49 protein-coding genes and 2 pseudogenes (1 of these 51 cut by a window edge) are annotated in these 56,233 nt (G+C 72.1%); 34 read left to right on the top strand and 17 right to left on the bottom strand.

The genetic code is table 11. The features are described 5' to 3' along the window. The 3 genes in view from ACCP09_RS27330 to ACCP09_RS27320 are tightly spaced (at most 12 nt apart) and all read right to left on the bottom strand, a layout consistent with a single transcriptional unit that may run on beyond the window. Nucleotides 1-392, bottom strand: the start of a protein-coding gene (locus ACCP09_RS27330) for a type III PLP-dependent enzyme (RefSeq protein ID WP_433751442.1). Its footprint begins 757 nt before the window's first position; the window shows 392 of its 1,149 coding nt (coding positions 1-392); its start codon is at nt 390-392; its stop codon lies off the left edge, out of view. Nucleotides 393-404: 12 nt separating this feature from the next. Further along, entirely contained in the window at nt 405-2,003 is a 1,599-nt protein-coding gene (locus ACCP09_RS27325) for a solute symporter family protein (RefSeq protein WP_027935004.1), read from the bottom strand. A 5-nt stretch (nt 2,004-2,008) separates the two neighbouring features. After that, nucleotides 2,009-2,428, bottom strand: a complete 420-nt coding sequence (locus tag ACCP09_RS27320) for a DUF485 domain-containing protein (RefSeq protein WP_027935005.1) — start codon at nt 2,426-2,428, stop codon at nt 2,009-2,011. An 877-nt stretch (nt 2,429-3,305) separates the two neighbouring features. Between ACCP09_RS27320 and ACCP09_RS27315 the strand changes: the two genes are divergently transcribed. The 14 genes and pseudogenes from ACCP09_RS27315 to ACCP09_RS27250 all read left to right on the top strand — a co-directional run bounded on the left by ACCP09_RS27315 (nt 3,306) and on the right by ACCP09_RS27250 (nt 20,336). Then, nucleotides 3,306-7,625, top strand: a complete 4,320-nt coding sequence (locus ACCP09_RS27315) for a nitrate- and nitrite sensing domain-containing protein (RefSeq protein ID WP_433751455.1) — start codon at nt 3,306-3,308, stop codon at nt 7,623-7,625. Beyond that, nucleotides 7,622-8,062, top strand: a complete 441-nt coding sequence (locus tag ACCP09_RS27310) for a roadblock/LC7 domain-containing protein (protein ID WP_017983799.1) — start codon at nt 7,622-7,624, stop codon at nt 8,060-8,062. The genes ACCP09_RS27315 and ACCP09_RS27310 overlap by 4 nt, the downstream gene beginning before the upstream one ends. Nucleotides 8,063-8,069: 7 nt before the next feature. Next, the gene (locus tag ACCP09_RS27305; RefSeq protein WP_433751439.1) at nt 8,070-8,801 is read left to right on the top strand and encodes a DUF742 domain-containing protein; all 732 of its coding nucleotides are present in this window, start codon (nt 8,070-8,072) and stop codon (nt 8,799-8,801) included. Between the two features lie 28 nt (nt 8,802-8,829). Then, a pseudogene (locus tag ACCP09_RS27300) lies at nt 8,830-9,393 on the top strand (GTP-binding protein). Between the two features lie 165 nt (nt 9,394-9,558). Beyond that, nucleotides 9,559-12,795, top strand: a complete 3,237-nt coding sequence (gene icmF / locus ACCP09_RS27295; protein ID WP_433751437.1) for a fused isobutyryl-CoA mutase/GTPase IcmF — start codon at nt 9,559-9,561, stop codon at nt 12,793-12,795. A gap of 121 nt (nt 12,796-12,916) precedes the next feature. Continuing rightward, a complete protein-coding gene (locus tag ACCP09_RS27290; protein WP_378364120.1) occupies nt 12,917-13,678 on the top strand; it encodes a DeoR/GlpR family DNA-binding transcription regulator in 762 nt (253 codons plus the stop codon). Next, nucleotides 13,675-13,809, top strand: a complete 135-nt coding sequence (locus ACCP09_RS27285; protein WP_433751435.1) for a hypothetical protein — start codon at nt 13,675-13,677, stop codon at nt 13,807-13,809. Before ACCP09_RS27290 ends, ACCP09_RS27285 begins: the two co-directional genes overlap by 4 nt. Then, nucleotides 13,806-14,747, top strand: coding sequence for a 1-phosphofructokinase (pfkB, locus tag ACCP09_RS27280; protein ID WP_433751433.1), 942 nt, complete (start codon nt 13,806-13,808; stop codon nt 14,745-14,747). The genes ACCP09_RS27285 and pfkB overlap by 4 nt, the downstream gene beginning before the upstream one ends. Nucleotides 14,748-14,752: 5 nt before the next feature. Continuing rightward, a complete protein-coding gene (locus ACCP09_RS27275; protein WP_027935010.1) occupies nt 14,753-15,205 on the top strand; it encodes a PTS sugar transporter subunit IIA in 453 nt (150 codons plus the stop codon). After that, the gene (locus ACCP09_RS27270) at nt 15,202-16,686 is read left to right on the top strand and encodes a PTS fructose transporter subunit IIC (protein ID WP_433751430.1); all 1,485 of its coding nucleotides are present in this window, start codon (nt 15,202-15,204) and stop codon (nt 16,684-16,686) included. Before ACCP09_RS27275 ends, ACCP09_RS27270 begins: the two co-directional genes overlap by 4 nt. A gap of 18 nt (nt 16,687-16,704) precedes the next feature. Further along, nucleotides 16,705-16,971, top strand: a complete 267-nt coding sequence (locus ACCP09_RS27265) for an HPr family phosphocarrier protein (protein WP_017983790.1) — start codon at nt 16,705-16,707, stop codon at nt 16,969-16,971. Continuing rightward, entirely contained in the window at nt 16,964-18,637 is a 1,674-nt protein-coding gene (gene ptsP / locus ACCP09_RS27260) for a phosphoenolpyruvate--protein phosphotransferase (RefSeq protein WP_433751428.1), read from the top strand. Before ACCP09_RS27265 ends, ptsP begins: the two co-directional genes overlap by 8 nt. A gap of 62 nt (nt 18,638-18,699) precedes the next feature. After that, nucleotides 18,700-19,530, top strand: coding sequence for an LLM class F420-dependent oxidoreductase (locus tag ACCP09_RS27255; RefSeq protein WP_433751426.1), 831 nt, complete (start codon nt 18,700-18,702; stop codon nt 19,528-19,530). Continuing rightward, nucleotides 19,527-20,336 carry an LLM class F420-dependent oxidoreductase gene (locus ACCP09_RS27250; RefSeq protein ID WP_433751424.1) on the top strand — a complete coding sequence of 270 codons (810 nt, stop codon included), beginning with the start codon at nt 19,527-19,529 and terminating at the stop codon, nt 20,334-20,336. Before ACCP09_RS27255 ends, ACCP09_RS27250 begins: the two co-directional genes overlap by 4 nt. Here ACCP09_RS27250 and ACCP09_RS27245 read toward each other — a convergent pair. After that, on the bottom strand, nt 20,329-21,270 hold the full coding sequence (locus ACCP09_RS27245) for a hypothetical protein (protein WP_433751423.1): 942 nt from the start codon (nt 21,268-21,270) through the stop codon (nt 20,329-20,331). The genes ACCP09_RS27250 and ACCP09_RS27245 overlap by 8 nt on opposite strands. 128 nt (nt 21,271-21,398) lie before the next feature. After that, entirely contained in the window at nt 21,399-22,034 is a 636-nt protein-coding gene (gene kstR, locus ACCP09_RS27240; RefSeq protein WP_433751421.1) for a cholesterol catabolism transcriptional regulator KstR, read from the bottom strand. Nucleotides 22,035-22,151: 117 nt separating this feature from the next. On the opposite strand from kstR, the gene ACCP09_RS27235 reads away from it, so the two are divergent. Next, nucleotides 22,152-24,146: an acyl-CoA dehydrogenase family protein gene (locus ACCP09_RS27235; protein ID WP_433751419.1), complete on the top strand. Its 1,995-nt coding sequence runs from the start codon at nt 22,152-22,154 to the stop codon at nt 24,144-24,146. A gap of 23 nt (nt 24,147-24,169) precedes the next feature. Next, nucleotides 24,170-26,821 carry a DEAD/DEAH box helicase gene (locus tag ACCP09_RS27230; RefSeq protein WP_433751417.1) on the top strand — a complete coding sequence of 884 codons (2,652 nt, stop codon included), beginning with the start codon at nt 24,170-24,172 and terminating at the stop codon, nt 26,819-26,821. A gap of 143 nt (nt 26,822-26,964) precedes the next feature. On the opposite strand, the gene ACCP09_RS27225 is transcribed toward ACCP09_RS27230, so the two are convergent. Next, the gene (locus tag ACCP09_RS27225) at nt 26,965-28,209 is read right to left on the bottom strand and encodes an alpha/beta hydrolase (protein ID WP_433751415.1); all 1,245 of its coding nucleotides are present in this window, start codon (nt 28,207-28,209) and stop codon (nt 26,965-26,967) included. Between the two features lie 38 nt (nt 28,210-28,247). Here ACCP09_RS27225 and ACCP09_RS27220 point away from each other — a divergent pair, with 38 nt between their 5' ends. From ACCP09_RS27220 to ACCP09_RS27195, 6 genes are read left to right on the top strand one after another with little or no spacing between them, the layout of a single operon-like run. After that, complete coding sequence (locus tag ACCP09_RS27220; protein ID WP_123685520.1) at nt 28,248-29,645, top strand: WS/DGAT/MGAT family O-acyltransferase; 1,398 nt, start codon at nt 28,248-28,250, stop codon at nt 29,643-29,645. Nucleotides 29,646-29,702: 57 nt separating this feature from the next. Beyond that, the gene (locus ACCP09_RS27215) at nt 29,703-30,725 is read left to right on the top strand and encodes an acyl-CoA dehydrogenase family protein (RefSeq protein WP_378336506.1); all 1,023 of its coding nucleotides are present in this window, start codon (nt 29,703-29,705) and stop codon (nt 30,723-30,725) included. After that, on the top strand, nt 30,725-31,867 hold the full coding sequence (locus ACCP09_RS27210; protein ID WP_378336507.1) for an acyl-CoA dehydrogenase family protein: 1,143 nt from the start codon (nt 30,725-30,727) through the stop codon (nt 31,865-31,867). The genes ACCP09_RS27215 and ACCP09_RS27210 overlap by 1 nt, the downstream gene beginning before the upstream one ends. Continuing rightward, nucleotides 31,864-32,730, top strand: a complete 867-nt coding sequence (locus tag ACCP09_RS27205) for a bifunctional MaoC family dehydratase N-terminal/OB-fold nucleic acid binding domain-containing protein (RefSeq protein WP_378336508.1) — start codon at nt 31,864-31,866, stop codon at nt 32,728-32,730. Before ACCP09_RS27210 ends, ACCP09_RS27205 begins: the two co-directional genes overlap by 4 nt. Next, nucleotides 32,727-33,113, top strand: a complete 387-nt coding sequence (locus ACCP09_RS27200) for a MaoC family dehydratase (RefSeq protein ID WP_433751411.1) — start codon at nt 32,727-32,729, stop codon at nt 33,111-33,113. Before ACCP09_RS27205 ends, ACCP09_RS27200 begins: the two co-directional genes overlap by 4 nt. Beyond that, nucleotides 33,110-34,279 carry a lipid-transfer protein gene (locus ACCP09_RS27195; RefSeq protein ID WP_433751409.1) on the top strand — a complete coding sequence of 390 codons (1,170 nt, stop codon included), beginning with the start codon at nt 33,110-33,112 and terminating at the stop codon, nt 34,277-34,279. Before ACCP09_RS27200 ends, ACCP09_RS27195 begins: the two co-directional genes overlap by 4 nt. Nucleotides 34,280-34,714: 435 nt before the next feature. Here ACCP09_RS27195 and ACCP09_RS27190 read toward each other — a convergent pair whose 3' ends face one another. Next, nucleotides 34,715-35,125 (bottom strand): hypothetical protein, encoded by a 411-nt coding sequence (locus ACCP09_RS27190; RefSeq protein ID WP_231960772.1) that lies wholly within the window; start codon nt 35,123-35,125, stop codon nt 34,715-34,717. Nucleotides 35,126-35,210: 85 nt separating this feature from the next. Here ACCP09_RS27190 and ACCP09_RS27185 point away from each other — a divergent pair, with 85 nt between their 5' ends. Next, nucleotides 35,211-35,780 (top strand): DUF5134 domain-containing protein, encoded by a 570-nt coding sequence (locus ACCP09_RS27185; RefSeq protein ID WP_017983772.1) that lies wholly within the window; start codon nt 35,211-35,213, stop codon nt 35,778-35,780. On the opposite strand, the gene ACCP09_RS27180 is transcribed toward ACCP09_RS27185, so the two are convergent. The 5 genes from ACCP09_RS27180 to kstD are packed head-to-tail and all read right to left on the bottom strand — an operon-like array spanning nt 35,767 to nt 40,702. Then, the gene (locus tag ACCP09_RS27180; RefSeq protein WP_027935027.1) at nt 35,767-36,624 is read right to left on the bottom strand and encodes a MaoC/PaaZ C-terminal domain-containing protein; all 858 of its coding nucleotides are present in this window, start codon (nt 36,622-36,624) and stop codon (nt 35,767-35,769) included. The two genes, ACCP09_RS27185 and ACCP09_RS27180, sit on opposite strands and share 14 nt — an antisense overlap. An 11-nt stretch (nt 36,625-36,635) precedes the next feature. Beyond that, the gene (locus ACCP09_RS27175) at nt 36,636-37,649 is read right to left on the bottom strand and encodes a 2Fe-2S iron-sulfur cluster-binding protein (RefSeq protein WP_378364135.1); all 1,014 of its coding nucleotides are present in this window, start codon (nt 37,647-37,649) and stop codon (nt 36,636-36,638) included. Then, nucleotides 37,639-37,905 (bottom strand): hypothetical protein, encoded by a 267-nt coding sequence (locus tag ACCP09_RS27170; protein WP_020418782.1) that lies wholly within the window; start codon nt 37,903-37,905, stop codon nt 37,639-37,641. Before ACCP09_RS27170 ends, ACCP09_RS27175 begins: the two co-directional genes overlap by 11 nt. Further along, a complete protein-coding gene (locus ACCP09_RS27165; RefSeq protein ID WP_369794319.1) occupies nt 37,902-39,038 on the bottom strand; it encodes a Rieske 2Fe-2S domain-containing protein in 1,137 nt (378 codons plus the stop codon). Before ACCP09_RS27165 ends, ACCP09_RS27170 begins: the two co-directional genes overlap by 4 nt. Continuing rightward, nucleotides 39,035-40,702, bottom strand: a complete 1,668-nt coding sequence (gene kstD, locus ACCP09_RS27160; protein ID WP_433751405.1) for a 3-oxosteroid 1-dehydrogenase — start codon at nt 40,700-40,702, stop codon at nt 39,035-39,037. The genes ACCP09_RS27165 and kstD overlap by 4 nt, the downstream gene beginning before the upstream one ends. 99 nt (nt 40,703-40,801) lie before the next feature. Between kstD and ACCP09_RS27155 the strand changes: the two are divergent. From ACCP09_RS27155 to hsaB, 5 genes and pseudogenes are all read left to right on the top strand, one after another. After that, nucleotides 40,802-42,410, top strand: a pseudogene (locus ACCP09_RS27155) (FAD-binding protein). Nucleotides 42,411-42,454: 44 nt separating this feature from the next. Then, nucleotides 42,455-43,633 carry a 3-hydroxy-9,10-secoandrosta-1,3,5(10)-triene-9,17-dione monooxygenase oxygenase subunit gene (gene hsaA, locus ACCP09_RS27150; RefSeq protein WP_027935032.1) on the top strand — a complete coding sequence of 393 codons (1,179 nt, stop codon included), beginning with the start codon at nt 42,455-42,457 and terminating at the stop codon, nt 43,631-43,633. 1 nt (nt 43,634) lies between these two features. After that, nucleotides 43,635-44,480 carry a 4,5:9,10-diseco-3-hydroxy-5,9,17-trioxoandrosta-1(10),2-diene-4-oate hydrolase gene (gene hsaD, locus ACCP09_RS27145; RefSeq protein ID WP_027935033.1) on the top strand — a complete coding sequence of 282 codons (846 nt, stop codon included), beginning with the start codon at nt 43,635-43,637 and terminating at the stop codon, nt 44,478-44,480. 1 nt (nt 44,481) lies between these two features. Further along, nucleotides 44,482-45,384: an iron-dependent extradiol dioxygenase HsaC gene (hsaC, locus tag ACCP09_RS27140; RefSeq protein ID WP_027935034.1), complete on the top strand. Its 903-nt coding sequence runs from the start codon at nt 44,482-44,484 to the stop codon at nt 45,382-45,384. Next, entirely contained in the window at nt 45,381-45,911 is a 531-nt protein-coding gene (hsaB, locus tag ACCP09_RS27135; protein ID WP_378336516.1) for a 3-hydroxy-9,10-secoandrosta-1,3,5(10)-triene-9,17-dione monooxygenase reductase subunit, read from the top strand. The genes hsaC and hsaB overlap by 4 nt, the downstream gene beginning before the upstream one ends. Here the strand turns inward: hsaB and ACCP09_RS27130 are convergent. After that, nucleotides 45,880-47,253, bottom strand: a complete 1,374-nt coding sequence (locus ACCP09_RS27130) for an MFS transporter (protein ID WP_433751401.1) — start codon at nt 47,251-47,253, stop codon at nt 45,880-45,882. The two genes, hsaB and ACCP09_RS27130, sit on opposite strands and share 32 nt — an antisense overlap. Nucleotides 47,254-47,375: 122 nt before the next feature. Here ACCP09_RS27130 and ACCP09_RS27125 point away from each other — a divergent pair, with 122 nt between their 5' ends. Both ACCP09_RS27125 and ACCP09_RS27120 read left to right on the top strand, forming a co-directional pair. Continuing rightward, the gene (locus tag ACCP09_RS27125; protein ID WP_027935037.1) at nt 47,376-48,575 is read left to right on the top strand and encodes a M20 metallopeptidase family protein; all 1,200 of its coding nucleotides are present in this window, start codon (nt 47,376-47,378) and stop codon (nt 48,573-48,575) included. Continuing rightward, nucleotides 48,572-49,792 carry a metal-dependent hydrolase family protein gene (locus ACCP09_RS27120; RefSeq protein ID WP_123685531.1) on the top strand — a complete coding sequence of 407 codons (1,221 nt, stop codon included), beginning with the start codon at nt 48,572-48,574 and terminating at the stop codon, nt 49,790-49,792. Before ACCP09_RS27125 ends, ACCP09_RS27120 begins: the two co-directional genes overlap by 4 nt. Nucleotides 49,793-49,994: 202 nt before the next feature. Here ACCP09_RS27120 and ACCP09_RS27115 read toward each other — a convergent pair whose 3' ends face one another. After that, nucleotides 49,995-50,798, bottom strand: a complete 804-nt coding sequence (locus ACCP09_RS27115) for an alpha/beta fold hydrolase (protein WP_433751398.1) — start codon at nt 50,796-50,798, stop codon at nt 49,995-49,997. A gap of 69 nt (nt 50,799-50,867) precedes the next feature. Here ACCP09_RS27115 and ACCP09_RS27110 point away from each other — a divergent pair, with 69 nt between their 5' ends. Then, nucleotides 50,868-51,518 carry a hypothetical protein gene (locus tag ACCP09_RS27110; RefSeq protein ID WP_433751396.1) on the top strand — a complete coding sequence of 217 codons (651 nt, stop codon included), beginning with the start codon at nt 50,868-50,870 and terminating at the stop codon, nt 51,516-51,518. Between the two features lie 56 nt (nt 51,519-51,574). On the opposite strand, the gene ACCP09_RS27105 is transcribed toward ACCP09_RS27110, so the two are convergent. Beyond that, complete coding sequence (locus ACCP09_RS27105; protein WP_433751394.1) at nt 51,575-52,426, bottom strand: SDR family oxidoreductase; 852 nt, start codon at nt 52,424-52,426, stop codon at nt 51,575-51,577. Between the two features lie 121 nt (nt 52,427-52,547). Between ACCP09_RS27105 and ACCP09_RS27100 the strand changes: the two genes are divergently transcribed. Next, nucleotides 52,548-52,946 carry a winged helix-turn-helix transcriptional regulator gene (locus ACCP09_RS27100; RefSeq protein ID WP_027935042.1) on the top strand — a complete coding sequence of 133 codons (399 nt, stop codon included), beginning with the start codon at nt 52,548-52,550 and terminating at the stop codon, nt 52,944-52,946. 25 nt (nt 52,947-52,971) lie between these two features. Here the strand turns inward: ACCP09_RS27100 and ACCP09_RS27095 are convergent, their stop codons facing one another. Next, entirely contained in the window at nt 52,972-53,832 is an 861-nt protein-coding gene (locus tag ACCP09_RS27095; RefSeq protein ID WP_433751392.1) for a LysR family transcriptional regulator, read from the bottom strand. 90 nt (nt 53,833-53,922) lie between these two features. On the opposite strand from ACCP09_RS27095, the gene ACCP09_RS27090 reads away from it, so the two are divergent. After that, nucleotides 53,923-54,774: a TIGR03620 family F420-dependent LLM class oxidoreductase gene (locus ACCP09_RS27090; RefSeq protein ID WP_433751390.1), complete on the top strand. Its 852-nt coding sequence runs from the start codon at nt 53,923-53,925 to the stop codon at nt 54,772-54,774. Here ACCP09_RS27090 and ACCP09_RS27085 read toward each other — a convergent pair. Further along, nucleotides 54,771-55,496, bottom strand: a complete 726-nt coding sequence (locus ACCP09_RS27085) for a class I SAM-dependent methyltransferase (protein WP_433751388.1) — start codon at nt 55,494-55,496, stop codon at nt 54,771-54,773. The two genes, ACCP09_RS27090 and ACCP09_RS27085, sit on opposite strands and share 4 nt — an antisense overlap. A 71-nt stretch (nt 55,497-55,567) precedes the next feature. On the opposite strand from ACCP09_RS27085, the gene ACCP09_RS27080 reads away from it, so the two are divergent. Beyond that, the gene (locus tag ACCP09_RS27080; protein WP_123685538.1) at nt 55,568-56,011 is read left to right on the top strand and encodes a pyridoxamine 5'-phosphate oxidase family protein; all 444 of its coding nucleotides are present in this window, start codon (nt 55,568-55,570) and stop codon (nt 56,009-56,011) included. The last annotated feature ends 222 nt before the right edge of the window (nt 56,012-56,233 follow it).

Raw genomic sequence — 56,233 nt, 5'->3', positions numbered from 1 at the left:
GACACCGACGCGCCCGGCGCGTGCTCGGCCAGTGCGGCGAGGTCCCCGGGGGCGTCGGTGGTGAAGTCACGCACCCCGCGCGCCCACGCGAACGCGATGTCGGCCGGCTTCTTGATCGTGTTCCCGTAGGACAGCGCCGCCGGCTCCGCGCCGGCCGCCAGGCACGCCTCGATCTCCGCCGGGCTCGCGACGTCGAACCCGCCGCCCGCGCCGAGCACGGCCCGCAGCACGGCGGGCTCGGGGTTGGCCTTGACCGCGTAACGCAGACGCGCGTGCGGGAACTCGCGGACGAGCTCCCGCACGCGCTCGGCGACCGTGTCGGTGTCCACGACCAGGCACGGCGTGCCGGGGCCGGCTTCGCTCAGGAACCGCCTGATCCGCTCAACACTCACCCGTGCAGCGTCTCAGGAGCCGATCCCGGTCAGCGAACGGACCTCCATCTCGGCGTGCTTGCGCGGGTCGGCCTTGTCCTTGGACAGGATCGTGCCGAGGAAGCCGCACAGGAACGAGAACGGGATCGACACCAGGCCCGGGTTCTTCAGCGGGAACCAGTGGAAGTCCACGCCCTTGATGATCGAGTCCGGCGAACCCGACACCACCGGCGAGAAGATCACCAGCACCAGGCACGCGCCGAGCCCGCCGTAGATGGCCCACAGCGTGCCGGTGGTGTTGAACCGCTTCCAGAACAGGGAGTACAGCAGCGTCGACAGGTTCGCCGACGCCGCGACCGCGAACGCCAGCGCGACCAGGAACGCGATGTTCTGCCCGTTGGCCAGGATGCCGCCGATGATCGCCAGGACGCCGATCCCGATCGCGGTGAAACGCGCCACCCGCACCTCGTCGACCGGGTCGGCGTGGCCGCGCTTGAAGATGTTGGCGTACACGTCGTGGGCGAAGGACGCCGAGGCGGTCAGCGTCAGGCCGGCCACCACCGCCAGGATCGTGGCGAACGCGACCGCCGCGATGATGCCCAGCAGCAGGGTGCCGCCGATGTGCAGCGCCAGCAGCGGCGCCGCGGAGTTCTCGCCACCGGGCGCGGCCTTGATCTGGTCGGTGCCGACCAGCGCGGCCGCGCCGAAGCCGATGACCAGGGTGCACAGGTAGAACACGAACATGCAGGCGGTGGCCCACACGACCGAGCGGCGCGCCTCGTGCGAGTTCGGCACCGTGTAGAAGCGCATCAGCACGTGCGGCAGCGCGGCGGCGCCCAGGATCAGCGCGACGGCCAGCGACACGAAGTCCAGCTTCGTGGTGCCGTTCGCGCCGTACTGACCGCCCGGCTCGAGCAGCTTCCCGCCCATCGGGCTGTGGTAGGCCGCCTGCGAGAGCAGGTTCGACAGGCTGAAGCCGAACTTGCCGAACAGGAACACAGTCATCAGCACGGCGGACAGGATCAGGATGCTGGCCTTGATGATCTGGACGTACGTGGTGCCCTTCATGCCGCCGACCAGCACGTACAGCACCATGACGATGCCGACCACGGCGATGATCAGCGCCTGGCCGAGCCCGCCGTGGATGTTCAGCAGCAGCGCGATCAGACCGCCGGCGCCCGCCATCTGGGCCAGCATGTAGAACAGCGAGATGACCAGTGTCGACGTCGCGGCGGCGGCGCGCACCGGGCGCTGCTTCATCCGGAAGCTCAGCACGTCGCCCATGGTGAAACGGCCGGTGTTGCGCAGCAGCTCGGCGATGAGCAGCAGGTCGACCAGCCAGGCGACCAGGAAGCCGATCGAGTAGAGGAACCCGTCGTAGCCGTGCACGGCGATCGCGCCCGCGATGCCGAGGAACGACGCGGCCGACAGGAAGTCACCGGACAGCGCGATGCCGTTCTGCCGCCCGGTGAACGCGCTGCCCGCGGCGTAGTAGTCGGAGCGCGAGGAGTTCCGGCTGCTCACGCGGTACACGACGAACAGCGTGATGGCGACGAAGAGCGCGAAGACGGCGATGTTCACGACCGGGTTGCTGGCCGCGGTCGCACCGCCTGCGGCGAGAACGTGGTTCATCGGGGTCACTGCACTCCTGCCTGGCGGCGGACCTCGTCCACCTCGGGGTCGATCCGGCGCCGCGCGAACCGCAGGTAGGCGGCCGTGATCGCGGCGGTCGAGACGAACTGGAGGATCCCGAGGACGATCCCGACGTTGACCTCGCCGAACACCTTGATGCTCATGAAGCCGTGCGCGTACGCGGCGAGCAGCACGTAGACCAGGTACCAGAGCACGAACGCCAGGCTCATCGGGAACACGAAGCGGCGGAACCGGCTGCGCAGCGCGCTGAACTCTTCGCTGCGCTGGATCGCGACGAAGTCGGGGCCCGTCCGGCGGCGCGGGCCGGGCGGCTCGGGGGTGGTCGGGCTGCTGCCGAACAGCGGCCGCATCTGTCCCGTGTCCTCCACGGGGTTGCGCGCAGCGGTGCGGGCGACGTTCTGCATCTCTGCCTCCCGGCGAGCGAGCGAAGTCGGCGAAAATCCTTCGGGAGCGCACATGCTAACTACGCCGACCTGCGCCTCCGACATCGGAGGACCTCTTCAGAGTGAAGCGGGTCTGCGACACCCGGACGGGTTAATCCGCTGATCGGGCGAAAGGCGGGCGGGATTCGGCCGAAGCACGTAACCGGCTGTGAACTGGCGCGGGGTGCCGTCCCCGGAAGGGGTAAGGGGCGTCAGGGCGCGCAACACCGCGGCGGTGGTGGGAAAACGCTGGCCAATGGCGGTGACCGGGCAGAAATCCACATCACAGCGAAAGCCACAAGATCGGGCGGTATTAGCCCGCGCCACCACGGCGCGTCCGCACGGTCGGTGCGGATTTTCCGGTTCATCCCAGTAAACTCTGGGCTAAGTGGGTGACAGGTCCACGGTGTGGGCGTGCCCTCCCGTAACCACGCACCCCACTTGTGTCGCCCTGACAAGGCATTTCGCGTAAACCCCTTGTCACCAGCGGTATTTCCGCAGGTCAGCACCGCCGGATTCGGCGGGCTTCGGCTGAGCCCGTTTGGTGTACGCTTCCGGGGCCACGCTGACTCGCTGTGACCGAGCGTAAACCGGTGTTGTGCGCGACATCGTGCACACCGCATGATGCACCGGCAACGGCGCCGGGCCGGTCCGGCGGGACGGCGGGCGGCCGGGACAGCGCCGTCGGCTGGGGCTGCAGGAGAAGCGACGAAGTTCCACCCGTGATGAGGAGAGCCATGCGGTTGAGGCCACGCGGTGCCGTCGCCGTGCGCTCCGGCACGGGTCCGGCCCACCACGCACAGCAGACGCCGGACAGGGAGTCACCTTCGTGACCGTTGCAGGACAGGGCCAAGTGCCTGTGGGACAGCTCCTCGGCCAGCAACCGAAGGAGCCGTCGAAGTGGGCCACGCTCACGCGCTGGCGGGACTGGCGGCTCTCCGCCAAGCTCGCCGCCGTGTCGCTGGTGCCCATCGTGGTCGCCCTGGTGCTGGGCGGGATCACGATCGGCAACCAGGTCGAACGCTCCGGCAACTACGAGCGGATGAACCGGCTGGTCGAGCTGAACGGCACGGTCCGCACGCTCGTCGACGCGCTGCAGCAGGAGCGCACCGAGACCGCGGCGCTGCTCACGCAGGGCACGGTCGGCAGCTCGCCGCAGCTGGATGCCGCCCGCAGGCTGGTGGACGAGGCGACCGGGCCGGTCAGCAGCGCCACCGGGCACGCCGCGGACGCCGACGACGGTGTCCGCGCGCCCGGCGAAGCCGCGCAGGCCGCGGTCGGACGGCTCCCGGAGGTCCGCCGCCAGGTCGCCGAGGGCCGCCTCGACGCGGTGCAGGCGCTGGCCGCCTACAGCGAGATGACCGAATCGCTGATCGGGCTGGACACCGCGCTGGTCGCAGGCATCGGCGACGACGCCATCGGCGGCACGCCGAGCGCGCTGCACGACGTGCTGGTGGTGAAGGAGGAGGCGTCCACCGCGCAGGCGCTGCTCGGCTACGGCATCGCGCGCGGCAACCTCACCCCGAGCCAGCTCAACGACCTGCGCACGGCCGAGCTGCGGCTGACCGACCGGCTCGCCGACTTCCGTGCCGCGGCCAGCTCCGCGCAGGAGGCCCAGTTCGACCGCTCCGTCATGGGGCAGGACTTCAACACCCGCAGCCGCCTGGTGAACGGCGTGCTCGCGGCGGAGGGCGCCTCGGTGCCCAGCGCGCTGCGCGGCATCTCGGCCCAGCAGTGGACCGCGGTGTCGGCGTCGGTGATCGCCGCGTTGAACACCGTGAGCGACAGCCTGGGCGACGAGCTCACGACCACCTCCGCGGACCTGGCGGACAGCGCGGGCACCGACGCGGGCCTGCTCGCGGTGCTGCTGTTCCTCGCGCTCGTCGTCACCGCCGCGGTCGTCATCCTCATCACCCGCCAGCTGCTGCAGTCGCTGCGGATGCTGCGCGCCGGCGCACTGGACGTCGCGGACCGGCAGCTACCCGCCGCCGTGCAGAACATCCAGGAGGGCCGCGAGCAGAGCACCGACGTGCAGCCGCTGTCGGTCGGCACCACCGACGAGATCGGCGAGGTGGCCAAGGCCTTCGACGCGGTGCACAGCCAGGCGCTGCGGCTCGCGGTCGAGCAGGCCAACATGCGCACCGGCTACAGCAGCGTGTTCGTCAACCTCTCGCGCCGCAGCCAGAGCCTCGTGCAGCGGCAGCTGCAGCTGATCGAGCGGCTGGAGCGGGACGAGGAGGACGCCGACCAGCTCGCGACGCTGTTCCAGCTCGACCACCTCGCGACCCGCATGCGGCGCAACAACGAGAACCTGATGGTGCTCTCCGGCGCCGAGCCGGGCCGCCGCTCCGGCCAGCCGGTCACCACCTCCGACGTGCTGCGCGCGGCGGTGTCGGAGATCGAGCAGTACCAGCGCGTCGTCGTGCAGACGCCGCCGGAGGCCCGCATCGTCGGCTTCGCGGCGAGCGACCTGATGCGCCTGGTCGCCGAGCTGCTGGACAACGCGACCGCGTTCTCCGCGCCGGAGACCCAGGTGACGGTGACGACCCGCGCCGCCGACCACGGCGGTCTGGTCATCGACATCATCGACCAGGGCATCGGCATGAACGAGGCCGAGGTCGCCGAGGCCAACGCCCGGCTGACCGAGGCGGGCACGGTCGACCTCGCGACCTCGCGGCGCATGGGCCTGTTCGTGGTCGGCCGCCTTGCCGGGCGCCACGACATCGGCGTGGTCCTGCACGGCGGCAAGGACATCGTGGGTGTGCGGGCGACCGTCACCGTGCCCGCGGACCTCGTGATGGACCTTCCCGCGCCCGCCCCGGCCCGGCCGGACCCGTCGACCGCGCTGCCGCGGCGGCGCACGGTCAACGGCGCCGGGCGGCCGGAGGCGCTGGCGAACTTCGGCCAGGCGCCGACGCCGGGCGACGGGGCGAGCAGCCCGTCCTGGACGCAGAACGGGCACTCGGGTGTCTTGCCGCCGCGGCCGCCGTCGGACCTGGAGATCTCCGGTACCGCGTTGTTCACGCCGATCCCGGCGGAGGGGGAGGAGCCCGCGGCGCCCGCGCCCGCTCCTGTTGCCGAGGTGCCCGCCGAGCCGGAGCCGGAGCCGGAGCCCGCGCCGGGCGAGCTGCCGAGCGGCAAGGCGTTGTTCACGGCGAACAGCAGCCCGCTGTCGGAGTGGTGGAGCTCGGCGGCGAACGAGCCGAAGCCCGCGACGCCGCCGCCGTCGCGCCGCGAGACGACGCCGATCTTCGACGAGACCCTGTCGGCCTGGTTCCGCAGCGACGACCCGCCGGCCGCCGCTTCGAAGACTGCCGAGTCCACTTCGGACAAGGCGGAGAGCGCGCCGGGCGACAAGGCGGCCAGCGGCTGGGACTTCGCGGTCGACGAGAACTGGCGGGCGGTCCAGGCGGCGTCCCAGGTGGAGCCGAAGACGTTCACGGATGCGGGCCTGCCGAAGCGCCGCCGTGGCGAGCAGTTGCTGCCCGGCAGTGCCGCGGCGGAGACCCCGGCGCCGAACCCGCAGCGCGAGATCCCGGTCCGCGACCCGGCGGACGTGCGGGGCCGGCTGAGCAGCTTCCAGCGCGGCGTGAACAGGGCCCGCCACGCGAAGCGCGACCAGCCCGAAGGCGCTGCGGTGCCGGAAAGCGCTGCCAGCGCGGAGGGCACTGCGGCGACTACGGCGAGCGAGGCCTCGTCGGGGGCTGAGCAGGGTGGGCTGCCGCGTCGTCAGCCGCGCCCGGGAGCTGCTGCCGCGGACTCGGCGAAGGACCCGCGCCCCGGCGCTGCTGCCCCGGATTCGGTGGAGGAGCGGAAGCCGCGCCCGTCGGCGGAGGCTCCCCAGCTGGACAGCGGCCTGCCCCAGCGCCGCCCGAAGCCCGGCGCCTCGGAAAGCGCCCAGCCCGCGGCCGCGCCGGAGACCGGCCAGCCGCGGCGGGAGCCGAAGGCGGCGGGTTCGACGGATGCCGGCTTGCCGCGCCGCGAGCCGAAGGCGGCCGGGTCGACGGACGCCGGCCTGCCCCAGCGGGAGCCGGAGGCCGCCGGCGGCTCGGTCACGGAAGGCGCGAAGCCCAGCCAGCCCGAAACAGCGGACAACGGCCTGCCCCGGCGCCAGCCGAAGACGGCCGAGCCCCCCGCGGCGAAGTCCACGGACGCGGGCTTGCCGCAACGCGAGCCGAAGGCGGCGGGTTCGTCGGACGCGGGCTTGCCGCAGCGCGAGCCGAAGGCGGCCGGTTTGTCGGACGCGGGCTTGCCGCAGCGCGAGCCGAAGGCGGCCGGTTCGCCGGACACGGGCTTGCCCCAGCGCGAGCCCAAGGCGGCGGGAGCGACCGACAGCGGCTTGCCGCGGCGCCAGCCGAAGGCCGCCTCGCAGGGTGCGGAGACCGAGCGCGCTCAGTCGAAGGAGCCCGCAGCCCAGGCCGACCCGGGCCTTCCGCAGCCGAAGGCTGCGGAAGGGACCGAGCCGGGCTTGCCCCAGCGGCAGTCCAAGGACGCCGCCTCGCGCAGCGAGACGAAGCCGGCGGGCGGCTTGCCGCAGCGGCAGCCCAAGCCCGCTGACAGCGGGCTGCCTCAGCGGCAGTCGGCTTCGGCTCAGGCCGAGAGCGGTCTGCCTCAGCGGCAGTCCAAGGACGAGGCGGCCTCGCGCAGCGAGGCGCAGTCGGCCGGTGGCTTGCCGCAGCGGCAGCCCAAGTCCGCCGACACTGGCCTGCCCCAGCGGCAGCCGCGCGCGGACAGCGGCGCCGGTCTCTTCCAGAGCGAGGGCACCGGCCTCTTCCAGCGGCCGGGACCCGCGCCGGACACCCCAGCCGAGCCGCAGCCGCACAGCCAGCAGCCGCAGAGCGAGCAGCGGCAGAGCGAGCAGCGGCAGGGCGACGCCGTGGCAGGCGGCGACGGCGCCTGGTCGTTCGCCTCGGACGAGAGCTGGGCCGCGGTGCAGACCGTCTCCTCGTCGCCGCCCTCGAACTTCACCGCGGCCGGGCTGCCCAAGCGGCGCCGCGGTGAGCAGTTGCTGCCCGGCAGCGCACTGGCCCCGGGGGCCCCCGCCCCGGCGCCGCGGACACGTCGTGACCCGCAGGATGTGCGTGGCAGGCTGAGCAGTTTCCAGCAAGGTGTTCAGCGTGGAAGGCACCGGACCGCTCAGTCCGCCGACCCCGATCAAGGAACCATGGAGGGTGAATGACCACGCCGCAGCCACAGAACCAGTTCGGATGGCTGGTCAATGATTTCGCCGAGCGTGTGCCTGGCGTGGCGCACGCGGTGGTCGTTTCGGCCGACGGCCTGCTGCTGACCGCTTCGAACCGGTTGCCGCTCGACCGCGCCGACCAGCTCGCCGCGGTGGCCTCCGGGCTCGTCAGCCTGACCCAGGGCGCGGCGCGGTGTTTCGAGGCCGGCGCGGTCAACGAGACCGTCGTGGAGATGGAGCTCGGGATCATGATCCTGATGTCCATCAGCGACGGCTCCTGCCTGGCGGTCCTGGCCGCCCCGAACTGCGACATCGGCCAGGTCGCCTACGAGATGACCATGCTGGTCGACCGGGTGGGCCAGATCCTCACCCCCGAACTGCGGGCTCAGCTGCAAGGGGCCGCGGGGCCCCTGATCGGTGAACCGGTGGGATGATGCCGACATGACCACGGGATCCGAGAGTGGCTCCCCGACGTCCGGCGGTGAACCGGAGCCGACGTTCGCCGACGTGATGAACAGCTTCAGCCTGGACTCCGGGCGCGGCCGCCGGAAGCGCAAGAAGCAGCGCGACCGGCAGCCCGGGAACGACACGGCGGAAGCCCCCGAAGCACCACAGGCCGAGCAGGCGCCGCCCGCGCCGCAGCTGACGCCGTCGCCGCAGCCGGCACCCGCTCCGCCGCCCCAGCCGGAGTACCCGGCCCGGCCGGCGAGCCTGTTCGACTCCTCGCCGGGCAGCGGGTTCTTCGAACCCGTCCAGCCCGCCCAGCCGTCGCGGCCCGTGCCGTTCCGGCGCGAGGAGCCCGAGATCCACCCTGCCGAGGAGACCGCCGTGGTGCGCCCGTACGCGCTCACCGGCGGCCGCACCAAGGCCCGGGTCGCCCTGGAGCTGGAGACGCTGATCTCCGTCCAGGACGCCGTCCTCGCCCGGCTCGACGCCGGAGCGTTGACCGTGCAGTTCGAGCACCGCTCGATCATGGAAGAATGTCGGACACCGCGGTCGGTTGCGGAGATCGCAGCGCTGCTGCGGGTCCCGATCGGCGTGGCCAGAGTCCTCATCAGCGATGCCGCCGATGCCGGGCTGGTCACGGTGCACCGCACTATGTCGACCAACGACGACGCCGAGGCGCATCTCATGTTGATGGAAAGGGTGTTGAGTGGACTCCGTCGGCTTTAAGGCACCGCGGCAGACCGCGCCGCAGACCATGACCTCGGCCAAGATCGTGGTGGCCGGTGGCTTCGGTGCCGGCAAGACCACCTTCGTCGGCTCGGTCTCGGAGATCGTGCCGCTCACCACCGAGGCGATGATGACCGACGCGAGCCGCGGCATCGACAACCTCGACCAGACACCCAACAAGGCCACCACCACCGTGGCCATGGACTTCGGCCGCGTGTCTCTGGACAGCGACCTGATCCTGTACCTGTTCGGGACGCCGGGTCAGCAGCGGTTCTAGTTCATGTGGGACGACCTGGTGAAGGGCGCGATCGGCGCCGTGGTGCTCGCGGACACGCGGCGGCTCGCGGACTCGTTCGCGCCCGTCGACTTCTTCGAGGACCGCAGGCTGCCCTACATCATCGGCGTCAACACCTTCGACGGTCAGCTCCACCACGAGCTGAGCGACGTGCGCGAGGCGCTGGCGATCGACGAGAGCATCCCGATCGTGCGCTGCGACGCCCGCGACCGCGAGTCGACCAAGCAGACGCTGATCACGCTGGTCGAGTACGCGATGCGGCAGTGGATCGCGATGCGCGCCGCCGGCACGCGCTGACGCCGGCGCGGTAGCCAGGGGAAGTGCCGGGTCGGGGGCCCGGCACCCGTCCGGTCGACGCTGCCTTCGTGCTGCCCGCTCACTGAATCGTTACGGTCCCGCGGTGGATGTCGCCGCGGTCACGCTTGGGTTTGCGATAGTAGGAAGTCCAAGTATTTTTGAGGCATGAACGCCTCCCTTCACCGTCCCGTGCACCCGGTGCGGTTCGTCACCGCCTCGAGTCTGTTCGACGGGCACGACGCTTCGATCAACATCATGCGGCGCATCCTGCAGTCGCAGGGTGCGGAGGTCATCCACCTCGGCCACAACCGGTCGGTGGACGAGGTCGTCACGGCCGCGATCAGCGAGGACGCCCACGGCATCGCGATCAGCGCCTATCAGGGCGGCCACGTGGAGTACTTCAGCTACCTCGTCGAGTTGCTGAACGAACGCGGCGCCGGGCACATCAAGGTGTACGGCGGCGGTGGCGGCGTCATTGTGCGCGAGGAGATCGAGCTGCTGCACTCCCGCGGCGTCGCGCGCATCTTCTCCCCGGACGACGGCCTCCAGCTTGGCCTGCCGGGCATGGTCAACGTGATGATCAAGGAGTGCGACTACGACCTGGCGGAGGTGCCCGCCGGGTCGGACGACGACCTCCTCGCCGGCGACGTGCCGTCCCTGGCGCGGTTCATCACGCAGCTGCAGGCCGGCAGCGTCGCCGGCGACCGGCTGGCCCGCATCACGGAGGCGGCGCGCGCCCGGACGGTGCCGGTGCTGGGCATCACCGGCACCGGCGGCTCGGGCAAGTCGTCGCTGACCGACGAGCTGCTCCGGCGCTTCCGGCTGGACCAGGAGGACAAGCTGCGCATCGCGGTGCTGGCGGTCGACCCGACCCGGCGCCGCGGCGGCGGCGCGCTGCTGGGCGACCGGATCCGGATGAACGGCCTGGACGGCTCGCAGGTCTACTTCCGCTCGCTGGCGACCCGGCAGGCGGGCGGGGAGGTGCCGGAGGGCCTGGACGAGGCCGTGCTGGCGTGCAAGGCCGCCGGCTACGACCTGGTGATCGTCGAGACCCCCGGCATCGGGCAGGGCGACGCCGGCATCGTGGACCACGTCGACTACTCGCTGTACGTGATGACGCCGGAGTTCGGCGCCGCGTCGCAGCTGGAGAAGATCGACATGCTGGACTTCGCCGACGTGGTGGCGATCAACAAGTTCGAGCGCCGGGGAGCCGAGGACGCGCGCCGCGACGTGGCGCGCCAGATGGTGCGCAACCGCGAGGCGTTTGGCGTCGCTCCCGAGGACATGCCGGTGTTCGGCACCAGCGCCGCGCGCTTCAACGACGACGGCGTGACCGCGCTGTACCAGTACCTGCGGGACGCGCTGGCCGAGCGCGGCCTGTCGGTGTCGGCCGGTCAGCTGCCGAAGGTGGACACCAAGGTGTCCACCGGGGCGACGGTGATCATCCCGGCGTCGAAGGAGCGCTACCTCGCCGACATCGCCGCCACGGTGCGCGGCTACCACGAGAAGACCCGGGACCAGGTCGCCGCCGTGCGCAAGGTCGACCAGCTGCGGGCCGCGAAGGAGGCGCTGGCCGCGGACGGCGCGGACACCGGCCCGATCGAGGCGTTGCTGGCCAAGGCGGAGTCCGAAGTGGACCCGTCGGTGGCCGGGCTGCTGGAGCGCTGGGACGAGCTGTCCGAGTCCTACCGGCAGGAGGAGCTGGTCGTCCGCATCCGGGACAAGGAGCTGCGCACCCAGCTGTGGCGGGAAACCCTGTCCGGCAACCGGATCCCGCGCGTGGCGCTGCCGCGCTACACCGACCGCGGCGAGCTGCTGTCGTTCCTGCGCCGCGAGCACCTGCCCGGGTACTTCCCGTACACCGCGGGTGTCTTCCCGTTCAAGCGGGAGGGCGAGGACCCGGCGCGCATGTTCGCCGGCGAGGGCGACGCGTTCCGCACCAACCGCCGTTTCAAGTACCTCTCGGCCGACTCCGAGGCCAAGCGCCTGTCCACGGCGTTCGACTCGGTGACGCTGTACGGGCACGACCCGGACACGCGACCGGACATCTACGGCAAGATCGGCACCTCCGGCGTGTCCATCGCGACGCTGGACGACATGAAGGCGCTCTACGACGGCTTCGACCTGACCGCGCCGAACACGTCGGTGTCGATGACCATCAACGGCCCCGCGCCGACGATCCTGGCGTTCTTCCTGAACACCGCGATCGACCAGCGGATGGACGCCTTCCGCGCCGAGCACGGGCGCGAGCCGACGCCCGCGGAGGCCGAGGATCTGCGCGAGTGGACGCTGCGCCAGGTGCGCGGCACGGTGCAGGCCGACATCCTCAAGGAGGACCAGGGCCAGAACACCTGCATCTTCTCCACCGAGTTCAGCCTGCGCATGATGGCCGACATCCAGGAGTGGTTCATCGAGCACGGGGTGCGCAACTTCTACTCGGTGTCGATCTCCGGCTACCACATCGCCGAGGCCGGGGCGAACCCGATCTCGCAGCTGGCGTTCACGCTGGCCAACGGGTTCACCTACGTCGAGTCCTACCTCGCCCGCGGCATGCACATCGACGACTTCGCGCCGAACCTGTCGTTCTTCTTCTCCAACGGCATGGACGCCGAGTACTCGGTGCTCGGCCGGGTCGCGCGCCGCATCTGGGCGGTCGCGATGAAGGAGCGCTACGGCGCCAACGAGCGCTCGCAGAAGCTCAAGTACCACGTGCAGACCTCCGGCCGGTCGCTGCACGCGCAGGAGATGAGCTTCAACGACATCCGCACCACGCTGCAGGCGCTGTGCGCGCTGTACGACAACGCGAACTCGTTGCACACCAACGCCTATGACGAGGCGATCACCACGCCGACGGAGAACTCGGTGCGCCGCGCGATGGCCATCCAGATGATCATCAACAAGGAGTGGGGCCTGTCGAAGAACGAGAACCCGTTGCAGGGCTCGTTCATCATCGACGAGCTGACCGACCTGGTCGAGGAGGCCGTGCTCACCGAGTTCGACCGGATCGCCGAGCGCGGCGGCGTGCTGGGCGCGATGGAGACCGGCTACCAGCGCGGCCGCATCCAGGACGAGTCGATGCTGTACGAGCGGCTCAAGCACGAGGGCACGCTGCCGATCGTCGGGGTGAACACGTTCCGCAACCCGCACCCGGAGGAGGACGAGGTCGAGGTCGAGCTGGCGCGCGCGACGGAGGACGAGAAGCAGTCGCAGCTGACGCGGCTGGCCGACTTCCAGCAGCGGCACAGCCACGACGCCGAGCAGGCCCTCAAGGCGCTCCGCGAAGCCGCCACCCGCGGCGAGAACCTGTTCGGGGTGCTGATGGACGCCGCGCGGGTGTGCTCGCTCGGCCAGATCACGGAGGCCTTCTTCGAGGTCGGCGGCCAGTACCGGCGCAACATCTAGCCAGCGGGGCCGAGCTCCCCGCCGCGGTGTCCCCGCGGCGGGGAGTTTTTCATGCCTTGACAACCCCACTCGAAACCACATATAACCAAACAAAGCAACACGGCGACGGCAAGGAAGCCACATGTACGCAGAGGAGCGTCAGCAGCAGATCGTCGAGCGGGCCCGCAGTCTGGGCCGCGTCGACGTGTCCTGGCTCGCCGCGAACTTCGCGGTCACCACGGAGACCGTGCGGCGTGATCTGACGGTGCTGGAGCGCCAGGGGGTGCTGCGCCGGGTGCACGGCGGGGCCATCCCGGTCGAGCGGCTCGGGTTCGAGCCCGGCCTGGCCGACCGGGACGCCGTGATGACGGCCGAGAAGGAGCGCATCGCCAAGGCCGCCCTCGCCGAGGTGCCCGACGAGGGCGCGATCCTCCTCGACGCGGGCACCACCACTGCCCGGCTCGCCGAGATCCTGCCGTCCGACCGGGAGCTGACGGTGGTGACCAACGCCGTGTCGGTCGTCCCGCAGCTGGCGCTCCGCCCGCAGCTCACCGTGCTGCTGCTGGGCGGCCGGGTCCGCGGCCGCACGCTCGCCGCGGTGGAGGACTGGACGCTGCGCGCGCTCGCCGACACCTTCGTCGACGTCGCCTTCGTCGGCACCAACGGCATCTCCGCCGAGCGCGGGCTCACCACGCCCGACATCGGGGAGGCGGCGGTCAAGCGCGCGATGATCCGCGCCGCCCGCCGCACGGTTGTGCTCGCCGACCACACCAAGGTCGGCAACGACTGCCTCGCCCGCTTCGGCGAGCTGTCCGAAGTGGACAAGTTCGTGACCGACACGGGCCTGGACGACGGTCTTGCGGAGGAGCTACGCGCGGCGGGTCCCGAGGTGGTGCTGGCGTGATCGTCACCGCTATCCCCAACCCCAGCCTCGGCCACATGCTCGAGGTGAGTTCCCCGCGGCGGGGTGATGTCCTGCGCGCCGGGGCAGCGGAGGAGCGGCGTCCGGCCGTCGCGAGGGTGGTGGCGGCGTGATTGTCACCGTCACCCCCAACCCCAGCCTCGACCACACCGTCGAGGTGGATGCCCTGCGGCGCGGGGAAGTCCTGCGCGCCGGACCGTCCCGGTTGGACCCCGGCGGGAAGGGCGTCAACGTCGCGCGGGCGCTGGCCGCGCACGGCCGCAAGACCGCGGCCGTCCTGTTCGCCGGCGGCGCCGACGGGCGGCGGCTCACCGAACTGCTCGACGAGCAGGGGGTCGCGGTCCGGCAGGTGCCCATCGACGGCGTCACCCGCACCAACATCACCCTCGCCGAGCCGGACGGCGTGGTCACCAAGCTCAACCTGCCCGGCCCGCTGTGCTCCGACGGTGACGCGGAAGCGTTGCTGCAGGCGGCCCTCGCCGCGTGCGAGGACGGCACGGTCTGGCTCGCCGGTTGTGGCAGCCTGCCGCCGGGCGCGCCGCGGGACACCTACGCCCGGTTGGTCCGGCGCGGTCACGAGGCCGGGTTGCGCGTCGCGGTCGACTCGTCCGGCTCGGCGCTCGACCGGTCCCTCGCCGAGGGTCCGGACCTGGTCAAACCCAACCGGGAGGAGCTGGCCGCCTGCGCCGGGATGCCGGTGCGCACGCTCGGCGACGCCGTCGTGGCGGCCGGAGTCCTGCGGTCGCGCGGCGCCCGAGCAGTCCTGGCCAGTCTCGGGCCCGACGGCGCGGTGCTCGTCGACGACGGCGCCGCCCTGCACGGGGAGGCGCCCGTCCCGGTCGCGCGCAGCACCGTCGGCGCCGGTGACGCGCTGCTCGCGGGTTTCCTCGCCTCGGGCGGCGCCGGCCGGGACGCCCTCGCCAGGGCGCTGGCCTGGGGCGCCGCCGCCGCGGCGCTACCCGGCAGCCGGATGCCCGCACCCGCCGATGTCGCCCGCATCGGCGTCACGATCCACCCTTCGGTCGACGCCGACCGAGAACTCAAGGAGTGATACCGATGGCCGAACTCATCACCGCCGATCTGGTCGACCTCGACGTCCCCGGCACCGACCGCGCCGAGGTCACCGCCGGGCTCGCGCGACGGCTCGTCGCCGCAGGCCGGGTCACCGACCTGGACGGCTTCCTCGCCGACATCCGCAAGCGCGAGGAGCAGATGCCGACCGGCATCGAGGGCGGCATCGGCATCCCGCACGCCCGCTCGGCGTTCGTCACCGAACCGACGCTGGCGTTCGGCCGGTCCGCCGCCGGGGTCGACTTCGGCGCCTCCGACGGCCCGGCCCGCCTGATCTTCCTCATCGCCGCGCCGGAGGGCGGCGGCGAGGAGCACATGACCATCCTCGCCCAGCTCGCCCGGCGCCTCGTCCACCAGTCGTTCCGCCAGTCGCTGCTCGACGCGCCCGACGCGGACGCGGTCGTCCAGCTCGTCCGCGAGGAGGTGCTCGGACGATGAAGTTCGTGGCAGTCACGTCATGCCCGACCGGGATCGCGCACACCTACATGGCCGCCGAGGCCCTGGAGCAGGCCGCGAAGGCCGCCGGGCACGAGATGACCGTGGAAACGCAGGGCGCGGCCGGGTCCGCGCCGCTCGACGCAGCCCGGATCGCCGAGGCCGACGCGGTGGTCTTCGCCGCGGACGTCGACGTCCGGGACCGGGAGCGGTTCGCGGGCAAGCCGACGGTCACGGCCGGGGTCAAGGCCGCCATCAACGACGGCGCCGGCCTGATCGCGCAGGCCGTCAAGGCGGCCGAGGAGGGCGCGGCCCCAGTCGCGCCGTCCGCGCCCGAGCTGGCGTCCAAGGTGGACGGTTCCGCGGGCGTCGGCACCCGGTTGCGCCAGTGGCTGATGACCGGCGTGTCCTACATGATCCCCTTCGTCGCGGCGGGCGGGATCCTCATCGCCCTGTCGTTCCTGATCGGCGGCCCGGAGGTCGCGGCCAAGGTCGGCGGCGGCGACTTCCAGGGCGTCACCTACCCGGGCATCGAGAACGTGTCCGACCTGATGAGCCAGGCCGGGATCGCCGGGGTGCTGTTCAAGATCGGGTCGCTGGCGTTCGAGATGCTCGTGCCGATCCTGTCCGGGTTCATCGCGTTCGGCATGGCCGACCGGCCGGGGATCGCGCCCGGCATCGTGGGCGGCCTGCTCGCCACCGCGACCGGCGCCGGGTTCCTCGGCGGTCTCGTGTCCGGTCTGCTGGCCGGTGCGGTCACGCTGGGCCTGAAGAAGCTGAAGGTGCCGCGCGGGGTGGCCGGGGTGATGCCCGTCGTGGTGATCCCGCTGGTGTCCACGCTGGTCGTCGGGTTCCTCATGGTCGTCGTGGTGGGCGAGCCGATCGCGGCCGCGCAGACCGGCCTGAGCGACTGGCTGTCCGGCCTGTCCGGCGGCAGCGCGTGGGTGCTCGGCGCCCTCCTCGGCCTGATGATGGCCTTCGACATGGGCGGCCCGGTGAACAAGGTGGCCTACACCTTCGGCCTGGCCGCGCTCGCCAGCGGCAACTACGTGATCATGGCCGCGGTGATGGCGGCCGGCATGACGCCGCCGCTCGGGCTGGCGCTGGCCACCCTGGTGCGCCGCAACCGGTTCACCCCGGCGGAGCGGCAGGCGGGCCAGGCCGGCTGGCTGCTCGGGCTGTCGTTCATCACCGAGGGCGCGATCCCGTTCGCCGCGGGCGACCCGTTCCGGATCATCCCGTCGCTGATGGTCGGCAGCGCCACCACCGGTGCGCTGGTCGCGGCCTTCGGCGCCACCTCGCCGGCCCCGCACGGCGGCATCTGGGTGGTCGGGCTCATCGGCAACCCGCTGCTGTTCCTGCTCGCCGTCGCGATCGGCACGCTCGTCACCTGCGGGTGCGTGCTGCTCGCCAAGAGCGTCGGCCGCGACCGCGCGCCCGCCGCGGCCACCCCCGAAACGTCCACCCAGGCCGTCGCGGCCTGACGCCCGAGGAGAACTGCCATGCCGGAACGCCGTGTCGTCGTCGGGTCCACCGTGGGCCTGCACGCCCGTCCCGCCGCCCTGTTCGTCAAGGCCGCCGCCGCGCAGCCGGTGCCGGTGAGCATCGGCAAGGACGGCGCCGACCCCGTCGACGCCCGCAGCATCCTGTCCGTGCTCGGCCTCGGCGCCCGGGGCGGGGACGAGGTCGTGCTCAGCGCCGACGGTCCGCAGGCCGAGCAGGCGCTCGACGAGCTGGCCGCGATCGTGGCGGCGAACCACGATGGGTGAGGTAGTCCTCCGCCCGGTGACCGGGATCGGCGTCAGCTCGGGTGTCGCGCACGGCCCGGTCGCCCGGCTGGCCGAACCGCCGCGGCTGCCGGAGGCGGACGCGCCGGAAGCCGACGTGCCTGCCGCTGTGGAGCGGGCGCGCGTGGCGCTGGCCGAGGTGGCCGCGTTTCTCGACGAACGCTCCGCCCAGGCCGGTGGTGCGGCCGCGGACGTCCTGCTGGCGCAGTCGATGATGGTCGCCGATCCCGCGCTGGTGGACCGGATCCGGGCGCGCCTGGAGGACGGACGGGGCTTGGCGCACGCGGTCGCCGACGCGTTCGCCGGGTTCCGTGACGTGCTCACCGCGGCAGGCGGTTACCTCGCCGAGCGGGCCGCCGACGTCGACGACCTGCGGGACCGCACCGTGGCGCGGATCCTCGGCGTCCCCATGCCCGGCGTGCCCGACCCGGGACACCCGTTCGTCCTGGTCGCACGGGACCTCGCGCCCGCCGACACGGCCGTCCTCGACGCCGGGCGGGTGCGGGCGATCGTGACCGAGCTGGGCGGCCCCACCAGCCACACCGCGATCCTGGCGAAGTCGCTGGGCATCCCGGCGGTGGTCGCGTGTGCCGGCGCGGCGTCGCTGACCGACGGGACGCCGGTGCTCGTCCGCGGCGCGACGGGGGAGGTGGTCGTCGACCCGGCGGCCTCGCTCGTCGAGGCGGCGGAGGCCGAGGCGGCCGAACAGGCTGCCGCGCTGGCGGCCTCCAGCGGCCCTGGCCGGACCGCGGACGGCGTTCCGGTGGCGTTGCTGGTGAACGTCGGGGCGGCCCGTGACCTCGCGGCCGCGGCAGCGGCCGACTCGGAGGGCGTGGGCCTGCTGCGCACCGAGTTCCTGTACCTGGACCGGGCCGACGAGCCGTCGGTCGAGGAGCAGCGCCGAAGCTACGCCGAGGTGTTCCAGGCGTTCGGCGGTCGCAAGGTCGTGGTGCGCACGCTCGACGCGGGCGCGGACAAGCCGCTCGCGTTCGTCGACCACGGTGACGAGCCCAATCCGGCGCTCGGTGTGCGCGGTTTGCGACTGGCCCGGCGGCACCCGCGGATGCTGGCGGACCAGCTGACCGCGATCGCCGCCGCCCGCGACGGCAGCACGGCCGAGGTGTGGGTGATGGCGCCGATGGTGTCCACGCCGGCGGAGGCCGCGGAATTCGCCGGCGCCGCCCGCGCGCACGGGCTTCCGGTCGCCGGGACGATGGTCGAGGTGCCCGCGGCCGCGCTGCGGGCAGGCGCGATCCTCGGCGCCTGCGATTTCGTCAGCATCGGCACCAACGACCTCGGCCAGTACACGTTCGCGGCCGACCGGATGGCCGGTGAGCTGGCCGACCTGCTCGACCCGTGGCAGCCCGCGCTCCTCGAGCTGGTCCGCGCCACCGGCGCGGCAGGCACGGCGGCGGGCAAGCCCGTCGGGGTCTGCGGCGAGGCGGCGAGCGATCCGCTGCTGGCGCTGGTGCTGGTGGGCCTCGGGGTGACGAGCCTGTCGATGGCGCCGTCCGCGCTGCCCGCCGTCCGCGTCGCGCTCGCGGCCCACACCGCCGCCGAATGCGCGGAGCTCGCGCAGCTCGCCCTGTCCGCCCCGGACGCGGCGAGCGCCCGCGAGCGGGTCGCCGCCGCGGTCGGCGCCGGGTGAGGCCCGGCGGCACCCGGCGCGAGCGGGAATAGCGCGCCCTGGTCCGGGAGTTACGTCGGAGCATGAAGTTCGGGATCTCGACGTTCATCACCGACGAAGGCATCCGGCCGGGCGCGCTCGGCCGCGCGCTGGAGGAGCGCGGGTTCGACTCGCTGCTGCTCGCCGAGCATTCGCACATCCCGGTCAGCCGGGAGAGCCCCTACCCCGGCGGCGGTGAGCTGCCCCGCGTCTACTACCGCACGCTGGACCCGTTCATCGCGCTGACCGCGGCCGCGGCGGAGACCCGCGACCTGCTGCTCTTCACCGGTGTCGCCCTGCTGGTGCAGCGCGATGTCATCCACACCGCCAAGGAGGTCGCGAGCCTCGACCTGCTGTCCGGCGGCCGCGTCGCCTTCGGGGTCGGCGTGGGCTGGAACCGCGAGGAGATGCGCAACCACGGCACCGAGCCGCGCACCCGCGGCGCCCTGATCGACGAGCAGATCCACGCGCTCAAGGCGATCTGGACGCAGGACGAGGCCGAGTTCCACGGCAAGCACGTCGACTTCGACCCGATCTGGCAGTGGCCCAAGCCGGTGCAGCGCCCGCACCCGCCGATCTACGTGGGCGGCGAGAGCGAGGCGGCACTCACCCGGCTCCTCAATCACGCCGACGGCTGGATGCCGCGGTCGCACACCCCGCCTGCGGAGATCAAGCGCGTCCGCGCCTGGCTGGCCGAGCAGGGCCGCCCCGACGTCCCGTTCACCGTCTTCGGCGCGGGCCGCAGCGAGGAGGCGCTGGCCGGGTACGCCGAGGCCGGGGTGGAGCGCGTGACGTTCATGCTCGGCACCCGCCCCGAATCGGAGACGCTCACCAAGCTCGACGAGCTCGCCGCCCTCGCGGAGGGCTACCGGTGAAGCTGGGCATTTCGACGTTCGTCACCGACGAGAGCGCGCGGGCGGACGTCCTGGCGAAGGCGGTCGAGGAGCGCGGGTTCGACACCCTGTTCGTGGCCGAGCACTCGCACATCCCGGTCAGCCGCGAAACCCGGTACCCGGCCGGCGGCGAGATGGCGCGGGCCTACTACCGGGCGCTCGACCCGTTCGTCGCGCTGGTCGCGGCGGCCGCCGCGACCACGACGCTCAAGCTGGGCACCGGCATCGCCCTGCTGATCCAGCGGGACGTCCTGCACACCGCGAAGTCCGTCGCGAGCCTCGACCTGTTGTCCGGCGGGCGTTTCCTGTTCGGCGTGGGCGTCGGCTGGAACCGCGAGGAGATGCGCAACCACGGCACCGACCCGCGCACCCGTGGCGCGCTGCTGGACGAACAGATCCAGGCACTCCGGACATTGTGGACGAACGACGAGGCCGAGTTCCACGGCGTGCACGTGGATTTCGACCCGGTGTTCCAGTGGCCCAAGCCGGCGCGGGAGGTGCCGGTCTACATCGGCGGCAACAGCACCGCCGCGCTGGACCGCGCGAAGCGGCTGGACGCGGGCTGGCTCCCCAACGCCCTGCGCGATCCGGAAGCGGCCGCGGCACAGGTGGCGCAGGCCGGATCGGTTCCGGTGACCGCGACGTCCGCGCCACCGGACCCGGCGCTGCTCGACGCCTACGCCGAGGCCGGGGCCGAGCGCGTCACGCTGGGCCTGCCGGCCGCGTCGGAGGGCGACACGCTGCGCCGTCTCGACGCGCTGGCCGCGCTCGTGCCGCGCGTCAGCTGACCAGCGGCTGCAGGGCTGCGGTGCCGGCGGTGAGCGCCGACGGCAGGGTCCGGTAGTAGCGGGACGGCGCCGAGGTCAGGACGATCACGATGTACCTGGCGTCGGCGCCGAGCAGGCCCGTCGTGTTGTACACCGCCTGCGAACCGCTGGTGCCCCAGCCCTGCTTGATCGCCCACGTCGTGCCGGGCAGCCCGTCCGGGATGCCGAAGTACTGGTCCGTGCCGTCCGAGCCGTGTTCGGAGGCGTGGTACATCGCGTTGTAGAGCAGGTCGCGGCTGGCCTGTGGCAGTTCGTCCTCGATGTAGTTGTAGACCTTGACCATGTCCGCGGCGGTGATCTTCGTCGATCCCCACTGGCCCGCCGACGACGGTGGCTCGGTGCCGGTCAGCCCGATCAGCCTGGCCATCCGGGTCACGATGGCGGTGCCGCCGTGCGCGACCCACAGGCTGCTGGCGATGCCGTCGTCGCTGGCGGTGATCATCCTGGTCAGCTGGGTCTGCGTGCTGCTCGCCGGCAGGCCCCACCCGTTCTCCCGCAGCACGTCCAGCGCGATCAGCAGCTTCACCACGGACATCGAGTAGAACTGCTGGTCGGCGTTGAGCTGCGTCAGGACGACGCCGGTCTGCCGGTCGTACACCTCGACCCCGACCTCGGCGCTCGCCACCTTCGTCCGCGCGAGGTCCTGCACCCGCTGGGCGACGGTGTCGTCCTCGGCCGGGGCCGGCGGGGTGTCGGCGGCCGGCGCCGGGTCGGACTCGGTGGCGGGTGGTGGCGACGGCTCCGGGGTCGTCGTCGACGCCACCGGGGCGCTCACCTGCACGACTTCGCTCGCCGAAGACGCCCGCGGCTGGTGCTGGACCGTGAAGATAAGCATGGTCACGGCGCCGAACACCGCGGCCGGGAGCACGACCTTGCCGGCCGTCCTGCTTCTCATGACCACACAAACGCGGCCATGATCGCGGCTTGTTGCAGCCCGATCCCGGATTTCCGTGATCTACAGGGAACTCACAGCCGGCTGCCAGGGAGTTCCCAACTGCCGCGACGGATCGCGACCGATCGGTATCAGCGCGCGTTGTCCAGCAGCAGGTGCACCGACAGCTCCAGCCGGTTCGCGACGTCGGCGGCGGACGCGCGGCGGGTGACCCACGCGACCAGGTTCGCCATCCACACGTCGGCGATGAGGTGGAAGACCGCGCGGTCGTGCTCGGTCGGCTCCTCGATGCCCATGGCGCGCGCGAACATGCTCTCCAGCAGCCGCCCGACCTGCTCGACCTCGGCGGCGGCCGTGGTGTCGGCGAACATGAACGCCCGGACCATCGCCTCGGTCAGGTGCGGGTCGCGCTGCATCAGCCGGGTGTTGCGGCTGAGCACGAAGATGAGCCGCTCGCTCGGCGTGTCGCCCGGGATGCTCGTCCGCTGCAGCTTCTCGTGCGCGCGTTCGAACTCCCTGGCCAGGCCGGAGACCAGCAGGTGGATCTTCGACGGGAAGTAGCGGTAGAGGGTGCCCAGTGCGACGTCGGCCTTCTCGGCCACGGCCCGCATCTGGACGGCGTCGTACCCGCCCTTGGACGCCAGTGCCAGTGTCGCGTCGATGATGCGCCGTCGCCGGTCCCGCTGCGCGGCGGAACCGAGCTCGTCGCTGGACAACGCGCTCATCCCGTTCTTCGGTTGGGTGGACGTCTTCGCTTTGGCGGCCATCGGCACCTGCTCCGGAACTTGTTTCAGTTTCACTGCACAGCTTACCGGTCCGCCTCCTGATCTCGCGCATCGAGTGGATCTGGCCACAAAACTGAAACACGTTCTATAGTGAGTCGCATGTCAGTCCTCACCGCGGAGCAGCGCGCGCTCGCTGGGACGATCCGCTCCGGCGCCAGGAGCCGGGACGACCTGACCGCCATCGGCGTGTTCGGCATCGGGGTGCCGGAGGACCTGGGCGGCGCGGGCGGGACGGTCGCCGACGCCGCGGTGGCCGTCGAGGAGGCCGCGGCCGCGCTCGTGCCGGGACCGGTGCTCGGGACCGTGCTGGCGGCGCTGGTGCTGGGGCGCCGTGGCGGATCGCCGGTGGCGAAGGAGCTGCTCCCGGCGTTCGCGGACGGCTCGGCGAGCGCGGGCGTGGCGCTGTCGCCGGACGGGCCGGTGCTCGACGCGGACGCCACCCACGTCCTGGTGGCCGACGGCGCCACGTGGAGCGTGCGCGAGCGCGGGGCGGAAACCGTCGAGTCGTTCGACCTGTCCCGCTCCTACGGCCGGCTGCGGGACGGTGACGGCACCGTGTTCGAGGGCGCTGAGCTGCGGGTTTTCGCGGCGACGCTGGCCGCGGCGGAGGCGGCCGGGATCGCGCGCTGGTGCGTGGCGACGGCGTCGGAGCACGCGAAGGTGCGCGAACAGTTCGGCCGGCCGATCGGGTCGTTCCAGGCGGTCAAGCACCTGTGCGCGGAGATGCTGTGCCGGGCCGAACTGGCCGGGGCACTGGCGTGGGACGCGGCGCGGGCCGCCGGCGAGACGCCGGAGCAGCACGAGTTCGCCGCGTCGGTGGCGGCCGCCGGGGCGCTGGACGCGGCGGTGGACACCGCCAAGGACTGCATCCAGGTCCTCGGCGGGATCGGGTTCACCTGGGAGCACGACGCGCACCGGTACCTGCGCCGCGCGGTGGCGTTGCGGCAGTGGCTGGGCGGTTCGGCCGCGTGGCGCCGCTCGGCGGCGTCGCTCGCGCTGGCGGGGGTGCGGCGCGAGCTGGGGGTCGACCTGTCCGAGCACTTCGACCCGGCCGTGCGGGCGACGGTGGCGGAGATCGCCGCGCTGCCCGAGGGGAAGCGCCGGGAGCGGCTGGCGACGAGTGGCTACCTGATGCCGCACTGGCCCGCGCCCTACGGGCTGGACGCGACACCGGCGCAGCAACTGGTGATCGACGCCGAACTGGCCCGCGCCGGGGTGGCGCGGCCCGATCTGGTGATCGGCGCCTGGGCGGTGCCGACCATCCTGGAGCACGGCACGGACGAGCAGCGGCGGCGGTTCGTGATGCCGACCCTGCGCGGCGAGCTGACCTGGTGCCAGTTGTTCAGCGAGCCAGGGGCCGGCTCCGACCTGGCGTCGCTGCGGACGCGGGCGACCGAAGTGGACGGTGGGTTCGTGTTGTCCGGGCAGAAGGTCTGGACGTCGCTCGCTCAGGAGGCGGACTGGGCGATCTGCCTCGCGCGCACCGATCCGGACGCGCCCAAGCACCAGGGCATCACCTACTTCCTGGTCGACATGTCGTCACCAGGCATCGACGTCCGCCCACTGCGGGAGATCACCGGGGTCGAGCGGTTCAACGAGGTCTTCCTGGACGAGGTGTTCGTGCCCTCGGCGAACGTGGTCGGCGAGGTGAACGGCGGCTGGCGCCTGGCCAGGACGACGCTGGCGAACGAACGCGTGGCGATGAGCGGCGGTTCGTCGGTCGGGGAGGCGGTGGAGTCGCTGCTGGCGGCGGTGCGTGAGCCGGATCCGGCGGTGCTGGAACGGCTCGGTGCGCTGGTGGTGGAGGGTTCGGCGTGCGCGCTGCTCGACCTGCGCTCGACACTGCGGCGGCTGGCCGGGCAGGACCCGGGGGCGGAGTCGAGCGTGCGGAAGCTGATCGGCGTGCGGCACCGGCAGGCCGCGGCGGAGGCGGCGCTGGAACTGCTCGGCCCGCCGGGTGTCCTGGTGACGGACGAGACGGCGGCGGCGCAACACGAGTTCCTGCTGACACGCTGCCTGAGCATCGCCGGCGGCACGACCCAGATCCTGCTGTCGGTGGCGGCGGAACGCCTGCTGGGGCTGCCGCGCTCCTGAAACTGTCGGTGGCCCCGCCTAGGGTGATCACCGTGGAATGGACCGAGACGACCAGGGCGATCTTCGTGCCCTCGGACCCGCCCCGGGACGGCGTGCTCGCCGTCTGGGGCGACGAGCCGGGGCCGACACCGGTCGAGCTCGTGCTGCCCGCAGGCGCCGGGAAGTCCTTCCGCCGCGCCAGGGTCGACGCGCACGTCCTCCCGTTGGCCGACGCCATCCCGCGCCTGCTCGCCGATCCCGGCCCCTCGCTCGGCGCCTGGTCCGCCGCTGTCTCCGCGGGCGTCGACCTCGTCGAGCGCGGCCGGTTCCTGCCCGCCGGATCATCGTCCGAAGTGGACTCCTGGCGCGCCGGGCCGCTCGAGGCCGCCGACGAGGAACTCCTGCGCGACCTGGCCGCCGCGCTGCCGCCCGAGGCGCACGCCCTCCCGCTGTCCGGCCTCAAACGCATCCGCCTGCACTCGCCGGAAACGCTCGTCCGCGCGCTCTGGGACGCCACCGCCGACGTGCTCGTCCGCGGCCCGGCCGGCGGGCTCGACGCGCGGCTCCAGCTCCGCGTGGAGGTGCGCGACACCGACGACGGCTTCGCGTTCGCCGGAGTTCTCGCCCTGCGCAGCTCCGCCGACCCCAGCCTGGTCGTCGACGCGGCCGAGTTGCGGGACGCGCCGGCCGCTGTCCGGCGCCGTTTCGGCGAGCAGGTCGAGGCCCAGCTGCTCATCGGTCTCCGGCGGGGCGCCCGCGCGTGGCCTCCGCTCGGCCGCGTGCTCGACGCGGCGGCCACCGGCGAGCTGCTCCTCGACGACGACGAGGTCGTGGAACTGCTCGACGGCGGGTCCGGCGCGCTCGCCGCCGCCGGCGTCGAGGTGCTGTGGCCGCGTGGCATGGCCGGCGAACCGGTGCGGGCCAAGGCGAGCGTCACGCCGTCGCCGGGCAGCGCGGGCGGGGCGGTGTTCCGGCTGACCGACCTGCTGCGGTTCCGCTGGCAGCTCAGCCTGGGCGGCGAAACCCTCACCGAGGCCGAGGTCACCGCGCTCGCCGAGGCCAAGCGACCACTGGTCCGGCTGCGCGGGCAGTGGGTGCGCGCCGACCCGTTCCTGTCCGCCCGTCTGCGCCGGGCGGGCCGCACGGTGACCGGCGCGCAGGCCCTGGCCGCGGCCCTCACCGGCGAGCTGGAGGTCGGCGACGAGCAGCTGGACTTCGCCGCCCCGCCCGCCCTCGACGGTCTCGTGGAGCGGCTGCGCGCGCCCGCCGGGCCGGTGGAGCCGGCCACCGACCTGCAGGCCACCCTGCGGCCCTACCAGCGCGCCGGGCTGTCCTGGCTGGCCCGGATGACCGAACTGGGGCTCGGCGGGATCCTCGCCGACGACATGGGCCTCGGCAAGACCATCCAGCTCATCGCGCTGCACCTGCACCGCCGGACGCTCCGGGCCGGGCCGACACTGGTGCTGTGCCCGACCTCGTTGCTCGGCAACTGGGAGCGCGAGTTCGCCCGGTTCGCGCCGAAGGTGCCGGTGCGGCGCTTCCACGGCGGGCGGCGGCACCTGGACGACCTGGAGCCGGACGAGGTCGTGCTCGCCACGTACGGGGTGCTGCGCCGCGACCGGGTCACACTGTCCGAAGTGGACTGGGGGCTGGTCGCGGCGGACGAGGCGCAGCACGTCAAGAACCCGCTGTCGGTGACGGCCAGGGAACTGCGGCGGATCCCGGCCGCGGCGCGGGTCGCGCTGACCGGCACGCCGGTCGAGAACCGGCTCACCGAGCTGTGGTCCATCCTGGACTGGACGACGCCCGGCCTGCTCGGCACGCTCGAGCACTTTCGCCGCACGATCGCGCGCCCGGTCGAACGCGACCGTGACGCCGGCAGCGTCGAGCGCCTCGCGGCGACGGTGCGGCCGTTCCTGTTGCGGCGGCGCAAGACCGACCCGGACATCGCGCCGGAGCTGCCGAGCAAGACCGAGACCGACCGGTACGTGCCGCTGACCGCCGAGCAGGCCACCCTGTACGAGGCGGTGGTGCGGGAGAACCTGGCGAAGATCCGCGAGTCGCGGGGCGTGCAGCGGCGCGGGCAGGTGCTCAAGCTGCTCACCGAGCTGAAGCAGATCTGCAACCACCCGGCGCAGTACCTCAAGGAGAGCGGGCCGGTCGCCGGGCGATCGGGCAAGCTCGCCGCGTTCGAGGAGCTGCTGGACGTGATCCTCGACGAGGGCGAGAGCGTGCTGGTGTTCAGCCAGTACGTGCAGCTGTGCCGGCTGCTGGAGACGCGGCTGACCGAGCGTGGGCTGCCGGTGCAGCTGCTGTCCGGCGCCGACCCGGCGCGGCAGCGGGACGAGATGGTGGCGCGGTTCCAGCGCGGTGACGCGCCGGTGTTCCTGCTGTCGCTCAAGGCCGGAGGCGTCGGGCTGAACCTCACCCGCGCCACCCACGTCATCCACTACGACCGGTGGTGGAACCCGGCGGTCGAGGACCAGGCGACCGACCGGGCGCACCGGATCGGGCAGGACCGGCCGGTGCAGGTCCACCGGCTCATCGCGGAGGGCACCCTGGAGGAGCGGATCGCCACGGTGCTCGCCGAGAAGCGCGGCTTGGCCGAAGCAGTGGTCGGCGCGGGGGAGGACTGGATCACCGACCTGACCGACGACGAGCTGACGGCGCTCGTGCGACTGGGACAGCCAGGATGACAACGGGCGACCCTGGGGGCGCGGGGAGTGAGGCGAGCGCCCGGCGCGGGGAGGGCTTGCCTACCAGGCGCACCCGCGCAAGACGATGTGCCGGTCATCCACGTTGGTTCGCGGTCGGCTGGTGCCGGCCGGGCGCTCCGAGATCACCCGCGCTTGTCGCGCAGCCAGCGGAGGTACGTCCAGTCCAGGAAGCGCTCCACGCCGCGCACCACGTGCGCCGACCGGATCGACGGGAACACGTCGAACGCGTGCTGCGCGCCCGGCAGTTCGGCGTACGCCACCGGCTGCTCCGAGGTCTCCCGCAGGCGGCGGACGAACTCCCGCGCCTCGCGGACCGGCACCAGCGAGTCGTGTGCCCCGTGGATCACGAAGAACGGCGGCGCCTTCTCGGTGATCCGGTCCAGCGGCGACGCGGCGATGTAGTCGTCCAGGAACCGCACCGGGTCCTTGCCCACCACGTACCTCGCCAGCAGCCCGTGCAGCCGCTGTTTGCTCGCCGTCGAACCGCTCGTCGCGGCGAAGTCGTACACGCCGTAGTGCGGGGCGCACGCCTGCACGGACGTGTCGGCGTCGGCGAAACCCGGCTGCAGGCCGGCGTCGTTCGGGGTCAGCGCCAGCAGCGCCGCCAGGTGACCGCCCGCCGAACCACCCGTCGCGGCGAGGAACGACGGATCACCCCCGTACTCATGAATGTGCTCGCGGATCCACGCCACTGCCCGCTTCACGCCGACGATGTGGTCCGGCCAGCGCGCCTTGGGCGACAGCGGGTAGTTCACCGCCACGCACACCCAGCCGCGCTGCGCCATGTGCAGCATCAGCGGGATGCCCTGGTGGTCCTTGCTGTCGATCATCCACGCGCCACCGTGGATCTGCAGCAGCACCGGCCGCCCCTCGACCGGCTCGCGCGGCCGGTAGATGTCCATCAGGAACCGCTTGCCGCCCGGCGCGTACGCCAGGTTGCGGTCCCGCCGCACGTCCGGGTTGCGCATCCGGAACGGCAGCACCAGCTGCCCCCACGGCGTCGCCAGGTCCTTCGCGTCCGGCGGGCGCGACAGGTCCGCCACGTACTTCGGCCCGAGCGCCTCGGCCAGCGCGTCCTCGACCGCGCCCTTGGCCCGCTGCGAGGTGACGATCAGCGACCCCAGCCCGGCGGCCGACGCCGCTGCCAGCCCCAGGCCGATCCGGTCCTGCACGGACCGCGCCCCGTGCCGCGCCAGGTGCGCCGCCGTGTCGGCCGCGGTCAGCGCGAGCAGGTGCGGCGCCAGCTCACCGGTCAGCCACCCGGCGAAGAACGCGGGCACCGAGGCGCGCACCCCCGGCACCGGGCGAAGGGCGTTCGCGGTCAGGGCGAGCTGGACCGCCCGCCGGGTGAGGAATCGCGGTCGCATACCCCGTGATCGTAGTCAGTTTCGCCTACCCTGGGAGGGTGCGACCGCTGTCTGGACTCGACGCCAGTTTCCTGTACCTGGAAACGTCTTCGCAGGTGCTGCACGTGTGCGGGCTGCTCACGCTGGACGGATCGACCATACCGGGCGGATATCGCTTCCCCGAGTTCAAGCGGCGGCTCGCCGAGCGCATCGCCGCGATCCCGGAGTTCCGCCGGAAACTGCACAATTCGCCGCTGAACTTCCTGCACCCGGTGTGGGTGGAGGACGAGGCGTTCGACATCGACCACCACCTGCACCGCGTCGCCGTCCCCGCGCCGGGCGACCGCGAGACGCTGGCCGAGCTGTGCGCCCACTTCGCCGGCCAGCCGCTCAACCGCGGCCGCCCGCTGTGGGAGCTGTACGTGATCGAGGGGCTGCCCGGCGACGGTGTCGCGGTGATGTTCAAGATGCACCACGCGACCGTCGACGGCGTCGGCGGCGCGAACCTGATCGCCTACCTGGCAGGCACCGAACCGGGTGAACTTCCGCCGCTGCCCGAGCCCGAACCCAACCTCGCGCCGCCCTCGCACCTCGAACTGCTCAAGACCAGCGTCGGCGAGCTGGCGCGGCGGCCGGTGGAGCTGGCGAAGCTGCTGCCCGGCCTGGCGAGCATGGCGCCCCGCTGGATCGGCCGCGCCCTGCGCCGCCAGGGCATGCCGGTGCCGTTCACCGCGCCGCGCACCTCGTTCAACTCCACCATCTCCAGCGTCCGCGCCATCGCCTACAGCACGGTCGAGCTGGACGACGTCAAGACCGTGAAGAACGCCTTCGGGGTGAAGGTGAACGACGTGGTCCTGGCGTTGTGCGCGGGCGCGCTGCGCCGCTACCTGGACGCGCGCGGCGAGCTGCCCAAGGACCCGCTGGTGGCGACCGTCCCGGTGTCGACGCTCGACCGCACCAGCCAGGAGGGCGACAGCAACAACAAGGTGTCCGCGTTCTTCGCGACCCTGCCCACCCACCTGCCGGAGGCCGCCGCCCGGGTCTACGCGGTCGCGGAGAGCAACCGCCAGGCCAAGGAGCACCACCACGAGATCGACGCGGACATGCTGCAGGACTGGGCCCAGTTCGCCGCGCCCGGCCTGTTCGGGCTCGCGGTGCGGGCCTACGCGGCGCTGCGGCTGGCCGACAAGCACCCGGTGGTGCACAACCTGGTCGTCTCCAACGTGCCCGGACCGCCGATGCCGCTGTACTTCGTCGGCGCGCGGGTGACGGCCTTCTACCCGCTCGGCCCGGTGTTCCACGGCGCCGGGTTGAACGTGACCGTGCTGTCCTACGCCGGGAAGGTTGACATCGGGCTCCTCGCGGCGCGAGAACTCGTTCCAGATCTGTGGGCGCTGGCCGATGCGATGCGGGACGAGATGAAGGAACTGCTGGACGCGGCCTCGGCCCTTGCCTGAACGCGGCTCCTCGGCTAAGACTAGAACAGGTTTCAGTCTTGTAGCCGAGGAGCCGGTGTGGACTTCACCCTGGACGCGACCCGGGCCGAGATCGCCGCGCTGACCGCGGACGTCCTCGCCAGGGACCCCGAGCACGCCTGGCAGGCGCTGGCGAAGGCCGGCCTGCTCGCGCTCGCCCTGCCCGAGGAGCTGGGCGGGGACGGGCTCGGCCCGGCCGAGGTCGCGGTGGTGCTGACCGAGGTCGGCCGGGCGGGCGCGCAGGTGCCCGCGCTCGCCGCACTCGCGCTCGGGGTGCTGCCGCTGAACCGGATGGGCAGCCCGGAGCAGCGTGCGCGGTGGCTGCCGGAGATCGCGTCGGGCGAGGTCGTCGTCACGGCCGCGCCGCACGAGCCGTCCCGGCCGTTCGCCGCGGAGCCCTCGACCGAGGCCGTCGCCGTGGACGGCGGCTGGGCGCTGACCGGCACGAAGACCCTGGTGCCGTCGCTGGCGCAGGCCCGGTGCGTCCTCGTGCCCGCGACGCTGCCGTGGGGACCGGGCGTGTTCCTCGTCGATCCGCGGGCCGAGGGCGCCGAGGTGCACGGCACGTCGTTGCGGCTGTCCGGCGTCCGGGTGGGTGAGGCGGATCTGCTGCGGGACGGCTCGCTCGCGGACCTGCGCCGGTTCGCGCTCGCCGGCGCGGTCGCGCTCGGCGACGGCGCGGTGGCCGGAGCGCTGGCGCTGACCACCGCGCACGTGCGGCAGCGCGAGCAGTTCGGCCGTCCACTTGCGACGTTCCAGGCGGTGGCGCAGCAGATCGCGGACGTCTACATCGCCTCCCGAACGCTGCACCTGGCCGCGTTGTCCGCGGTGTGGCGGCTCGACGAGGGGCTCGACGCGGACGAGGACCTGGCGATCGCCGCGTACTGGCTCGCCGAGGAGGCGCCCAAGGCGCTCGCGGTGTGCCACCACCTGCACGGCGGCCTCGGCGTCGACATCACCTACCCGCTGCACCGCCACTACGGGCTGGTCAAGGAGCTCGCCGCGCTGACCGGCGGCGCGAGCGAGCGGCTGGACCGGCTCGGCGACCTGGTGGAGGCCTGATGCACATCGAACTGACCGCGCCGCAACGGAAACTGCGTGACGAGCTGCGCGAGTACTTCGCCGGGCTGATCACGCCGGAGGAGCGGCAGGCGCTGCTCCGCGAGCGGCACGGCGAGGTCTACCGCCGCATCGTGCGCCGGATGGGCAGCGACGGGCGGCTCGGCGTCGGCTGGCCCGAGGAGTACGGCGGCGGCGGGTTCGGCGACCTGGAGCAGCACATCTTCGCCGACGAGGCCGCGCGCGCCGACGTGCAGCTGCCGTCGGTGACGCTGCAGACCGTCGGGCCGACCCTGCAGGAGTACGGCACGCCGGAGCAGAAGGCGTTCTTCCTGCCGAAGATCCTCGCCGGGGAGGTGCACTTCGCGATCGGCTACACCGAACCCGACGCGGGCACCGACCTCGCGTCCCTGCGCACCACCGCGGTACGCGACGGCGATTCCTACCTGGTCAACGGGCAGAAGATCTTCACGACCGGCGGGCACGACGCCGACTACGTCTGGCTCGCCGTGCGCACCGATCCGGACGCGCCCAAGCACAAGGGCATCTCGATCCTGATCGTCGACACCACCGACCCCGGCTACTCGTGGACGCCGATCATCACCTGCGACGGCGCACACCACGTCAACGCCACGTACTACTCCGATGTCCGGGTCCCGGTGTCGATGCGGGTCGGCGAGGAGAACCAGGGCTGGAAGCTGATCACCACCCAGCTCAACCACGAGCGGGTCATGCTCGGCCCGGCCGGGCGGATCGGCGGGCTCTACGACCGGGTGCGGGCCTGGGCCGCCGAGCGCGATCTGCTCGGCGCGCCCGACGTCCGCCGGGCGCTCGGCGAGACGCTCGCCGTGGTGCGGATCAACGAGCTGCTCAACTGGCAGGTCGCGGCCGCGGAGCTGGACGTCGCGGACGCCTCGGCGACCAAAGTGTTCGGCTCGGACCGCATCCAGCGGGTGGCGCGGCTGGTGGAGGAGATCGTGGCCCGGCACGGGGATCCGTCCGATCCGGGCACCGCCGCGCTCGCCGAGTGGCTGGACGTGCTGGCGCGGCGCAACATCGTGCTCACTTTCGGGGGTGGCGTGAACGAGATCCAGCGCGAGCTGATCGCGACGGCCGGACTGGGATTGCCGAGGGTGCCGCGATGAGCGTCGAAGAAGCCGCTGCCCGGATCCGCGCGCAGGGCGAGTCGTCTCGCCGCCTGGCCCGTGATCCGGTGAACCAGGCGATGATCAACAACTGGGTCGAGGCGATCGGCGACGCCAACCCGCGGTACGCCGAGGGCGTCGCGCCGCCGGCCATGGTGCAGGTGTGGACGATGAACGGCCTGCACGGGCAGCGCGCGGCGGACGACCCGCTGGGCGCGATGATGGCCGTCCTCGACGAGGCCGGTTACACGTCGGTCGTCGCGACGAACTCCGAGCAGACCTACCACCGCTACCTGCGGGTCGGCGAGCACGTGTCGGCGTCGACAGCGCTGGAGTCGGTCGTGGGGCCGAAGCGGACCGCGCTGGGCGAGGGCTGGTTCGTCACCACCCGCACGTCCTGGTACGTCGGCGACGAACTGGTGGCCGACATGCTGTTCCGAGTGCTGAAGTTCGCGCCGCCCCCGTCCGCGCGGGGCGCGCTGCGGCCGGTGATCAGCCGGGACACCGAGTTCTTCTGGGAGGGCACGAAGGTCGGCGAGCTGCGGATCCAGCGCTGGGGCGATGTGCTGCGGCACCCGCCGGGGCCGATGCCGCCGGACGGCGACCTGGACGCGAAACCGGACTGGGTGGTGGCGAGCGGGCGCGGCACGGTCCACAGCTACGTCGTACACCACCGGCCCGCGGTGCCGGGCAAGCAGCTGCCGTTCGTGATCGCGCTGGTCGAGCTGGAGGAGGGGGTGCGGATGCTGGGCGAACTGGTCGGGGCCGATCCCGCGGAGGTCCACATCGGACTACCGGTGACCGCGACGTTCCTGAAGGTGGACGACGATCTGACGTTGCCGGCTTGGCGGGTGGCGCGATGACCGCCGCCGGAACCGAGCTGCCCGAGCTGGTCTTCGACGTCACGCCCACGTTCGTGATCAGCACCGCGCTGGCGACGCGGGACTTCCAGGACGTGCACCACGACCGGGACGCGGCGGTCGCGCGCGGGTCGAAGGACATCTTCCTCAACATCCTCACCGACACCGGGCTGGTGCAGCGGTTCGTGACGGGCTGGGCGGGGCCGGACGCGCTGGTCCGGTCGATCAAGATCAAGCTCGGCGTGCCGTGCTACGCGGGGGACCGGCTGGTGTTCACCGGGCGGGTCGCGTCGGTCGAGGGGCGGGTCGCGGTCGTCGAGGTGACCGGGACCGGGCAGCTGGGGGCGCACGTGAGCGGGACGGTGACCGTGGAGCTGGCGGCATGACACTGTCGGGCAAGGCGGCGATCGCCGGGATCGGCGCGACGGAGTTCTCGAAGGACTCGGGACGCAGCGAGCTGCGGCTGGCGGCCGAGGCGGTGCGCGCGGCACTGGACGACGCCGGGTTGCGGCCGTCCGATGTGGACGGTCTGGTGTCGTTCACGATGGACGGCAACGCCGAGATCGCGGTGGCGCGGGAGCTGGGCATCCCGGAGCTGACGTTCTTCAGCCGGGTGCACTACGGCGGCGGCGCGGCGGCGGCGACGGTCCAGCAGGCCGCGATGGCGGTCGCCACCGGGGTGGCCGAGGTGGTGGTGGCGTACCGGGCGTTCAACGAGCGGTCCGGGCACCGGTTCGGGCAGGTGTCGTCCGCGGCGGCGGGGCAGGTGAACTCCTCCGGGGTGGACAACGCGTTCCACTACCCGATGGGGCTGGCCACGCCCGCGGCCACGGTCGCGATGGTGGCGCAGCGGTACCTGTACGAGTACGGCGCGTCGACCGAGGACTTCGGCCGGGTGGCGGTGCTGGACCGCAAGCACGCGGCGACGAACCCGGCGGCGTGGTTCCACGGCAAGCCGATCACGCTGGCGGAGCACCAGACGTCGCGGTGGATCGCCGAACCGCTGCGGTTGCTGGACTGCTGCCAGGAGTCCGACGGCGGGGTCGCGCTGGTGATCACGAGCGCCGCGCGGGCACGCGACCTGCGCCACCCGCCCGCGATGATCGCCGCGGCGGCGCAGGGGAGCGGGCCGGACCAGTACATCATGACCAGCTACTACCGGGACGAGCTCGCGGGCCTGCCGGAGATGGGCGTGGTCGCGCGGCAGCTGTGGGCGCAGGCCGGCGCGGGGCCGTCCGACATGGACGTCGCGGTGCTCTACGACCACTTCACGCCGTACGTGCTGATGCAGCTGGAGGAGCTGGGGTTCTGCGGCCGCGGCGAGGCGCCCGGTTTCGTGGCGTCCGGAGCGCTCGAACTGGACGGCTCGCTGCCGCTGAACCCGCACGGCGGCCAGCTCGGCGAGGCGTACATCCACGGGATGAACGGCATCGCGGAGGGGGTGCGCCAGATCCGCGGCACGTCGTGCAACCAGGTGCCGTCGGTGTCGCACGTGCTGGTGACGGCCGGTACCGGCGTGCCGACCAGCGGGCTGGTGCTGGCTCAGTCGTAGCCGCGGATGAGGTGGCTCTCGTCGTCCACCAGGTCGGTGGTGTCGAGGGTGTCCTCGATGACGGATTGGTCGGTGATCGGTTCGGTGGCCGGCATCGTCCTTCGTCCTTCCTGACGTCGCCTACGGTGTGTGGTTCCCGTCACAGGGGTGGCGAAACACCGGCGATTTTCAGTGCATGGGAACGGGGATCCAGGTGGGCCAGCGTGGGCCGGCCAGTCGGCGAGCAGTATCGCCAAGATGCGAAGGTCCGGGCCGGGGCCGTTGGGGATGTGGCACGCCCGCGCGTACCACCACACGGCGTTCCGCGCCGCGAAGAACCACGCGAACCCGACGACGGAGTACAGCACCGCGCGAAGGCACCCTCCCACGCTTCCGCGGGCCGTGTCGGCTGGCTCCACCTGGTCTCCCCCTTGCGCGTCGCCCGCCAGTCTCGCATCAGTGGAGCGGAACCGGGATCCAGGCGGGCCACCCGTCCGGATGCTCGGACCAACAGGACATCTTGGGGCTGTAGGGATCGACGAACACCGGGATGTTCACCACCCAGTAGAGCCAGGTGACCAGCAGGACCACTCCGACCAGCAGCACGGGCGTCCACCAGCGCAGGCGGGGCCACAACCACCGGTGCAGGCGGTGCACCAGGCGGGCGGCCAGGGCCAAGACCACCAAGTCGATGATCAAGGCCAGCAGGATGCCAAGGTCCGGGCCGGGGCCGTTCGGGATGTGGCACGCCCGCGAGTACCACCACACGGCCTGCTGGGCTGCGAAGAACCAGGCGAACCCAACCAAGGCGTACAGGAAGGTACGAAGGCAGCCCCGGGCGAAGTAGGCTTCGAGATCGTCCTCCACTGGCCTCCCGTCCGGCCGGTTCACCGGTTGCGCCGTCTCGCGGTGTGGAATTCACCTCGATGACCTCTAGCGCACACACGCGTTCATGGGCGAACTTGAGGACGTGCAGATCCCGGTCCTGGTTGCGTGGAGCCTGACGGTGGCGTTCGCGCTGCTGGCGGTTCCCAGCGTGGTCCGGCTGGTGCGCCTGGACGCCCTCACGACCACCCCGGACACCCGCCAGCAGGACGTCGCCGAGCTGCTGATGGTCCTGGCGATGCTCGCGATGGTCTCGCCGCTCGGGGGGCCCATTCCGGCGGCCGGGTGGCAGGCCATCCTGGTCCTCACCGCCGGCTGGTTCCTGGTCGCCGCGCTGCGGGGGCGCCGGTGCTGCGCCATGCACCACCTCGTGTCCGCCGCGGCGATGCTGTACATGATCACCGCGATGCCCGGCCACCATGACGGGCCCTGGATGGCGATGACACCGGGCCGGCTCGCCTGGCCCGTTCTGGCGCTGGCCGCCATCGGCTACTTCGCCGTCGACAGCGTCCGCTCCGGCATCCTCGGCGCGCGCTGGGCCCGCACCGAGAGCCTGCGCGACCACCGCGCGGTCCGCCAGGTCTGCCGCGCCCTGATGGGCGTCGGCATGGCGTACATGCTGGTCAGCGGCTTGTGAGCAGCGCGTCCGCCAGCACCGGCGCGTCCCGCTCCACGGCGGTCGTCGTCAGCGCCAGGCCCTCGTCCGTCCGCCACACCCGCGTCCGCAACGTCTCCCCGGGCAGCACGATCCCCGCGAACCGCGCGGAGAACGACCCGACGCGCGTGACGTCGGCGTCCAGCATGGCGTCCGTGACGGCCTTGGCGACCATCCCGTACGTGCACAGCCCGTGCAGGATCGGCGCCTCGAACCCCGCCGACCGGGCGAACTCCGGGTCGATGTGCAGCGGGTTCCGGTCGCCGCACAGCCGGTAGATCAGCGCCTGCTGCGGCAGCGTCGGCGTGTCGATCACCGCGTCCGGCTCCCGGTCCGGCAGTTCGACACGCGAGGAAGAACCCCGCGAACCACCGAACCCGCCCTCGCCGCGGGCGAAGATGCTCGACCGCGCCGTCCACAACGGCGCCCCGTCCGTCGACACCACCGACGTCTCGTTGACGATCACCGCCGCCTTGCCCTTGTCCAGCACGTCCACGATCCGCGTCCGCGCGACCGCCTTGCCCTCGACCGGGATCGGCCGGTGCACGGTCACCGCCTGCGTCCCGTGCACCACCTTCGCCAGGTCGACCTCGATGCCGGGGAACGACACCGCGGGCGGCTCGTAGATGCGCAGGTTCGCCGCCACCGTCGCGAACGTCGGCAGCACCCGCAGGTCCCGCTCGTAGGTGTAGCGCAGCTCCCGCGGATCGGCCGGCCGGGCGCCCGCGCCCAGCGCCAGGTGGTAGAGCAGCACGTCGGACGGCGTCCAGGCGAACGTCAGCTCGTCGAGCTCGGCACCGATGGCGACGTCGGGATCGATGGGCAACGCGGCAACTCCTACTCGTAGGTGACCGACACCTCGTCGGTCAACGGTACCGACTGGCACGCCAGCACGATGCCGTCGGCGATGTCCTCGGAATCCAGGACCTCGTTGTTCAGCATCTTCACCTCGCCGGAGACGATCCGGCACGCGCACGCGCTGCACTGGCCCTCACGGCACGAGTACGGCGCGTCCAGCCCGCGGGCCAGCAGGAAGTCCAGCAGCTTCTCCTGACGCGGCCAGGTGAACGAGTGCTGCGAGCCGTCCAGATCGACGGACAGCGCGGTCGTCCCGGCCTCCTCCGAAGCTGCGGCGGCAGCCTTGTCCTCGAACGGGTTCCCGCCCAGGGACACGAACCGCTCCAGGTGGATCCGCTTGCGCGGCATCCCGAGGTCCTTCAACGCCTGCTTCCCGGCCGCCATGAACGCCTCGGGCCCGCACACGAACGCCTCGAACTCCGCGTACGGCCGGACCAGCTCACGCAGCTGCGTCACCGACGGCAGGCCCTGCACGCTTTCCAGCCAGTGCACCAGAACCAGCCGCTCCGGATGCTCCCGCGCCAGCGCGGCCAGCTCGGACGCGAAGATCACCGACGAGGAGTCCCGGTTCGCGTACACCAGCACGATCCGCCCGCCGCCGGAGGCCAGCGCGGACTTCAGGATCGACATCACCGGCGTGATGCCGCTGCCGCCGGCCATCAACAACAGGTCGGCGTCCAGCGATTCGGGCGTGAACACCCCAGCCGGGGCCAGGACGTCCACAGTGGAACCGGCGGAGACGTTGTCACACAACCAGTTCGACCCGTACCCGCCCTCGGTGCGTTTCACCGTCACCTTGAGCCGCGAGCCCTCGTGCGGAGCGCTGGACAACGAGTAGCACCGCGCCGCGTCACCAGCGCGCAACGTCAGGAACTGCCCGGGCCGGTACGCGAACTTCGAAGCGTGCTCGGCAGGCACGTCGAACACGATCGACGACGCCTCGGCCGTTTCCGCGATCACCTCGGCGACGGTGAGGGTGTAGCTATCCGGCATCGAGAACCCCGAACTCCCCGTCCCGCACCGCCGCGTCGATGCTGTCCACCAGCTTCGGGCAGGTGTCCAGCAGTGCGGTGTTGCGCCCTTCGGCGACCTCCTGCGCGAACACCGGGCAGCTGCCCGCGTCGGTCGTCCACTGGATGCTGGTGTGCTTGACGCTGTTCTTCTTCACCAGCACCCGCGTGCCGCACGACGCGCAAGCGTGCGGCCGCAGGCCGCCTGCCAGGAACTCGGTGCGCTCGGCGGTCGTCATCCCGCGACCCCCGCCTCTTGCTGACGGGCCAGGTTCTCGGCCACCTCCCGCGCCCACACCTCGTTGGCCTTGGTGGTGTCCACCTCGAACTCGAAGCGCCGCGTCATGTCCTCGGTGACGTCCTCGACGTCCACGTAGAACTGCTCGTACCAGCGGCGCAGCTGGTAGACCGGGCCGTCCTCCTCGCACAGCAGCGGGTTGTCGATGCGGGTCTTGTTCTTCCAGATCTCCACGTCCTGCAGGAAACCCACGCCGATGCTCTTGGCGAACTTGCCCGCGATCTTGTCCGCCTGCTCGTCCGACACGCCCGGCAGCTTCTTCACGCTCACGCCCCACTGCAGCACGAACGAGGTCGGCGTCACCGGGTAGTGGCAGTTGATCAGCACGTTCTCGATCTCGAAGCCCTTGTACGTGTTGAGCAGCGTGTTGATCATGTACGACGGGCCGAAGTACGAGGCCTCGGAGCGCAGCAGGTTGTCCTCGCCGCCGTAGTTGGACGCCATCCCGACGTCCGGCCGCCCCTTGGTGTTGAGGTACTGCGTGGCGATGTGGCCCTCGAACACGTTCTTGAAGTACGTCGGGAACGCGTAGTGGATGTAGAAGAAGTGGGCCATGTCGACCATGTTGTCGATGATCTCGCGGCAGTTGGACCCCTCGATCAGCACCGAGTCCCAGGTCCAGTTGCTCCACTCGCCGCTGAAGATGCCGTCGATGCGGGGGATCACGACGTCCGGCGGGGGCGGGTTGCCCTGCGGGTCGTGCCACACGAACAGCTGCTTGTTCTCCTCCAGCGTGATCCACGAGCGCGTGCGGGCCCGCAGCGGAACCCGTTTGGCGTAGGGGATCGACACGCACTTGCCGTTGCCGCCCCAGCGCCAGTCGTGGAACGGGCAGGCCACCTCGTTGCCCTTGACGCTGCCCTGGCTCAGGTCGCCGCCCATGTGGCGGCAGTAGGCGTCCAGGACGTTGAGCTTGCCGTCCTCGCCTGCGAACACCACGAGCTTGGTGCCGAACGCGTTGACGGCGTGCGGTTTCCCGTCGCGGAACGTCTCGGCCAGCCCCAGGCAGTGCCAGCCGCGCGCGAACCGCGCCGGCGGCGCACCCGCGTCGATCGTGCGGACTTCAGTCATCATCGACCTCCAGTGCGATTCTGGGTGGCCAGGTGGCGTGAGGCAAGGAACCCGAAGACCATCGCCGGCCCGATCGTGGCGCCCGGCCCGGCGTAGGTGTGTCCCATGACCGCGGCGCTGGTGTTCCCGGCCGCGTACAACCCGGGGATCACCGACCCGTCCTCGCGCAGCACGCGGGCGTGGGTGTCGGTGCGCAGCCCGCCCTTCGTGCCCAGGTCGCCGGGCACGATCTTGACCGCGTAGAACGGGGCCTTGTCGAGCGGGCCGAGGCTGGGGTTCGGCTTGTGGCGGGGGTCGCCGTAGTAGTGGTCGTAGGCGCTCTGCCCGCGCCGGAAGTCCTCGTCGACGCCGCGCCGGGCGAAGCCGTTGAACCGCTCGACGGTCGATTCCAGGGCGGCGGTCGGCACCTCGATCCGGGCGGCCAGTTCGCCCAGGGTGGGCGCCTTGGCCACGATCCCGGCCTTGAACCAGCGGCCCGGCAGCTTCTGCCGCGGCCCGACGCCGGTGAACATGTACCGGTCGCGGTAGCGCTGGTCGAAGATCAGCCAGGTGGGGATGTTCTCGCCGGGCCCGTCGCCCGGTCCGTACATCGCGTGCACGGCCTCGACGTAGGGCGCGGACTCGTTGACGAACCGCTCGCCGCGCGCGTTGACCAGGATGCAGCCCGGCCGGGACCGCTCGGCGAGGGCGAACCACGGCCCGCCGGTCAGCGGGATCGTGGGGCCCCACCAGGCGTCGTCCATCAGCGCGACCGACGCGCCGAGCTTGAGCCCGGCCAGGATCGCGTCGCCGGTGTTGGCCTTCGCGCCGACGGTCCACTCGGTGCCGATGGGGCTGCGTTGATACTTCGCGCGCATCTCCTCGTTGTGCTCGAACCCGCCCGCGGCGAGCACGACCCCCAGGCGCGCCCGCACAGTCTCCTCGCGCCCGTCGCGCCGGACCACCACCCCGGTGACCCGCTCGTCCTCGGTCACCAGGTCGGTCAACGGGGTGTCCAGCCACACCGGCACGCCGGCGCGGAGCAGCCCGGCGCGCAGCCCGGCGGCCAGCGCCTGGCCCATCGACAGCAGCCGCTTGCCGCGGGCCAGCCCGGTGAGCCAGCGTCCGCCGATGCGCAGGACCCGCAGCGCGCCCTTGGGGTGCCGGGCGAGCAGGCTCAGCCAGCGGTAGTCCGCCTGCGTGATCGGCACGCCCAGCGGCGCTCCGCTGTAGGGCGGTTCCAGGTTGTACAGCTCCGCGCCGAGCAGCTTGCCGTCGAACGGTTTCGGCTCCACCGACCGTCCGCCTGCCCGTCCGCCGGGGGCTTCGGGGTGGTAGTCGGAGTAGCCGGGCACCCACTGCAACCGCAGCGGCGTGACCCGGTGGACGAACGACACCACCTCGGGGCCGTGGTCGAGTAAGGCCTGGCGCAGCTCGGCGGGCACGACGTCGCCGACGATGGCCTCCAGGTAGGCCCGCGCCGCCTCCGGCGTGTCCTCCACACCGGCCGCGCGCAACGCCTCGTTGCCCGGGATCCACACCCCGCCACCCGATCGGGCCGTGGACCCGCCGAACCTGGCGGCCTTCTCGATCACCACCACGGAGAGGCCGGCGTCGGCGGCCGCGAGGGCGGCGGTCATGCCGGCGGCGCCGCTGCCGACCACCACGACGTCGAACTCGTCGGTCATGCCACCTCCGCTGGAACGTGTTCCACTTCGCTGCGCGCCTGTTCGCCGCCTCGTCCGTCACGATAGACGAGAACGTGTTTCAGTTCTAGGGTAGCGGGTGTGAACCAGACGGCGGATGTGATCGTGATCGGGTTCGGGGCGGCTGGCGCCTGCGCGGCGATCGAGGCCGCGGACGCGGGCGCGGACGTGCTCGTGCTGGACCGCTTCGGCGGTGGCGGGGCGACCGCGCTGAGCGGCGGCATCGTCTACGCGGGCGGGGGCACCGCCCAGCAGCGGGAGGCCGGGGTCGACGACTCTGCCGACGCGATGTACGACTACCTGCGGCTCGAGGTCGGCGAGGCGGTGTCAGCGGAGACGCTGCGGCGCTTCTGCTCCGAGAGCCCGGCGATGATCGAGTGGCTGGAGCGCAACGGCGTGCCGTTCGAGGGCAGCCTGTGCCCGTACAAGACGTCCTACCCCAACGACGACTACTACCTGTACTACTCGGGCAGCGAGTCCGCCGGCGGATTCCGCGACCTGGCCAAACCGGCCGCGCGCGGGCACCGCACGAAAGGGCCGGGCACGTCGGGCAAGCTGCTGTTCGCCCGGCTCGCGCAGGCGGCACGCGACCGCGGGGTGCGCGTCCTGCCCGGCACCCGGGCCGAGTCGCTGATCGTCGAGAACAGCGTCGTGACCGGGGTGCGGGTCCGCACGATGCGCGACGCGCCCGTCCGGGTCCGCGCCGCGCACGCCCGCATGGCGCGGTACGCCGCGAAGCCCGGAATCTACGTGCCGAGCGTGCGCAAGGCGCTGCAGCACCGGATCGAGCGGCTGGAGCGGCGGTACGCGCGCGAGGTGGAACTGACCGCCCGGCGCGGCGTCGTGATCGCGGCGGGCGGGTTCATCTTCAACCGCGCCCTCGTGCGTGAGCACGCGCCGGCCTACCGCGGCGGGCTGGCGCTGGGCACGATCGCCGACGACGGTTCCGGCATCGGGCTCGGCACCGCGGTCGGGGCGGCGACCGGCGAGATGCACCGGATCTCCGCGTGGCGGTTCGTCACGCCGCCCAGCGCGATGCTCAAGGGCGTCCTGGTCGACCAGGCCGGGCGGCGGATCATCGACGAGTCCCGCTACGGCGCCGCTGTCGGCGAGGTGATGATCGGCAAACACGACGGCAAGGGCTGGCTGCTCGCCGATGCGGAGACGATCGCCGAGGCCCGCCGCACCGCGCGGCGGGAGAGCCAGTGGTTCCAGTGGCTGCAGGCCCGCTACCTGCTGCAACGGGGCCGGGTGTCCGCGGCGACCCTGGAGGAGGTGGCGCGCAAGGCCGGGGTCGACCCGGCCGGGCTGGCCGCCACCGTCGAAGCCTACAACGCGGCCGCGGAATCCGGGGCCGCGGACCCCGCCGGCAAGCCGGCCGAGTACGTGCGGCCGGTGCGGACGGCGCCGTTCTCGCTGATCGACGTCTCCATCAAGCCCAGCCTGGGTTTCCCGTGCCCGATGCTCACGCTCGGTGGGCTGGTGGTGGACGAGTCGACCGGCCAGGTGCGGGACGCCGAGGGTGCCGGCATCGCCGGGCTGTACGCGGCGGGCCGGTCCGCGGTGGGAATCTGTTCCAGGTCCTACGTGAGCGGTCTCTCGCTCGCCGACTGCGTGTTTTCCGGTCGCAGAGCGGGAATTTCCGCAGCTCGACGGGCTGACTGATGACAAAAACGAGAACGTGTTCTAGTCTTGCTGGTGACCGAGAAAAGACATGACGGACGGGGCGTGCAGATGACCGATCAGGATGGTCGCGGGGTGCTGGCCGGGGTCCGGGAGCTGCTTCCCGTCCTGCGGGAGCGGGCCCAGGAGACCGAGGACGCGCGGCGCATTCCGGACGAGTCGATCAAATCGCTGCAGGAGACCGGGTTCTTCAAGCTGCTGCAGCCGAAGACCTTCGGCGGCTACGAGGCCGACCCGGTGACCTTCTACACCGCGGTGAAGCTGCTGGCGAGCGCGTGCGGGTCCACCGGCTGGGTCGCTTCGATCCTCGGGGTGCACCCGTGGCACCTCGGGTTGTTCGAGCCGCAGGCGCAGCAGGACGTGTGGGGCGAGGACGTCGACGTGCGCATTTCGTCGTCGTACGCGCCGATGGGCAAGGCGACCGTCGTCGACGGCGGGTACCGGCTGACCGGCCGGTGGAGCTTCTCCTCCGGCTGCGACCACGCGACCTGGGTGTTCCTCGGCGCGCCCGCCTTCGACGCCGAGGGCAGGCCGGTCGACTTCTGCACCTACCTGCTGCCGATCAGCGACTACCGGATCGAGGACGTCTGGGACACCGTCGGCCTGAGCGGCACCGGCAGCAACGACATCATCGTCGAGGACGCGTTCGTCCCGGCGCACCGCGCGCTGAGCTTCCAGGCCACCTCGAAGTGCCGCACCCCGGGGCAGCAGATCAACCCGGGGCCGTTGTTCAAGCTGCCGTACGGGTCCGTGCACCCGTCGACGATCACCGCGCCGATCATCGGCATGGCGCAGGGCGCGTACGAGGCGCACGTGGAGCACCAGCGCAACCGGGTCCGCGCCGCCTACATGGGCGAGCAGTCCAAAGAGGACCCGTTCGCGAAGGTGCGGGTCGCCGAGGCGGCCAGCGAGATCGACGCCGCGTGGCTGCAGCTGACCCGCAACATCGACGAGCTGTACCAGCTGGCCTGCCGCGGCGAGAAGCTGCCGTTCGCCACCCGGCTACGGGTGCGGCGCGACCAGGTGCGCGGCACCGAGCGCGCCATCGCCGCCGTGGACCGGCTCTTCGAGAACTCCGGCGGCCGCGCGCTCAAGCGGGGCACACCGATCCAGCGGTTCTGGCGCGACGCGCACGCCGGCCGCGTGCACGCGGCGAACGACCCGGAACGCGCCTACATCATGTACGGCAACGGCGAATTCGGCGTGCCCGTCGAGAATGCGATGGTGTGACGTGACCGAGGGCAAGTACGCCGAGGTCGGCGGCGGCCTGCGGCTGCACTACCACGAGGCCGGCACTGAGCACGCGGAAACCGTGGTGCTGCTGCACGGCGGCGGGCCGGGCGCCTCGGCGTGGAGCAACTTCTCCCGCAACATCGAGGTGTTCGCCAAGTCCTTCCGCGTCCTCGCGGTCGACCAGCCGGGGTTCGGCAAGTCGGACAAACCGACCGAGCACCCGCAGTACTTCACGCACAGCTCGACGGCGGTCGTCGGCCTGCTCGACGCGCTGGGCGTCGGCAAGGCGCACCTGGTCGGCAACTCGCTCGGTGGCGGCACCGCGGTCCGGCTCGCGCTGGACCACCCGGACCGCGCCGGGCGGCTCGTCCTGATGGGGCCGGGCGGGCTGAGCACCAACCTGTTCGCGCCGGACCCGACCGAGGGGGTCAAGGCGCTCGGCCGGTTCGCCGCGCCGCCGGGGCCGAGCAAGGAGAAGCTCGCCGCGTTCCTGCGGCTCATGGTGTTCGACCCGGCGCTGATCACCGACGAACTGGTCGAGGAACGCTACGCCAACGCGAGCACGCCCGAGTCGCTCGCGGCGATGCGCGCGATGGGCGCGTCCTTCGCCGGCGCGGACTACGAGCAGGGCATGCTCTGGCGTGAGGCCTACAAACTGCGGCAACGCGTGCTGCTGATCTGGGGCCGTGAGGACCGCGTCAACCCGCTCGACGGCGCGCTGGTCGCGCTGAAGACGATCCCGCGCGCGCAGCTGCACGTGTTCGGCCGGTGTGGACATTGGGCCCAGGTCGAGAAGTTCGACGAGTTCAACCGCCTGGCCCTCGACTTCCTGCGAGGTGAATGAGATGGGCATCCGCTCACTGGCGTACCTGCGCATCGAGGCGACCGACATGGCCGCCTGGCGCGAGTACGGGCTCAAGGTCCTCGGCATGGTCGAGGGCAAGGGCTCGCACCCGGACGCGCTCTACCTGCGGATGGACGACTTCCCGGCGCGGCTGGTGATCGTGCCGGGGGAGAGCGACCGGCTCGCGGTGGCCGGCTGGGAGGCCGCCAACGCCGCCGAACTGGACGAGGTGCGGGCGCGGCTGGACGCCAACGGCGTGCCCTACAAGGAGGGCAGCGCCGAGGTGCTGGCCGAGCGGCGCGTCACCGAGCTGATCAGCTTCGACGACCCGTCGGGCAACACCCTGGAAGTGTTCCACGGCGTCGCGCTGGAGCACCGGCGCGTGGTGAGCCCGTACGGGCACCGGTTCGTCACCGGCGAGCAGGGCCTCGGGCACGTCGTGCTGTCCACCCACGACGATGACGCCGCGCTGCGGTTCTACCGTGACGTGCTCGGCTTCCGGCTGCGCGACTCGATGCGCCTGCCGCCGCAGATGGTCGGCCGGCCCGCCGACGGGCCGCCGGCGTGGCTGCGGTTCTTCGGCTGCAACCCGCGCCACCACAGCCTGGCCTTCCTGCCGATGCCGACGCCGAGCGGGATCGTGCACCTGATGGTCGAGGTGGAGAACACCGACGACGTCGGGCTGGCGCTGGACCGCGCGAAGCGGCGCAACGTGCCGATGTCGGCGACCCTGGGGCGGCACGTGAACGACCTGATGCTGTCGTTCTACATGAAGACGCCGGGCGGGTTCGACGTCGAGTTCGGCTGCGAGGGCCGCCAGGTCGACGACGAGTCGTGGATCGCGCGGGAGAGCACCGCGGTCAGCCTGTGGGGCCACGACTTCAGCGTCGGGATGCGGAAGTGATCTCGTCCGCGATCGAGCCGGCGCGCTTCCGCCAGGTGCTCGGGCACTTCGCGACCGGGGTCACGGTGGTGACCACGATGGACGACGGCGAGCCCGCCGGGTTCGCGTGCCAGTCGTTCGCCGCGCTGTCGCTGGACCCGCCGCTGGTGCTGTTCTGCCCGGCCCGCAAATCGCGGACGTGGCCGGCGATCGAGCGCAGCGGGCGGTTCGCGGTCAACGTCCTGGCGGAGGGGCAGCACCGGGTGAGCGCGGTGTTCGGGGCGCGCGGCGCGGACAAGTTCGCCGCCGTCGAGTGGGAGCCGGCGCCGTCCGGCTCCCCGGTGTTGGAGGACGCACTGACCTGGGTGGACTGCGCCGTGGAGACCGTGTTCGAGGCGGGTGACCACTTCGTGGTGGTCGGGCGGGTGACGGCGCTGGGGGAGGCGTCGAACGGGCGGCCGCTGCTGTACTACCGCGGCCAGTACACCGGCGCGGCGCCGGTCAAGGCGGACGTGCTCAGCTGGGCCGGCCCGGACGACTGGCTGTGACCGCCTCACCGGCGATCTCGTCGACCGACCGGCCGGTGGTGCGCGGGCCGAACACCGCGGTGATCAGGATGAGCAGCACCATCGCCAGCGCGACGACCACGAACACCGCGGTCGCGCCCTCGGCTTCCAGCAGCGGCAGCAGCAGGTACGGCATCGCGGCGGTCGCCAGGCGGGACAGCGAGTAGGCCGAGCCGGCGGCGGACGCGCGCAGGCTCGTCGGGAAGATCTCCGCCTGGTAGGCGTGGTAGGCGTTGGAGAACACGTTGCTGATCGCGGTGTAGCAGAAGCCGAGGATCGCGATGGCCGCGCCGCCGGTGGAGTAGCCGAAGGCGAGCCCGAAGAGCGCCATGCCCGCCGCGGCCGCGACGATGAGCCACTTGCGCTGGAAGCGGTCCATCAGCGGGATCGACAGCGCGGAGCCGATCGGGTAGCCCAGGAAGGACAGGGCGCTGAACGTCAGCGAGTGGGCGACGTCGAAACCCTTGGCGGTCAGGATGATCGGCACCAGCGAGCCGAAGCCGTAGTAGCCGAACACCTGCAGGACCTGGAACGCGGACAGCATCGCGGTGCGCGTGCGCCACGGCTTGCGGAACAGCGCGCGGAACCGTTGCGGCTGGGCTTCTTCGTGGCTCGCCGGTGGCACGTCGAGCGTCGTGCGCGCGGATTTTTCCAGTCGCTGGACGACTTCCTCGGCTTCGGCGTGCCGTCCCTGCGCGATCAGCCACCGGGGCGATTCGGGCAGACCGGTGCGAAGCGCCCACACGATCGCCGCGCCGAGCGCGCCGATCACGAAGAGCCACCGCCAGCCGTCGACGCCGAGCGGCGCCTCGCCGACCAGACCGCGTGCGAGGAACCCGGCCGCGGGGACGCCGCAGAAGCCGATGGTGTAGGCCCAGGCAGTGGCCTTGCCGCGGGCGTGCGCGGGCAGCAGGTCGGCCAGGTAGGCGTCGGCGAGAGGCAGTTCCGCGCCGATGCCGATGCCCGCGACGAACCGGCAGACCACCAGCATCCAGACGTCCGTGGAGAACGCGCCGAGAAGTGTGAACAGCGAGTAGACGCTGAGGGTGAGCAGGAAGGCGCGCCGCCTGCCGATGCGGTCGGCGAGCCTGCCGAGCGTCACGGCGCCGACGAAGGCGCCGAGGAAGGCCGACGCCAGCAGCGGCTTGGTTTCGGCGCCGGACACGCCGAACTCCTTGGACAGCACGGTGCTCACGGTGCTGGCGAGGAAGAGGTCGTAGAGGTCGAAGAAGGTCGCCACCCCGACGACGGCGATGAGCAGGCGGTGGAAGCGCGTCACGGGCAACCGGTCGAGCCGGGCGGTCATCGACGACGGGGCGGTCATGGTCGGAAAGTTATCTCCCGCACGCCGATGTTGACAATGGTTGCCGGATTCGTCCGGAGTGCCAGAATGCGGCCGTGTTCGCGCGGCTGGGGTAGAGCCCGCACTCCGGTTACGCTTCCGGGATGGATCTCAGGCAAGACGCGCACGCGATGTCCGACGACCTCGTGGCACTGCGGCGCGCGCTCCACCAAGTGCCCGAACTCGGCCTCGACCTGCCCCGCACCCAGGAGACGGTTCTCCAGGCCCTCGACGGGCTGCCCCTGGAGATCAGCACCGGCACCGGGCTCTCGTCCGTCACCGCCGTGCTGCGCGGGCAGGGCGGTGACGGCGATGTGGTGCTGCTGCGCGGCGACATGGACGCGCTGCCGGTCACCGAGAACACCGGCGCCGCCTTCAGTTCCCGGCACGAGGGGCGGATGCACGCGTGCGGGCACGACCTGCACACCGCCGGCCTCGTCGGCGCCGCGCGGCTGCTGTCGGCGCACCGCGACCGCCTGGCCGGGGACGTGGTGTTCATGTTCCAGCCCGGCGAGGAGGGCCACGACGGCGCCGGGCACATGATCGCCGAGGGCGTCCTGGACGCGGCGGGCCGTCCGGTCGCCGAGGCCTACGGGCTGCACGTGGTGTCGGCGATGATCCCGCGCGGCCGGTTCGTGTCCCGCCCCGGCCCGATCATGGCCGCCGCCGACGGGCTGTTCGTCCGCGTCCTCGGCGCGGGCGGGCACGGGTCCCGTCCGCACGTCGCGCTCGACCCGGTGCCTGCCGCCTGCGAGATGGTGACGGCGCTGCAGACCATGGTCACCCGCCGGTTCAGCGTGTTCGACCCGGTCGTGGTCACCGTCGGCACCTTCCACGCGGGCACCCAGCGCAACATCATCCCGCCGGAAGCCCGGTTCGAGGCCACCATCCGCAGCTTCTCGAAGGAGGCGCGGGAGCGGGTGGCGGAGCTGGCCGTCCCGCTGTGCCGGGACATCGCGGCGGCCCACGGCCTGGAAGCCGAGGTCATCTACTCGCCCGAGTACCCGGTCACCGTCAACGACCCGGGCGGGCACGAGTTCGTCGCCGAGACCGTGCGCGAGGTGTTCGGCGAGGAGCGGTTCACGGAGGCGCCGGATCCGGTCACCGGCTCGGAGGACTTCTCCCGCGTGCTGGACCGGGTCCCCGGCGCGTTCGTGTTCCTCGGGGCGACGTTCGCCGACGACCCCGACTCCGCGCCGTACAACCATTCCCCGGAGGCATCGTTCGACGACAGCGTAGTGGCCGACGGCGCGGCGCTGCTCGCGTCGCTGGCCGCGCGGCGGTTGAGCGGAGCGACGGCATGACCCGGATCCTGTTCGCCGGTGGCCGTGTCTTCGACGGCACCGGCAGCGACCCGTTCGACGCGGACGTGGTGGTCGAGGACGGCCGCATCGCCGCGATCGGCACCGGCCTGGACGGCGACGAGGTCGTCGACTGCGCGGGCACCACGCTGCTACCCGGGCTGTTCGACTGCCACGTGCACGTCACGGTGTCCGACATCAGCCTGATCAAGCTGTTCCAGAAACCGTTTTCCTACCAGTTCTACGAGGCGGCGCGGAACCTGCGCAGCACGCTCGAACTGGGCATCACGACGGTGCGCGACGCGGGCGGCGCGGACCTCGGCATCAAGAAGGCACAGGCGGACGGGCTGATCAGCGGCCCGCGGCTGGAGATCTCGATCGGCATCATCAGCCAGACCGGCGGGCACGGCGACGACTGGATGCCTTCTGGGCACTGCGTTCCGCTGACGCTGCCGCACCCCGGCCGCCCGCACGCGGTCGTCGACGGGCCGGACGAGATGCGCAGGGCGGCGCGGGAGTTGCTGCGCGCGGGCGCCGACGTGCTCAAGGTGTGCACGACCGGCGGGGTGCTCTCGCCCGGCGACGACCCACGGCACACGCAGTTCACCCCGGCCGAGCTGGACGTCCTGGTCGCCGAGGCCGCCATGCAGGGCAAGGCGGTGATGGCGCACGCGCAGGGCACCGAGGGCATCAAGAACGCGGTGCGGGCGGGGATCCGGTCCATCGAGCACGGCATCTACCTCGACGACGAGGCCATCGAACTGATGCTGGCGCACGGCACCTGGCTGGTGCCGACGCTCATCGCGCCGATCGCGGTCATCCGCGCGGCCCGGGCGGGCGCGGCGCTGACCGACGAGATGATCCGCAAGGCCGAGGACGTGGCGGAGGTGCACGCTTCGTCGATGCGCCGGGCGGTCGAAGCCGGGGTGAAGATCGCGATGGGCACCGACAGCGGCGTCGGCCCGCACGGCACGAACCTCGAAGAGCTGCCGTTGATGCAGGCGGCAGGCATGAGCCCCGGCGAGGTCCTCGCCGCGTCGACGTCGTCGGCCGCGGAACTGCTCGGGTTCGGCGACTCGCTGGGCAGGCTGGAGCCGGGTTTCCGCGCGGACCTGGTGGTCGTGTCCGGCGACGCCTACGACCTGGCCGCGTTGCCGGGGCGGATTCGCGAGGTGTGGCAGGACGGCGTGCGCGTGGTGGCGCCGGGCTCGCAGAAGTGAGAAGACCCCCGGGCCGCGCCGAAACTGGGGGAGGAAGGCGCGGCCCGGGGGCCTCGCTCCAGCGCCCGAGGGGGAGGTAAGCGCCGGAGCACCGGCCGGTGTGAAACTGGGGAGGATGACACCGGCCGTGTGGAGTCAGGATAGCGCGCGTTTCGGCGCGCGGACCGCTTTCACAGGAACTCGACAGGTTTCGGCGTGGTGGTCAGAGGACCAGGTCGGCGAGAACGGTGTTCAGAGCCTCGGCGAACGCTTTCGCGTTGCGCTGGGGGGCGAGGTGCGCCCCGGGCAGTTCGACGAACGGCAGGCCAAGTTCGAGGGCGAGCGCGCGGGCCGGGCGGTAGTGGTAGTAGCCGCGGCTGCCTTCGCCCGCGGTGAGCACGATCGGCACCGGGCCGCGGCGGAGTGCGTCGAGGTCCGGCAGGTAGCGGTAGAAGCCGACGAGTTCGCGGTCGAACAGCAGGCGCCACTCGTGTTCGTGCGGCAGGCGCACGGTTTTCAGCGGGGGCAGCCCGGCGCCCGCGATGGAGCCCAGGAACCCCTGGAACGCCGCGAAGACGTCGCCGTCCGCGCTGAGGGCGGCTTGCTCCTCGGCGAACTCGAGCCACTCGTCGGCGTCCGGCAGCAGACCGACGGCGGGCGGCTCGTGGACGACCAGCCCGCTGACGACGTCCGGGTGCCGGACGGCGAGCTCCAGCCCGATCTGACCGCCTGCGCTGCTGCCGAACACGAGAGCCTTGCTGTAGCCGAAGTGCTCGACGACGGCGCGCGCGTCGTCAGCGTGCCGCGCGACGGTCAGCGGCCCCTCCGTGGAGTCCGTGCTGCCGAAGTGCCCGCGCCGGTCGTACCCGAGAACGGTGAAGCGGGTCGCGAGCTGCTCGGCGAGGGCCCGGTAGGAGGCGGCCGCCCCGGTTCCCCCGGGCACCAGCAGCAGCGCCGGGCCGGCCCCGCTCCGCTCGACGTGCAACTCCCCGTCCGGCACCGGGCACGCGCCGCTCTCCGAGATCATGGGCGCAGTCAAGCACAAGAGGAGCGACGGACGATGCCCGGTGGTCGCCGTCCGTGGAGAGGAACCGAGATGACTTCCCTTCCCGGCTATCGGCGGGCCTTTCTCAGGATCATGGTCCGCGCCGCGTCGCCGACCGGAGAGGTCGGACAGCAGCTTGGCCGAGCGCTGGCCGTGTTCGGCGCAGTGGATGTTTCCAGCCTGGGCCGGTACTACAAGGACGAGACACTGCTGGAGTTCCGCGCGACGCTCGAGCCGGCCGGCCGGGTCGGCGACTGCATTGCGGCGCTCCGAGCGCTCGCGCCCGAGGGATGGCGTGACAGCCCGGTCGGGCCGGCCTGGGTGCGGCCGGGCCACGGCCGGGTTTCCCTCCTGCACCCGGAACTCGAGTGGGTGACCGTCAGCCCCGCCGAAGCGGCCGTGCCGCCCCGCTTCGTGCCCGGCGATCTGGTGCGGATCCTCGACTGCCCCGCGGCACGGGATGACGGTCTGGTGGGGGAGGAGGCGGAGATCCGTGGCAGCAGTACACCGGCGACCGATGCCGACCCGTGGGGGTACGCGGTCCGCCCGAGCGGCTGGGACACACTCATCTGCTTCGACGAGCCCGACCTGGCGCCCACCGGGCGCCGCGTTTCGGAGGCAGAACCCGTCGAACACAGGGTGATCAGCGTCCAGCCGGACGGCACCGTGACCGGCTCGTACGTCACGCCTTCCCAGGCCTAGATGCCTTCGACGGTCTCCGTCATCCGCCTTCCAGGAACATCCACAGTGGACGTTCCTCAGGCTTCCTTCAGTGCGGCGGCAAGACCGTCGCCCAGCGGGGTCGTCGGGCGCCCGATCAGCGCCGCCAGCTCGCCGGTCACCTCCGCGAGCGTGCCCTCGGCGATGTTCTGGTCCAGCGCCACCACGAACCCGGCCGTCTCCGCGGGCAGCCCGGCCTCGATCAGCGCCGCGCGGTGCTCGTCGGCGGTCAGGTTGTGGTAGCGGATCTCCTTGCCCGCGATGGCGGAGATCTCGGCGGCGAGGTCGTCGAACGTCCACGCGACGTCGCCGCCCAGTTCGTACACGTTGCCCTCGTGCCCGTCGCCGGTGAGGACCGCCACGGCGCCCGCGGCGAAGTCGGCCCGCGTGGCGCTCGCGACCCGGCCCGCGCCGGCGCTGCCGATCAGCACGCCGGTCGCGATGGCCTGCTGGGCGTTCTGCACGTAGTTCTCGGTGTACCAGTTGTTGCGCAGGATCGTGAACGGCACGCCGGACGCGCGGATGATCTCCTCGGTCGCCTTGTGCTCGGGCGCCAGCACCAGCGGGGTGTCGTCCGCGTGCGGCGCGCTCGTGTAGACGAGGTGCGCGACGCCGGCCGCCTTCGCGGCGTCCACCACGGCCTGGTGCTGCGGAACCCGGCGGCCCACGGCGTCGCCCGAGATCAGCAGCACCTTGGTCGCGCCGGCGAACGCCGCCGCGAGCGTCTCCGGCCGGTCGTAGTCGGCTTCCCGCACTTCGACGCCCAGGTCCGCGGCCTTCTCCGGGCTGCGCACCGCGGCGACGATCTGGTCGGCGGGCAGCTTTTCGCGCAACCCGGCGATGACGTGGCGGCCCAGCTGGCCGGTGGCGCCGGTGACGACGATGGTCATGTTCTCGCTCCTTCTCGGACGTCTGCTCACCGCTGAAGTTAGTACTAACTTCTGGAAAGTGCCAACCCTGGGTGAGTACCGTCACCGGGAATAGTGGGCGCCACCAGGTATCCTCGGTGTCATGAGTTGCGACGCCGAGCATGACCAGTTGGTCGCCGACGTCTTCGCGCGCGCGTGCACGTCGCGCGGGGTGCTGGAGCACGTGACGGGACGCTGGGGCACGCTCGCGCTGGCCGCGCTCGCCGAGGGGCCGTTCCGGTTCAACGCGTTGCGCCGCAAGGTCGACGGCGTCAGCGAGAAGATGCTGGCCCAGACATTGCAGGCGCTCGAACGCGACGGTTTCGTGCACCGCGAGGCCGAGCCGACGATCCCGCCGCGCGTGGAGTACAGCCTGACGCCGCTCGGCGCCGAGGTGGCCGGCCGGCTGCGGGAGTTGATCGAGCTGGTCGAGGGCCGGGTGGCGGAGGTCGAAGCCGCGCGCCGAGCGTACGACGAGGCGAAGTCGGCGGTCGCGCGCTAGGTCGGACCTTTGGGGTCACACGGGATCAGGCGGCCGTGGCGTCACCGAAGGCCGTCACGTGGGCCGCTGCGCAGGAGCCGGGGAGGTCGCCCGGCACGACGACACTGCCCGTGATCGTCGTTCGCGGCTCGAGCGGGATCGCGCGCACCCGGGTGGAGCGGATCTCGATCACCTGGTCGGCGGGCAACACGGTCCAGCTGCGCGGATCGGAGCCGACCTCGACGATCGTGTCGTGCACCGTCCCCGCGCGGTGCGCCGGTGGTCCCTGGAGTCCGACGTCCGGCAGCGCGCCGAGCACCGACGGATCGTGGTCCTGGGAAGTCTTCAGGGGACCGGCGGCCAGCTCGGCAACGCCGACGGTCGCGCGCCCGGCGGCGGGGTGCCGCGTGGACACGACCGCGAACAAGGCTTCGGTCCAGGTCGGCAACACCCGCAGCCCGGGGGCCGAACGCACTTCCCGCGCCAGGGCCAGGTCGATCTCCCCCTGCCGCAGAGCGTTCAAGCGGGCGGTGAGCGGCAGGTCGACGAGCACGACGTCGAATCCCGGGGCCTGTTCCCGCAACGCGTCGATCCCGCGTTCCAGCCGGGCGGTGAACTGCCCCGCGCCGGTCCCGATGCGCATGACACCTGCCCGCTCGCGTGCCGCGACCCGAACCCGATCGGCGGCCGCGAGCGCCTCCCGCGCGGCGGCGAGCACCCGGTGTCCCGCCTCGGTCAGCCGGACGCGGCGCGGTGAGCGGTCGAACAGGCGGACCCCCAGCTCGCGCTCCAGTACCGCGATCTGCCTGCTGACCGCCGGCTGAGCGATGTGCAGCCGCTCGGCGGCCCGGCCGAAGTGCAGCTCGTCGGCGACCGTGACGAAGTACCGCAACGCCCGTAGTTCCACCCGGTCTCCTCTGCGACGATGCTTCGAGGTTATCGCTGTGCGGCAGCCTTGGTTCTGGTTCCCGGCGAGCCCTGGTGGTGGAGTCGGGACATGGACATCGATCTCGGTCTGCTCGGCGCGCACCTGCGCGAGCACGAAGTGAACCCGGACCGCGCGGTCGAGGTGGAGCGCGCCGGCTACGGCACGCTCTGGCTGGACGCCTCGCCTCCGGCGGACCTCACCCTCGCGGAGGAGCTGCTCGACGCGACCAGCCGGCTGACCGTCGGCACGAGCGTGGTGAACGTCTGGACCGCCGACGCGGAAACCGTTGCGACCTCCTACCACCGGATCGAAGCCAGGCACCCCGGGCGCTTCCTGCTCGGCGTCGGAATCGGCCACCGCGAAGTGCACGCCGAATACGCCTCCCCGTACGACACGCTGGTGTCCTACCTGGACCGGCTCGCCGGCGCGGGCGTGCCGTCCGACCGCATCGTGGTGGCCGCGCTCGGGCCGAGGATGCTGCGCTTGGCCGGGGCGCGCACCGCCGGAGCCATTCCCGGCATGGTCACCCCGGAGCACACCCGGCGGGCCCGCTCGATCCTCGGCCCCGGGAAGCTGCTGTTGCCCGGGCATTTCGCCCTAGTCGAGCCGGACGTGGACCGAGCCCGCGCCGTCGCCCGGTCCGCGCCGCCCGGGGCCGCGCTGGGTGTGCACAACTACGCGAGCAACCTCCGGCGTCTCGGCTTCACCGAAGACGATCTGTCCGGCGCGGGCAGCGATCGGCTCATCGACGCTCTCGTCGCACACGGCGACCAGGCCACCACGGCGACCCGGCTGCTGGCCCACCGAGCGGCAGGCGCCGACCACGTCGGCGTCTACCCCCTCGGCGACGACCCGATCGCCACACTCGTCGAAGTCGCGGAGGCGGTGCAGGTCAGTGGTGAACCGGGGCTGCCGTGCTAGTCGCGCTGGGCCAGGAACACGAACTCCATGCCGGGCCGGTCCGGGGCGTCCCGCACGTCGGCCACGCGGAATCCCTGTGCGGCAAGGCTTTCCTCGACCTCGTCGCGCTCCCGGAACCGCAGCGTCGAGTCCGATGTGACCACTTCGCCGTCGGCCAGGAACCGGTACGTGAAGCGGAACGACACCAGCGGCAGGCTGACGTCCGTGACCTCCATGCGGCGCTCCACGCGGCCGGCGCCGGGCACGTCGAGCACCAGCGGGCCGGTTGCCGCGGCCCAGTCCTCCCAGGCCCGCCGTTCCGGGCGGCGCGTCTCGAACACGAAGTGCCCGCCCGGCCGCAGCCCGGTCCGGATGCCCGCGAGGGTCCGGGCCCAGTCTTCGTCGGTGAGGAACACCTGCGCGACGTTCCCGGTCATGGCGGCGAGATCGCCGGCGGCCGGGGGCAGATCGGTGACGTCGCCGTGGATCCAGGTGATCTTCCCGTCCGGATCCTTTTCGCGGGCGACCGCCAGCGACGCCTCCGCGGGGTCGACGCCGACGACGGTGCGTCCCTTCGCGGCGAGGAGCACGGCCAGGCTGCCCGTGCCGCAACCGACGTCCAGCACGCGTTCGGCCTTGAGCTCGTCGGCGATCGACAGGTACAGGTCGAGGTCGTCCCGCTCGCCGTCGAAGGTGTCGTAGACCTGGGCGAGGCGCGGGTGGGCGAAGATCGCGTCGGGCACGGCAGGCACCTTAGCCGGGCGGCGGTGCGCGCGCTCCCGATTTTGTCGGTACCCCCTGTCACACTGCGGACGTGACCAACTGGAGGGAATTCGAAGAGCAGGCGCCGTCGCTGGCGGCGGCGGTGCGTGAGCGGTTGACGGCGGCGGAGACGCACGTGCTGGCGACTCTGCGGCGGGACGGGTCGCCCCGGGTGAGCGGCACCGAGGTCGACTTCCACGGGCCCGACCTGTTCATCGGGTCGATGTGGGGCGCGCGCAAGGCGCACGACCTGCAGCGCGACGGCCGGTTCGCGCTGCACGCCCACCCATCCGCCGACGGCGACGCGAAGCTGTCGGGGATCGCCGTCGAGATCACCGAGAAGGCCGTCCTGGACGCCGTCCAGGGCGACATGCAACCCAGCCACCTCTTCCGGCTCGACCTCCAGCAGGCGGTGCTGACAACGGTCGAGGGCGACAAGCTGGTGGCGACCACCTGGTGGCCGGGTCGGGAGGTGGTGCGTTTCGAGCGCAAGTGAGACCAGGTACGAGGACACCCCGCACGTGGCCGACGTGAGGGTGGGCTTGACGCTGGTGGACGGGCCTTGGTGGCTGCGTCGCGGGGTGCCGGGGGTTGCCGTGTCGCGGTGAGCTGGGGTGGCCGCGCCGGGGTGCCGGGGGTTGCCGTGTCGCGGTGAGCTGGGGTGGCCGCGCCGGGGTGCCGGGGGTTGCCGTGTCGCGGTGAGCCGGGGTGTCGGGCT

This window comes from Amycolatopsis sp. 3B14 (assembly GCF_050958625.1).
GTDB lineage: Bacteria > Actinomycetota > Actinomycetes > Mycobacteriales > Pseudonocardiaceae > Amycolatopsis_E > Amycolatopsis_E thermoflava.
Note: the sequence above shows the minus strand (reverse complement) of the source record. Positions and strands in the feature narration are given on the sequence as shown.

What these genes read in the sequence shown, in the direction of transcription:
- ACCP09_RS27305 (WP_433751439.1), top strand. Translation starts at nt 8,070, where the DNA reads ATGACCACGGGATCCGAGAGTGGCTCCCCGACGTCCGGCGGTGAACCG.
- icmF (WP_433751437.1), top strand. Translation starts at nt 9,559, where the DNA reads ATGAACGCCTCCCTTCACCGTCCCGTGCACCCGGTGCGGTTCGTCACC.
- ACCP09_RS27265 (WP_017983790.1), top strand. Translation starts at nt 16,705, where the DNA reads ATGCCGGAACGCCGTGTCGTCGTCGGGTCCACCGTGGGCCTGCACGCC.
- ACCP09_RS27210 (WP_378336507.1), top strand. Translation starts at nt 30,725, where the DNA reads ATGCACATCGAACTGACCGCGCCGCAACGGAAACTGCGTGACGAGCTG.
- ACCP09_RS27290 (WP_378364120.1), top strand. Translation starts at nt 12,917, where the DNA reads ATGTACGCAGAGGAGCGTCAGCAGCAGATCGTCGAGCGGGCCCGCAGT.
- ACCP09_RS27235 (WP_433751419.1), top strand. Translation starts at nt 22,152, where the DNA reads ATGTCAGTCCTCACCGCGGAGCAGCGCGCGCTCGCTGGGACGATCCGC.
- ACCP09_RS27310 (WP_017983799.1), top strand. Translation starts at nt 7,622, where the DNA reads ATGACCACGCCGCAGCCACAGAACCAGTTCGGATGGCTGGTCAATGAT.
- ACCP09_RS27175 (WP_378364135.1), bottom strand. Translation starts at nt 37,649, where the DNA reads ATGCCGGATAGCTACACCCTCACCGTCGCCGAGGTGATCGCGGAAACG.
- ACCP09_RS27320 (WP_027935005.1), bottom strand. Translation starts at nt 2,428, where the DNA reads ATGCAGAACGTCGCCCGCACCGCTGCGCGCAACCCCGTGGAGGACACG.
- ACCP09_RS27245 (WP_433751423.1), bottom strand. Translation starts at nt 21,270, where the DNA reads ATGAGAAGCAGGACGGCCGGCAAGGTCGTGCTCCCGGCCGCGGTGTTC.
- ACCP09_RS27200 (WP_433751411.1), top strand. Translation starts at nt 32,727, where the DNA reads ATGACCGCCGCCGGAACCGAGCTGCCCGAGCTGGTCTTCGACGTCACG.
- ACCP09_RS27120 (WP_123685531.1), top strand. Translation starts at nt 48,572, where the DNA reads ATGACCCGGATCCTGTTCGCCGGTGGCCGTGTCTTCGACGGCACCGGC.
- ACCP09_RS27110 (WP_433751396.1), top strand. Translation starts at nt 50,868, where the DNA reads ATGACTTCCCTTCCCGGCTATCGGCGGGCCTTTCTCAGGATCATGGTC.
- ACCP09_RS27100 (WP_027935042.1), top strand. Translation starts at nt 52,548, where the DNA reads ATGAGTTGCGACGCCGAGCATGACCAGTTGGTCGCCGACGTCTTCGCG.
- ACCP09_RS27225 (WP_433751415.1), bottom strand. Translation starts at nt 28,209, where the DNA reads ATGCGACCGCGATTCCTCACCCGGCGGGCGGTCCAGCTCGCCCTGACC.
- ACCP09_RS27325 (WP_027935004.1), bottom strand. Translation starts at nt 2,003, where the DNA reads ATGAACCACGTTCTCGCCGCAGGCGGTGCGACCGCGGCCAGCAACCCG.
- ACCP09_RS27165 (WP_369794319.1), bottom strand. Translation starts at nt 39,038, where the DNA reads ATGATGACTGAAGTCCGCACGATCGACGCGGGTGCGCCGCCGGCGCGG.
- ACCP09_RS27090 (WP_433751390.1), top strand. Translation starts at nt 53,923, where the DNA reads ATGGACATCGATCTCGGTCTGCTCGGCGCGCACCTGCGCGAGCACGAA.
- ACCP09_RS27125 (WP_027935037.1), top strand. Translation starts at nt 47,376, where the DNA reads ATGGATCTCAGGCAAGACGCGCACGCGATGTCCGACGACCTCGTGGCA.
- ACCP09_RS27130 (WP_433751401.1), bottom strand. Translation starts at nt 47,253, where the DNA reads ATGACCGCCCCGTCGTCGATGACCGCCCGGCTCGACCGGTTGCCCGTG.
- ACCP09_RS27185 (WP_017983772.1), top strand. Translation starts at nt 35,211, where the DNA reads ATGGGCGAACTTGAGGACGTGCAGATCCCGGTCCTGGTTGCGTGGAGC.
- ACCP09_RS27255 (WP_433751426.1), top strand. Translation starts at nt 18,700, where the DNA reads ATGAAGTTCGGGATCTCGACGTTCATCACCGACGAAGGCATCCGGCCG.
- ACCP09_RS27270 (WP_433751430.1), top strand. Translation starts at nt 15,202, where the DNA reads ATGAAGTTCGTGGCAGTCACGTCATGCCCGACCGGGATCGCGCACACC.
- hsaA (WP_027935032.1), top strand. Translation starts at nt 42,455, where the DNA reads ATGACCGATCAGGATGGTCGCGGGGTGCTGGCCGGGGTCCGGGAGCTG.
- ACCP09_RS27170 (WP_020418782.1), bottom strand. Translation starts at nt 37,905, where the DNA reads ATGACGACCGCCGAGCGCACCGAGTTCCTGGCAGGCGGCCTGCGGCCG.
- kstR (WP_433751421.1), bottom strand. Translation starts at nt 22,034, where the DNA reads ATGGCCGCCAAAGCGAAGACGTCCACCCAACCGAAGAACGGGATGAGC.
- kstD (WP_433751405.1), bottom strand. Translation starts at nt 40,702, where the DNA reads ATGACCGACGAGTTCGACGTCGTGGTGGTCGGCAGCGGCGCCGCCGGC.
- ACCP09_RS27195 (WP_433751409.1), top strand. Translation starts at nt 33,110, where the DNA reads ATGACACTGTCGGGCAAGGCGGCGATCGCCGGGATCGGCGCGACGGAG.
- ACCP09_RS27205 (WP_378336508.1), top strand. Translation starts at nt 31,864, where the DNA reads ATGAGCGTCGAAGAAGCCGCTGCCCGGATCCGCGCGCAGGGCGAGTCG.
- ACCP09_RS27275 (WP_027935010.1), top strand. Translation starts at nt 14,753, where the DNA reads ATGGCCGAACTCATCACCGCCGATCTGGTCGACCTCGACGTCCCCGGC.
- ptsP (WP_433751428.1), top strand. Translation starts at nt 16,964, where the DNA reads ATGGGTGAGGTAGTCCTCCGCCCGGTGACCGGGATCGGCGTCAGCTCG.
- ACCP09_RS27105 (WP_433751394.1), bottom strand. Translation starts at nt 52,426, where the DNA reads ATGACCATCGTCGTCACCGGCGCCACCGGCCAGCTGGGCCGCCACGTC.
- hsaC (WP_027935034.1), top strand. Translation starts at nt 44,482, where the DNA reads ATGGGCATCCGCTCACTGGCGTACCTGCGCATCGAGGCGACCGACATG.
- ACCP09_RS27115 (WP_433751398.1), bottom strand. Translation starts at nt 50,798, where the DNA reads ATGATCTCGGAGAGCGGCGCGTGCCCGGTGCCGGACGGGGAGTTGCAC.